The sequence below is a fragment of the Nostoc sp. genome (assembly GCF_036917135.1).
Classification (GTDB): Bacteria; Cyanobacteriota; Cyanobacteriia; order Cyanobacteriales; family Nostocaceae; genus Nostoc.
On sequence record NZ_JBALEA010000046.1, the window covers coordinates 1 to 57,671 of the forward strand.

Below are 57,671 nucleotides of genomic sequence, written 5' to 3' on the forward strand. Positions count from 1 at the left end.
TGAGTAATGAGTAATGAGTAATGAGTAATGAGTAATGAGTAATGAGTAATGAGTAATGAGTAATACCCATTACTTATTACTCATTACTTCAAAATTAAAGACAGTTGGAGTCGGGGATTCAAAACCCAACCAAATCTTATTTAGACAATTCCCTGCTTCACTAAGCCTTTGGTTTATAAGTTGAAGCAACGTGTAATTCTTTCAACTGTTTAGCATCTACACTCGAAGGTGCATCTGTTAATAAACAACGTGCTTGTTGTGTCTTCGGAAAAGCAATGACATCACGAATAGATTCTTCTCCAGCTAGCAACATCACCAAACGATCTAAACCGTAGGCGATGCCACCATGTGGCGGTGTACCATATTCAAATGCTTCTAGGAGAAAGCCAAATTTACTTTGCGCTTCTTCAGGAGATAAACCGATGGCTTCAAACACTTGCTGTTGAATTTCTCGCTGATAAATCCGTAGACTTCCGCCGCCAACTTCTACGCCGTTGAGTATCAAGTCATAAGCTTGGGCGCGTGCAGTCTTTAAATCGCTCAAATCATCAGGATGTGGTGCTGTAAATGGGTGGTGCAGTGCTTCTAGACGCTTTTCGTTACCATTCCACTCGAACATTGGGAAGTCTGTAATCCAGAGTAAGTTGATTTTTTCTGGATCAATTAAACCAAATTCTTTAGCGATCGCTTGCCGTAGTCTATCTAAAGTTTTATTAACTGTAGCAGCTTCCCCTGCCCCAAACAATAGCAAATGTCCAGCTTTTGCACCTGTGCGGCGTAAAATTTCTTGTTTTTGCTCAACGCTTAGGTTGTCTTTAATCGCGCCAATGGTGTCAATTTCGCCATCATCTCTGACGCGGATAAAAGCTAAACCTCTAGCACCGGCTTCGCTGGCTTCTTTAAATAAGTCACCGCCTGGTTTAATACGGACATTAGAAATTACATCGTTACCGTTGGGAATAGGGAGGATTTTGACGATACCACCATTGATAACAGTGTCCCGAAAGACTTTGAAACCAGAGTCTTTAACGATATCTGAGACATCAACTAATTCCAAATCATAGCGTGTATCTGGTTTATCACTCCCGTAACGTTCCATCCCCTCAGCATAAGTGAGACGGGGGAAAGGGCGCTGTAACTCAATACCTTTAACGGTTTTGAAGATATGGCAAACTAAATTCTCGTTTAACTCGATAATTTCTTCTTGGGACATGAAGCTCATTTCCATGTCCAATTGGGTAAATTCTGGTTGTCTGTCGGCGCGTAAATCTTCGTCACGAAAGCAACGGGCAATCTGATAATATCTATCCAAGCCGGATACCATCAGCAATTGTTTAAATAACTGGGGTGATTGCGGCAAAGCATACCACTCACCAGGATTGACGCGACTGGGTAGAACATAATCCCGCGCCCCTTCTGGGGTAGAACGGGTAAGTATTGGGGTTTCGACTTCGATAAAACCTTCCAAATCTTCTAGATAACGACGCATTGCTTTGACAATTTGATGACGCAGCTGCAAATTTTGTGCCATGCGATCGCGTCGCAAATCTAAATAACGATATTTTAGCCGCAAATCTTCCCGCACTGTTTCAGTATCAGCTACAGAAACTTGGAAAGGTAACTGTTTGCGGACAGCATTCAGGAGTTCAATTTTATCGGCGTAGATTTCTACCTCGCCTGTTGGGATGCGGATATTCAACGATTCTTCGGGACGTTGTGTTACCCTACCAGTTATTTTGACAACATATTCATTTCGCAGGGCGTTGGCATGTTCGTAAGAATCTGGGGTGCGTTGCGGATCGCTGACAATTTGGACAATTCCAGAGCGATCGCGTAAATCTAAAAATATCACCCCACCGTGATCGCGGCGACGGTCTACCCATCCGTAAAAGGTAACTGTTTCTCCAATATGTTCTTTTCGGAGTTCGCCGCAATAATGAGTTCGCATAAGTGTTAGTTCTGTTTGTCTGGGCTAGATTTGCAAGAAAATGTCAAAGCCTTCCCATTATCTAGCATCAATAGTAATTGTAGTAGTTCTGGTGAAATAAAAAATGAAATAATCTCACCCATATATATAAGTAATAAGTAATGAGTAATAAGTAATGAGTATTTACTCATTACTTGTTACTTATTACTCATTACTCTTCTCCCAAGGGGAGACGATGCCGCGCAACAGACTTGAGAAGCTTAAAGGATATGGCAGCTTAATTGGGCAGATCGAATAAAACTGTGGTCATGTAATTTTCTGCCCAAACTGGGCCAAAGGCTTTTTCTAGTACGCGGCGGGTTTTATCGTTTTGCTGCTGTTTGGTGCAGTAGTTGTGTTGTCCGGCAAGATTTTGTGTAACTTGTTCAACTGAAACGGGATGTGAGGCGATCGCTTGCATACAATGAATATCTAAAAATTCTCGCACCCGCGAAAGAAACATTGTTTCTTCTTCTGGAGAACTGGGGCGGACAAAGATGCAAAAATCCGAAAAAATATTTCCCCATTCAGGTAATTCACGGGGTTGGGAAAAGTTAAGCACTGTGAGCTGTGTCAGTGCAGAGGTATAAGATTCTGGTAAGGTGCGTTCTAATTGAATCGGCGAAAGGTCTGCGATCGCTGCACTAATTTGACCTCTACCCCCAACTAAATCGCAACCAAACATCGGCAGGTTGTATTCTGGACGGGGAAACATGACGCAGTGCAAGATATCCAGCATATTGCCGATTTTCGCCAGTTCCAAGTGCATTTTCCGAAACTGGGGCGTTTGATAGCAGCGATTTTCAATCGTCAGTTTTTCGCCTTCTAGTCTACCTTCCACATACCCCAACTCATCAGGCAAATGGTAGGGCGATAAATCCAGGTGCTGATGCCAAGCTGCCTCAATACAATCAGCTAGCTGACGAATTAGGGGATGTTGTTGCTCACGCAGCGAGGGCATAGAAGTAAATGACATAAGCTAGTTGGGAATGCGATCTAGTAGCCAGTCTACAACCAGTCGTGCCATACCTGTTGTGAACTGCAATATAAGCAAACACTTTATGGGGATTGGGCATTGGGCACTTGTACTGAGTTTCGACTACGCGGTAATCGAGCGAAGTCGAGATTCAACTACCGCGTAGCCGTTGGCGCAGCCTCTCCAAGAGTTGTATGGGGCTAATGACTATTGCTGCCAGAAATCAGTGACATCGTATCCCAATTCTCCTAGCATTTGCCGCAGCAGGGGTAAACTGAGTCCAATTACATTGCTGTGACAACCTGCGATTTTTTCGACGAAGAAACTACCAAAACCCTCAATGGCAAAGGCACCCGCACACTTGAGGGGTTCACCTGTGGCAACATAAGCTTCAATGGCCTTGTCGCTCATTTGAGCAAAGTAAACTCTTGTAACTTGAGACTTGACTAAAGTACGGTTTTCCTGTATATCAATTAAGGCGTGACCTGTGTATAAGTCGCCAAAGTTACCTTGCATTATCTGCCACCGAGCGATCGCTTCAGAAGTGTCTGCTGGTTTGCCATAAATTTCACCATTCATCGACAAAACTGAATCACAACCCATAATCAAAGCCGATTCAAACTGCGGGGCTACAGTTTTTGCCTTGTAGTCAGCAAGACTTTTCACCAATTCTGCTGGTTCACTTAGTTCAATTTGCGACTCATCAAAGTCACTAGGTCTAACTATCGGTTCAATACCAACAGTTTGCAGCAAGCGGCGACGGGCTGGGGAAGCTGAGGCAAGTACAAAAGCTGGAATTTTCATAAGATTTGAAAAAAACTTGACAATTAGGTATTGGGCACTTGTACTGCCCTTCTCTTACGAGACGCTACGCGTAGCTTGCTTCCACGTTCGCGTAGCGTGCCGTAGGCAAGTGGTACGACTCCGCGACTTGTGCCGAGCGACTCGCCCTGAGCGCAGTCGAAGGGAGCCGAGGTAAGCCGAAGTATTGGTTATTTCTCTTCATCTCCCTCATCTCCCTCATCTCCCTCATCTCCCCCACTCCCCATTCCCCAATTAATAGACAGAGAAAGAATTAACAACCTCATCAATCATTCGTTTAACTCTTTGCCAGCGTTTTTCAGGAATTGAAGCGTTGAAGGTAAAAAGTTTCCCACGACTAACAGCAACACTGGCGATGTTGTGTCGTTGCTGTTGATTGGGGAGATTAACCTCATACTCTAAAAGGTAGTATATTTTACCATCTACTTCTCGCTGTGCGGCATTGACTAATTCCGCCGAACGACCAGAGTCAGGAGGCGCGAGAGCCGCTTTTCCCAATTTATATCCTACTTCTGTTGGGGTTCCCAATTCTGACAAAGTTTTGCCTTCTGGAACTGGGCTAATGACAACCGAAACATTTTCAGAAACTTCAATCAAATCATGGAAAACCACATCTGGGCCATTGGCAACTTTCACTTGCAGCCAGCCGTTAGGATATAAAAACTGATAGCCATCACTAGTGTCTACAAAGCTTTTGAGTCCAGCCGCAGCCGCTACATCCGAATTACTCAGACTGAAGCTCAACGCCAATAACAAAATTAATACAATTCGTTTCCACATTTATACAGATTCCTTTGGGCTGGAGACAACACTAGGCTTGCATCATTTCTCGTCTTTATTGTCCCACCAAGCGGGACGCTTCGGATAACTCCGTGCCCTTTGCGTAAACCTCTGCGTTTCAAAAAAAATCTATTAAATAGGAGAGGCAGATAATTCTACCTCTCCTATGGGGATAAACTAATTACTTAAAGCTTCCTAGCTTTTAGTATTTGTTGGGTTTGTGAACAAGAAAGCTGAGAATTTGGCACTGCTTGATGTTGTCAAAACCCACAACCCGGATATAGCTGGTGTTGAATTGAGAACGGCAAGCTTGAACTTCGCTCAATACTTCTTGAGTGGATTTAGCACCGAACAAAGGCAACTTCCACATTGTCCAATATAATTCTGTTGGCTCAGAAGTTTCGTTAAACTCGATTGCTGGAATATAGCCTTGATTCAAAATGTACTGGATCTGCTTGGCAATTTGAGCATCAGTCAGGGGGGGCAGATAAGAAAGGGTTTCGTAACGACGTTCTTTTGGTAAAGTTTGCATAGTTTTTGAGAATGGGTTGCGATTTTTTACTACTAGGTTGACCGAACTAATTGGATAAGTTATCCAAATTCGGATCTGAAGTTGCTTGCTGTTCTGGTTGCAGGCTGGGGTTAGATGTGTCTATTCGTGTGATGCGTTCTAAATGCTGGCGACGCTGTTCCATGTTGGCTTGCTGAATGCCAGTGCGAACCATTTCCGGTAAAAATTCTGCAATTTCTTCGGCAATGTGTTCTCTGACAGTCATGATTCGCAAAGCCAAATCTGGTTTTTCTCGGAACAGTTGCTCAATGTATGACTCACCATTCTGAATTTTGCCAGACGAAAAGTTATGCAACCAAAGTTCTAATGGCGGATTCGTTTCGCCTAGCTGTGCCAATACTGTCCTTAGAGCCTGATAAGTCAGATAGCTTTGGAGAGTTTTGGCTGTGTCCTTCGCAATTTGCTTAAGATTCATGCTTGACCCCAGCCCTCAATGAATTTTAGATTGTGGATTTTGGATTTTGGATTAATCTAAAATCCAAAATCGCAAATCTAAAATTATCAGACGGTATCCATTGCTTCAAACTCGAACTTGATTTCTTTCCACAGTTCGCAAGCAACAGCTAGTTCAGGAGACCACTTGGCAGCTTCACGGATGATATCGTTACCTTCACGAGCCAAGTTACGGCCTTCGTTACGAGCTTGAACAACGGCTTCCAAGGCGACGCGGTTAGCGGTTGCACCAGGAGCGTTACCCCAAGGATGTCCCAGAGTACCACCACCGAATTGTAGTACGGAGTCATCACCAAAGATTTCTACCAGCGCGGGCATGTGCCATACGTGGATACCACCAGAAGCAACTGCCATTACACCAGGTAGAGAAGCCCAGTCTTGGGTAAAGTAGATACCACGAGACTTGTCTTGCTCAATGTAGTTTTCACGCAATAGGTCAACGAAGCCCATTGTGATGCCGCGCTCACCTTCCAACTTACCAACTACTGTACCAGTGTGGATGTGGTCGCCACCTGACAAACGTAGGGCTTTAGCCAATACACGGAAGTGGATACCGTGGTTCTTTTGACGGTCGATTACAGCGTGCATAGCACGGTGAATGTGCAGCAAGATACCGTTATCGCGGCACCAACGAGACAATGTGGTGTTCGCGGTGAAACCTGCGGTGAGGTAGTCGTGCATGATGATGGGCTGCTTGAGTTCTTTAGCGAACTCAGCCCGTTGCAACATTTGTTCACAGGTGGGGGCGGTGACGTTGAGGTAGTGACCTTTAATTTCACCGGTTTCAGCTTGGGCTTTGCTGATAGCTTCAGAAACGAACAAGAAGCGATCGCGCCATCTTTGGAATGGTGCGGAGTTGATGTTTTCGTCGTCTTTGGTGAAGTCCAAACCACCGCGTAAGCACTCGTATACAGCGCGTCCGTAGTTCTTAGCGGAAAGACCCAATTTGGGCTTAATGGTACAACCCAGCAAAGGACGACCGTATTTGTTTAACTTGTCGCGCTCAACTTGGATACCGTGAGGAGGCCCTTGGAAAGTCTTGATGTAAGCTACTGGAAAGCGAATATCTTCTAGACGCAATGCCCGTAGAGCTTTAAAACCAAATACGTTACCGACAATTGAGGTTAAAACGTTGGTTACAGAACCTTCTTCAAACAAGTCCAAAGGATAAGCAACGTAGCAGATGTACTGGTTATCTTCGCCGGGAACTGGTTCGATGTCATAGCAACGACCTTTGTAGCGATCGAGGTCGGTAAGCAAATCTGTCCACACAGTTGTCCAAGTACCTGTGGAAGATTCAGCCGCGACAGCCGCACCTGCTTCTTCGGGAGGAACACCAGGCTGAGGTGTCATACGGAACGCAGCTAGAAGATCGGTATCTTTTGGTGTGTAATCGGGTGTGTAATAAGTTAATCTGTAATCTTGAACCCCGGCTTTATACCCAGATTTGCTCTGAGTCTTCGTTTGAGCGTAAGACATAATTTTATCCTTCCCTGAAATCACTCTTGTTAATTATCAAATCACGTTTTGTGCAACTTTCCCTCACCCCGTTCTTGAACCCTTAAGCGAGGGGAAGATCAGGAAAAATTTTTGTTAGGAGTTGCCTTTGGCAGAGGTTAGCAGTTTTTTTGCGGCGGACACTTTGGTAGCGGTGGTAGCCCTCCTCACCAGTGTTTTCCCTTCTAGGGATACACGACCTAGCGCTTCTACTGTTCCCTCTTGCTAAAAATCAAAATTCTTTTTTATCTTTTCTTCGCACCCAACTAAACCTTCTCAATTTCACTAAAACTTCCACACTTGGCGGCTAGCATTTAGATGGATAATTCCCCCATAAATTAGGATATTCAGGGGATTGGGCTGGTTGGCACACATTCCCGCCTTCACACTTCTGATATCTTCCCCGTTCATGGAAAAGATACCAGAAAAGAATTTACTTGACAGAGATTTAGGAGAGTGGTGAGTGAACGATAAAAGAATTGCACACCACGCGATTTGTAACTTATTTCACAATATATCAAGAATTCGATAAGTTATTCTTTGAAAGTTTTTAACTTATCTATTTAATTTTGTTATTACATAAAGATTTAAACATTTTGTTACAAAAGCTTTACAAAGTGTCATCAGTGGTATCTGGGGATTGGGGAATAGTGACTGGGTATTGGGTAATGAAGTATTCCTAAATATTTATTTCCTAATCCCCAGTCCCCAATACTTCGGCTTACCTCGGCTCCGCTCGGCACAAGTCGCGGTTCCTGAGCGTAGTCGAAGGGCAGTACAAGTCCCCAATTCCCAATCCCCAATGTTTAAAAAATCCCAGCTAGGGGAACACTGGAATTAACCCAAAGCTATCTTAGGTAAACGCTATGGGTACTGTCTCCAAAGGAAATGTTACCGTGGTATTGTTTTGCAAGCGTACTAGTTTATTGATTATTTCTATCTTGCTGGGGTTGATAGCTGTGCCAAGTATGGGATGGGCACAAAAAACTCCTGACATCAATTCATCTGATGTAACCCCCGCTTACCCACCTTCTGCACCGCCACCGCGAGTAGAACCTTTGCCGGATGAACGGGGAGTGCAAGAACATTCGCCGGAAACTGATTATCGTGTCGGTAACTTACTAGAAGATGTTACAGGCAATCTTTGGGTAGGTTCTTGGCGCGGACTATCGCGGATTGATCCTAAAACCGGCAAGATTATTTCTCGTGTTAGTTTACCGAATGTTGCCATTGGTGCTTTAGCCCAAGACAAAGTAGGACGCTTGTGGGTGGGAACTTATGAGGGACTAATTCGAGTTGACCCCCGCACTAGCGAAATCACCGCACAGAATTTATTTTTGCCTTCTAAACGGGTGTTGTCCCTGTTACTTGACAAACGGGGTTATTTGTGGACTGGAACCGATAGCGGTTTAGCTCTCATTAGTCCTGACCAAGGCTTGATTATGACAACATTAAAAAATCTGCCTGGTGTCAGCGCTAACACCCTGACTTTAGATGCTGAAGGTCAAGTATGGGTTGGCACTCTAGATGGATTGGTGCGGGTAAATACTGCTAGTGCTGCGGTTATGAAGCGGATAACCGATTTACCAGGGACGACTGTACAAGCTTTGGCTATAAGTCCAGAAGGGTTAATTTGGGCGGGAATGCCAAATAATTTACTAGTTATTAACCCAAAAACTGGTGCAGTGTTGCGATCTGTAACTCGCCTGCGTGGGCGTGACGTAACAGCGATACGTTTTGCTAAAGATGGTAGTGTCTGGGTTGGGACTAGTAATGGTTTGTTACGATTAAATCCAAATACAGGAGCTGTGTTAGATGCAGAAGTTGCTGGACTTCCTTCTAGTCGGGTTCTTACCCTTGCACCTGATATCAGCAATAAATTATGGATTGGCACTAGTGAAGGTTTAGCTTGGTTAATGCCCAAAACCAACAGTGCAAAACCCCATCTTGCTTTCAGTCACGCTGTTAAATGAAAAGTTATGAGTTAGGAGTTATAAGTTAAAGAATTTTTTAAATTAAAAACTCCTAACTCCTCACTCTTAACTCCTCACTCTTAACTCCCCACCGAGAAAAATGGCAATCACTACCCAGCAATTAATTCAATGGAAACAACAAGGACGTTCAATTGTCGCATTGACGGCCTGGGATTATGCGATCGCTCAACTCCTCGATGCAGCTGGTGTAGACTTAATCCTCGTAGGTGACTCTATGGCAGTAGTTTTAGGGTATGAAACAACACTGCCAATCACTTTGGATGAGATTATCTATCATGCCAAATCGGTGCGCCGTGGGGTGAAACGGGCATTAGTAGTTGTAGATTTACCATTTTTGACGTATCAAGAAAGTCTCCAACAAGCGATGCACTCTGCTGGGCGGGTGCTGAAGGAAACGGGCGCTCAAGCGGTAAAATTGGAAGGTGGCTATCCAGCAATGGCCGAAACTGTGGCTCGTTTAGTAGAAGCCGGAATTCCGGTCATGGGTCATGTGGGTTTGACACCGCAATCGGTACATCAATTGGGTTTGCGCCAACAAGGTAAGACCCAAGAAGCCAGTGAGAGAATTTTACTTGAAGCGATCGCTCTGGAACAAGCCGGTGTATTTTCTCTGGTGTTAGAGCATATACCCGCAGATTTGGCAATGCAGATTTCCCAAAAATTAAGTATTCCTACAATTGGTATCGGTGCGGGAATTCACTGTGATGGACAGGTTTTAGTTACCTCAGATGTCCTTGGACTTGTAGAGAAGCATCCACCATTTGCCAAAGTTTATACAAATTTGCGCGAGACGATTACCAAAGCTGTGCAAGATTATGCCGTAGAAGTGCGCGCTCGGAAGTTTCCTTAACTCCATCATTAACCATGAGTGAGAGTGAAGCAACAAATTTATTAGCCGATCTTTTGGGGAGTGGAAAAACTGAGCGATTGGCTGCACAAATTAGGGTAGTCGGAATTAAGCCAGAGATTTGAGAAGCTAGCTACTAGATCACCAAAGTCTTTACAATTCCCTTGTTGACTCAAAAAGTATTTCTCGACTTATGACGAATCAAGCTCCTATCCCGGTTATTGTCAACGGTGCTGCTGGTAAAATGGGCCGTGAGGTGATCAAGGCAGTGGCACAAGCGCCTGACTTAAACTTAGTGGGTGCAATTGACCACAGTCCTGAACATCAAGATAAAGACGCTGGAGAGTTGGCAGGTTTAAGCGAACCTCTGGAAGTGCCGATTACCAATCAATTAGAGCCGATGTTGGGTTATGTAGCTGGCGACAGAAAATCTCCTCCAGGGGTGATTGTGGACTTTACCCATCCAGATTCAGTTTATGACAATATTCGTAGTGCGATCGCCTATGGTATTCGTCCTGTAGTTGGCACCACTGGCTTAAGCCCAAAACAAATTCAAGACTTGGCAGACTTTGCCGACAAAGCTAGCACTGGTTGTCTAATTATTCCTAATTTTTCCATTGGGATGGTGCTGTTGCAACAAGCTGCGATCGCCGCCTCAAAATATTTTGACCATGTGGAAATTATCGAACTACATCACAACCAAAAAGCTGATGCTCCTAGTGGTACTGCTATTCAAACAGCACAGTTATTAGGAGAATTAGGTAAAACTTTTAATTCTGCTCTTGTAGAAGAAACGGAAAAATTACCAGGAGCTAGAGGCAGTATAGCAGATGAAGGGATTAGAATTCATAGTGTGCGCTTGCCAGGATTAATTGCTCACCAGGAAGTGATTTTTGGCGCAGCCGGACAGATTTATACTTTACGACATGATACGAGCGATCGCGCTTGTTACATGCCAGGAGTGCTACTAGCGATTCGCAAAGTCTTAGCGCTAAAGTCGTTAGTATATGGATTAGAAAAGATACTTTAAACATACAATTGGGCACTCATGTTAGTACCACTGACTCGCCAGAAATTTGAACAAGTTGTCCCCCTAATTGCCACTGGTTTGCAGTACAAGTACTACTGGGGGAAGTTCTCAAATTTTTTGCAACGGCTGTTAATTTCTGTAGTTGCCGTAGTCGCTATTTTGCTTGTCACATTTGTTTTCAAGCTTGAGTTTGCTTCAATAGTATTTGTGCTAGGGATAGTTAGCGCTTTTTTTTGGCTGTGGTATCCGGTGTTTCAAGCAAGTATGCGGAATTTGCAATGCCGCCGTTATAAGTACGGCGGCTTTTTCCGTGGTCGAGTCATAGATTGGTGGATTACAGACCAGTTGATGGGTAAAACCGAAACAGTCAACAACAAAGGCGAATTGGTGATTGTAGAAAACCGAGAAAAACAGATAAACCTAGAAGTGGGTGATGATACAGGATTTACCATTGAATTTGTCGCACCACTACGTTCTGCCCACAAAATTATTAATCGCGGCCAAATTGCCGAAATGGTAGTGATGTCAAATCGCCCAGATTTGAGCAGTATTGAAGAATTCAGCGATATATATTTTCCCAGTCGCAACCTGTGGGTTAGTGATTATCCTTATCTGCGGCGGGATTTCTTTAGCGAAGTCGGTCGTCGCTTGGGTGAAGATCAACAACAAAAACCGCGTCGTCGGCGTCGGAGAGTAGAGGATTGAAATGGGGATTGGGGACTTGTACTGCCCTTCGACTACGCTCAGGAACCGCGACTTGTGCCGAGCGGAGCCGAGGTAAGCCGAAGTATTGGGGACTTGTGCCGAGCGGAGCCGAGGTAAGCCGAAGTATTGGGGACTGGGGACTGGGGGACTGACAAGAAATAAATTATCCATTTTGTGGGGTGGGCAACATGAGCCCTCTAAATCTGGGACGGGTGGGGACACCCATCCCACAAAAAATTTGGGATGTTTTTTATTTGTCAGTACCTGGTGATTTTGTTCTTCAAAGTATTGCCGAAGTTCCTCCGCTTCCTTAGAGGTTGTTTGAAAAGTATTTGGCTGTAGATTTGAAGTACTTACTTCTAGATCCCCCCTAGCCCCCCTTAAAAAGGGGAACCGGAATCAAAGTCCCCCTTTTTAAGGGGGATTTAGGGGGATCTATAAGATTTTGCTACCAACAACAGGACTTTTCAAACAACCTCTTAGGAAAAACTTGGTATTCGGTTTCAAGTTCAGTCCGATATGCCTCTATCAATTTCTTGATAGATTTGTATGAGACTGTGAAGTTTAGGGACTTCCAAAGAATAAATTACCCAATTTATTCAGATGATATTTTTCTTTTCTCCCTGCTCCCTTGCCTCTTTTTTAATAGCCCAATGGATGGCGGAAATCACCAACCACTTTGTCAAGTTCAGTAGCGATCGCTAGCAACTCCATCTCGCGCCACCGTTTTCCCACAATCTGCATCCCGATCGGTAAGCCATTGTGAGTTTGTCCTATGGGAATCACCACCGCCGGATGACCACTGAGATTAAAGGGCATGGTATAAGCTCCGTTTGCCACCGCATGAGGATAGGATTTGCCCTCAATATCAATGGCGCTCCAAGCCAGACAATGGGTAAATGCAGGGGTTGCTGTCACAGGAGTCAGCCATACATCCCATACTTCCAAGGCTTCATCGATTTGAGCAATGAAGCGATCGCGCTCGGTGAGTGTCTCAAAATATCCTTTTAAGCTGGGATTCAAAATTTCTGGCAGAAAGCTGCTGAAATTCCCCAATTTTCGCAATTTTTTGTCCCCTTGAGTTGCCGTGCGAAAGAGTAACTCTAAGCTGCGTAGCACATTATAGCGATCCTTGGGTTGGGCGTAGTTGTTGATGTATGCTTCCATCCGCCCGCAGAGGTTCCACACTGTCGATAAATCAAAGTCTTTGGGAAGCCAGCGTTCAACATAACTACCTGCTTGAGCAAGTTTTTGCACGGCTGTTTGTATTGCGCCTCGAATTTCCGCAGCAACGGGAACCTCCACCCATTCATCAATCCAAGCAATTTTCAGATCCTGCAAAGACTTGCCTGATGGAGTATCAAGAGGAACCGGTGGCACATCAGGGCGACGCAGATCCGCACCAGCGATCAGCGAGAAACAAAGGCGAATATCTTCGAGCGATCGCGCAAAACAGCCAATAGTCAACATTTGTCGCAAGCATAGCGGCATTCCCGGTACTTCCGGGATACTTCCGGCGGTGGAAATCCGGCGATCTGTTGGCTTTAAGCCATACACACCACAGAAAGTTGCAGGTTGGCGCACCGAACCCGCAATATCGTTACCTATATCTAATGGTGAAAGTCCAGCTGCAACAGCAGCAGCACTGCCTCCAGAACTACCACCGGCTGTGTAGTCAAGATTCCAGGGATTATTTACCCGGGGAAACAAAGAATTTGTACTTTGAAAATCACCAGCCAGTTCTGCCATGTTCGTTTTTCCAAGAATCACGGCTCCTGCTGCCCGCAGCCTTGCAACAACGGTGGCATCCTGTTGAGGAATGTAGTCTTTGAGAGGAATGTAACCTGCTGTGGTAAGGAGTCCTGCTGTTTCAAAGATATCTTTGATCGTGATGGGGACACCGTGCAGAGCGCCCCAGTATTCTCCTCTAGCTAGGGCTTCATCTGCAAGCTTTGCTCTGGCACGAGCATTGTCTTCGTCTAAGGTGCAAATTGCATTCAGCTTTGAGTTGTGTTTATAAATCTGCGCCAGGTAAGCATCGAACACTTCGACAGCAGAGACTTGGCGATCGCAAATCATCTGAGCAAGTTGATGAGCGGGTAAAAAAACTAAGTCACTCATATCATGTCCTACGAATCTGGGTTCTACCCCACCCTAACCCTCAATACGGTTCGGATAAGGTTTTTTCATGACTGACCCTAGATTACTAAGACGCGATAAATCGCCGTACAATAAGTCCTTTGTAGAGACGGCGATTTATCGCGTCTCTTGCCTTAACCGAACCGTATTGCCCTAACCCTCCCCGATGCATTGGGGGGATTAAGGGGGTAGCGATAAATTATCCCAAACCGAATAATTTAGAAATTGCAGGCAATAATTTATTACCAGCTTCAACAAGCGAAGCGATCGCAGGTAAGCCTGTAAATATCCCTTTCAACATGATGATTGCATTTTTTGCCGTCTTTTGCTTAGTCGATTCTTGAGGACTTTTACCTGCTTCTGCTAAAGCTTCTACCTGTAACAAGGCATCAGCTTTGTCTGTTTCCGGCAAATCTGAAGACTGTGAAATTGCCTCGTGCAACTGCGTCAACAATTCTTTAATTCCTGGTTTTTCGGCATCTAGTGAATCAGGTAATTGATTGAGAGCAATACTCACATTACCGCTAATGGTTCCCAGGTTGGCAACCGAACCACCGCCAGCGATACCGCTAACATTACTGCTGCCTTGAATACTGATGCCACTGATATCAGACATGATGGTATTTCCTTGTGTATAAGACTTAGGCTGCCCAAGTGCAGTTGTGATCATATTTTTTAAATCACTAATATAACTATCTTTTTCTACCAGCAATAATTGCTGACTTTGCGATAAAGCTTTGACTTGATTATAATCATCAAAATATTCGGCACTCAGTTGAGATTTATTGCTCCCTACTGCGGTTTTGGCTCTGAGCAAGATTTTATCATCGCCGCGTTTATCCATTGCCACGATTTCTAACTCGGCTTCTGGATGTTTTTCGGCAAGGGTTTTAAAGGCGATCGCGCGAGGGTCAACGCCTTGATTATGATAAAGGTCGAGGGTGTCAAAAATTGGCTTGATAAAGTCGGCAAAGTCGCCGTCTGCAAATACCTCTTGTTTATTATCAGGTTTGCGGAGAGGATCGGGATCTTCTTTGGTGGGTAAGCGCATGAAGACATATTCACACCTCACCCCATGCAATTTAGTTGTATTTGTAATCCCCCAATCTTCGATGTACGCACCTGTGAGATTTGCACCTGTTAAATCTGTGCCGTCTAGTTGCGTTTGCTTTAGCTTTGCTCTTGACAAATCGGCATCTTGTAAATTAGCTTCACTGAGGTCAGCGCCGATAAAGCTGGTATCTGCTAAATTTGCTGATTGTAAGTTGATACCTCGCAGGTTTTCACGGTAAAAATTCTTATCCTGTCCCTGTCCTGTAACCAGCAGTTGACGTACTTGTGAGTATTGAAGATAAGTTAAACCAGGACGAACACGGTCAAGCATTTTGGCTTGATGCCAACGGCTACAGATAAGAATAGTGTTTCGGAAATCTGTACTTTTGAGCGTAGCTTGGGTGAAATCAGCACCTGTTAAGTCAGCGCCACGAAAACTTGTACCTCCTGTTGCAGCAAAGGCGATCGCAGCATTGCGAATTAAGGAGTGTTTTTGATCTCCTTTCATGGCTCGCCAGCTGATGTAGATACTAAATAACGTTCCGGCGAAGGCTCCGGCGAAGGCTCCGGCTACGGCGAAGCCGAAGGCTCAGGCTCCGGCGAAGGCTCCGGCTACGGCGAAGGCTCCGGCTACGCCTACGGCTAGGGCCAAGGCTACGGCCAAGACTACGGATACGGCGGAGGCGAAGGCTACGGCTCCTAAACCAGCTGTTATTCCTTGGCGAATTGTGATGAAGAAAAAGGCAATTAATACGATTAAAGCAACCCAGCCGGCAATTTGATTCTCTAAGCTGGAAGTATCAAATATTCGTGATACCAAATAACCGTTGACAGCCCATAAAAATCCTGACACTCCCGACAATAAGAACGAGACAAGGACTACGAAAGTTGCCCAACGCCGTTGCAGTCCAGCTTTGGCATGACTGAAGTTTGCACCTGTTAAATTAGCGTTGGTGAAGTTTGCCCCTCGGATGTCGGCATAGCTAAAGTTTGCACCCGCAAGGTCTTTCCTACCTTTGAAGTTGTGTCCTCGGAGATTTTGACCGGAGAAGTCTAAAGCCATGTTCCACTTTACGGAGGTGAGCAAATTTTACTACACGCTCACCCCTGTAAATTCAGGAATAGTTAGATATTTTTTATTAATGGAGTTCAAAGACTCGTTAACGGAGCTGACTTTTCACGTTATGTGGAAAAGCTAACGAAAAACCTAACCCCCTAACCCCCTTCCCTACAAGGGAAGGGGGAAAATTCAAAGTCTCTCTCCTTTTAGGAGAGAGATTTAGAGAGAGGTTTTTCAGATACCGTGAAAAGACTCATTCACGGAGTTCAAAGACTCATTCACGGAGTTCAAAGACTCATTCACGGAGTTCAAAGACTCGTTCACGGAGCTAAAAGACTCGTTCACGGAGTTCAAAGACTCATTCACGGAGTTCAAAGACTCATTCACGGAGCTAAAAGACTCGTTCACGGAGTTCAAAGACTCGTTCATGGAGTTCAAAGACTCGTTCACGGAGTTCAAAGACTCATTCACAGTCATTTTAGCGATCGCTATACTCGAAATAGCTCAACCACCGTTGGCTTAGTCACTTTCCCCATAGCATTGCGCGGTAATTCTTCAAGCGTCAAAATTTTGGTTGGCACTTTATAAACAGCCAATCGCTCTTTTGCCCAACTCCTGAAAGATTCTAATGTTAAAGGTTGTGACCCTTGCAATACTAACGCCGCACAAACCCGTTCACCCCATTCTATATCTAGAACCCCAACCACTGCACATTCCTGAATATCTGGATGCGATCGCAGTACTTCTTCAATTTCCAGAGCAGAAACTTTATACCCTCCACTTTTGATGATATCCACACTCATCCGTCCCAGAATCCGGTAGTTGCCGTTATCAACGACGGCGGTATCTCCAGTACAAAACCAGCCATCTTGGAAAGCTTTGGCGGTTGCTTGGAGATTTTGCCAATATTCTAAAAACACTCCAGCGCCTTTAACTTGAATCTCTCCTGGTGTTCCGGCTGGGACTAACTCTCCGTTTTCATCCACTAATCTCACTTCAACTTCAGGTAGAGGCTTCCCTACATATCCCGATTGCCGTTCACCGTGTAAAGGGTTCGATAGCGCCATACCAATTTCAGTCATGCCATAGCGCTCAAGCAGAAAATGGCCGCTGATAGTCTGCCACTTTTCTAAAACTTGAACTGGTAACGCTGCCGAGCCAGAAACCATCAGCCGCATCTTAGCACAGCCTTCTGACATAGTTTTTTGGCGATCGCGCAGCGTGTTTGCAGGAGAATCGCTAGAGGCATCTTCCCAAGCAGCAATCAGCTTTACATAAATCGTCGGTACTGCCATAAATAGGGTTAAGTCACCCTCACAAATTCGCCTCCAAACAGTTTCGGCATCAAATTTGCTCAATATATGACACTCCGCTCCAGCCCATAAAGCACAAGTCAATACATTGACAATCCCATGAATATGATGTAGTGGCAGGATATGTAAAATGCGATCGCTAGATGTCCATTCCCAAGCCGCGATCAAACTAGTCACTTGCGCTTGAATATTTTGGTGAGTCGTAACCACACCCTTCGGTTTACCTGTTGTACCGCTCGTGTAAAGAATTAAGGCGCGTCTAGTGATATCTACCTCTGGGAGGCGACGAACATTATGTGGAAGCGTTTCTGAGGTGAGGATAAATCGCAAATTTTGTTCTTGGGCGAGCGATTCTCCTGCAAAGACGCTGCGCGATCGCAGTATACCCTCAAAATTAGGATGAGCAACAATAATCGATGCTCCACAATTGGTAATTACATACTCTAACTCTGGTCGCGGGTAGGAAATACATAGAGGTACAGCTATACCACCAGCCCGCCAAATTCCCCATAGAGTGGCTACATACTCAAACCCAGGCGGGATGAGAAAGGCAACTCGCTGCTCGTGTAAATCTTCTGTATTCTCAAGAAGACCTGTTGCTATTTGACTAGAAGCATGCAGCAAATCTCTATAAGTAAATACTCCATCTGTTGTAGCGTTGGCGCAGCCACTGGGAGCGATAATCGCTGTTTTATCGTTGTATTCTTCAGCACGAATAATCAATGGGAGATTCACGTTTCTTTACCAACTTCGGGTTGATTCACTCTACTTAGTGAAAGCATATAGCAATGCGGCGTTGCTAAATCTGGTACTTTTGCAGCTGCATTGCGATCGCTCAATATAATTCTGTATAAATATAACATTAGTGAATTCTGTAATTTATCACTAATGATTTAGTTTATTCAGCCTTAGGAATGAAATAGTTATGTCTAATTTTCAAGTCTCTGGCTAGATACAAAATTAAAGAATGAATAGTTAATATTAAATACATAAATTACAGCTTAATTAAAAGTCTGCTTTTAAATTCTTAAAAAGAAGATAATTTCATGTTTTCCCAGGAGTCAACAATGAATATGAAGTTTCAAAATTTTCGCAAGTCTGCTGAGTTACTTGGCGCTATTTGTGGGGGATTACTGATTAGTCTGCCAGCAATTCCTCAAGTATTAGCACAAGAATCTATTCCCAAAATCAACCCTTGTCCGAGAATTTTCTACGAAGAACCACATAATAATCAGGTTGTGGTACCACAAGGATGTCCTCCCAACGCGCTAACACAAAGACTAGCTGCTCAAGGACTTCTTCCCGTCCCTGCTACCCCATCACAAGAGCAAACAGGATTGGGTGTCGCCGGTGACGGTTCCGAACCAAGTACTAGACCACCACGCCCAGCCTCTGGAGAAGGGGTTTCCACAGACCAACCATCACTGCTGCAACCACGGCAAGCCCCCAACGCGACGATCGCACTTACTAATGGTACAGTTAATGTCAGGTTGGTGAATGACACTGCGGCTAAGGTAACTTTCCAAGTGATTGGCGATACGGCACCGCGATCGCTACAAGGTAAGTCAGATGTAACACTCCAAGGTCTAAGGACACCGATAACGGTAACATTTGAACGAGAAGATGGTGGACAGTTGATAGTGACTCCACAAACTTCTTCAGAACCGGGAAGCTTAGAAGTTACATTTAATGAAGCCACCAATGCAGCACAGGGTAGAAGTGCGATGAGAATTGAACGAAATGGTTCAGTGTTTTTGAATTAACCAAATAGCGCGAAAGTAGGGGGAATTCCAATACGCTTGGGTTAAGGCTTAACTCTTTGTCAAATTCAATTTTTTTTTAACGAACCGCAAAGGACGCATTCGCGCAGCGTCTCGTCAGAGAAGGACGCAAAGGAAGGAGAAGGAAGAAAAGCTTAACTGAACTGTATTGGGGGCAATTCATGAATTGCCCCTATTTCTTTTGAAGCATTTTAGTTAGCTGATCCTGTAATTGCACTTCTTGCTTGCTGTCTTCCAATGTCCGCGCCAGTATAATCGCCCGTTCGTAAAAATTGCGGGCAGTTAGGTAATTACCTTGTTGCTTATATACTTGAGCGTAAGACTCAAAAGATTTCAATTCTTCTCGCAAATTTTGCAACTCTTTAGCAAGTGCTAAACGTTGCTCTAATAAGTCAAAGGCGCGTTCGTAGCGTCCGACAGCCGTGTGAGCCGTAACTAAACCGTCAATTGCGCGTAATTCATTGGTGCGATCGCGGTTAGTTTTAGCTGTCTGCATTGCTTCACCATAAGTAGCAATGGTATCTTGATAATTTCCAGATGCTAAATAAGCATCACCTAAATTATTCAAGGTATTAGCTTCACCGATGGCATCGCCAGTCTGACGGCGGAAAGTTAAGGCATTTTCGTACAATTTAATCGCCTTGTTGTAATCTCCCAACCTGGCACTTACCAAACCCAAATTACTCAAAGATAGTCCTTCACCTGCAATATTTTTGACACCGTGAGCAATTGCGAGTGCATCCTCAACAGTTTTACCAGCAGCAGCAGATTCGCCTCGGATCAGAAAAAATGTACCGATATTATTCAGCACAAAAATCTGAGCTTGGAAGTCTTTAGTATCACGAGCGATCGCTAATCCCCGTCTTAAAGCATCTTCCGCCTCTTTTGAACTACCTAGCTCGATATAAGCCTTAGCAAGCAAATTATAAGTCAGACCTTGTGCTTTCAGGTCGCCAATTGAATGATATATTTCCAGTGCCCGCAAGCAAGACGCAATTGTTTTGTCGGCATATCCTGAACTGTACTGTTGTTCACCGATACTCAGCAAACTATCTGCTTCATCTCTTGATTCTCGCCCAACGGAACTATTTAAAGGGCGATGGAGTTGTTGCGTAATATCAACCGCACCCGCAGCTATGGGACTCAGCAAAAAAGTAATCAGTAAAAAGCTGTGTAAAAGTAGTTGGGGACGAGAAATTGCACGCCAGTTGCTACAACTCTCGAAACCAGAGCAACGCGCCGGCTTACCTACACAAATTAAGCCTACCTTTTGCCTGGGAAATACAAGCCTTTGTTTCATAAAAATTACCCGTAAAGTTGCGGGTTTAAGTAGAAGGTCTAAGAAGAAGTTTTAAGTTTTTAAATTGAAGACAGTCAATATACGCGTTTGTACTTAAGTTAGGATTGAGCTAAATCTTCCCCAAAGTATATGTCGCGGATATCTGTGGGTAATTTGTCCTCTAGCATACGATAGCCTTCCTGGAGAAAATTGGCTACCTCGCTAGGAGCGATCGCTTCTCCTTCAGCTTGCAGATAGGCAGCAATTCTAGTTTCGCTCCAGTGGAAAGTTTGAGCCATTAACACGATTAATCGTAAAACTGGTGGTAGTTGGTCTAACGCCTTTTCTACGTAGCACCATAGCGGCGGCGAAGTCCCTTGAAGGGAATAATGAATTGCTTCTGTAGGTGGTAGTTTAATGTCGTTAATACAAAAAGCTGTGATATTAATTAACCAATTTTGCATGGTTAAGGCTGACTCACCTGATTCCGAGTCAGTTAAATTTAGTCCACCGAGTTCGTAATAGATATGTCGCCAGGTGAGAGCAAACAGATAATCTGCCTGCACAGGCGATCGCGCTGAATGCCGAATTAAGGTATACACTATGGGACTATAGCGGCAGAAAATCACTGTAAAATACTTTCCAGCATCTGGATAGCGCTGAAACAGAGTCAGTAATTCATGGTCACTGTGATGAAAGAGCGACTTCACCAGTGGGTGATTAGCTTCGGGAAAATGAGGAATTTGCACAAGCCTTTGAGTTGATAGTTGTTAAAATAGTTTTGGGAATTGAACTCCCGTAGTTAATCGCATAATATCTTGGTGTTGCCCAGTTTGTAGCCCAGACTCAGACTACTTGAGTATTGATAAACTAGAAACAAGGACTTAATTTTAGTCTTAATCGACAGTCATAAAATCAACTCCCTTATAGAATCCTTATTTGTTCATGGTTATAGCAGTTAGTGTGATTTCGTTCCTGCTCAGTCCCCTTACCTTAGGCTCCTTTCTGCCTTCCCTGCCCTTGGATAGCCTATTCTCCACCCAAGGCATTATGGTGATGCTGCTAGCGGCTTATGCTGGTGCCATGTGGATGTTTCTCACCAGTGCCCCAAAAGTACACACTGTAATGGTGTCAGATTTGGAGATTGCCCGACAGTTGTATGAAGGGCTGCTAGATTTGCCAGCAGCCGAGGTGCCATTGCACTACTACTACAACTACGAACAAACTCTAGGCGCAACTGGCATTGATCCACTATATATGTCTACTGGGCCGAGCTTGTCTAGCAAAATGATGAATAATGGCAACGATGGGCTGTGGTATCAATTGAAGAAAAACACCCAGCTACACGTCATTACTGGCGCGAGTTTAGGTATCAAAAATCAGCAACGCCACATTTGTTTTGACCATGATTGCCTGGAAATGATTTTAATGCGAGTCGAAACGCGCGGTTTGAAATTGAAGATTCGTAACCAGAAACCCCTGAACTTTTTAGTCAAGGACTATGAAGGGCGGGTTATTGAGGTAGCTGAGGTAGCGAATTAGTCGTTACTTATTAGATTATTTTAGGTTGGGTGGGGCGTAACTTGCCAACCTAGGCATCGCTCCACCCAATATTTATTTTTAGATTTAGGATTTTCGTGCAAGCGTTACCGCAGGGGTAGGTAAGTAAATAGGTGTAAATAAAGTGGAAAAAATGTACCATAATAAATACCCTGTAAGCGAACGGCTTTGTAATCCCGCCAATAACTTTCCACACCCTTGATTTGAGAACGGAGACGGACTTTTCCTCCATCTATGCTCACTTCTGATACACCTTGTAATGCTGTAGGCTCCTCAAACTCCTGCCGATGAACTAGTCGTTGCAAAGTGCTATGAGAGACCTTTATACCTGTTAATGCTTCAATGTCTTTTTCAGAATCTTGAAATGATTCATTCCCACTCAGCAGCAGGCAGTTTTTTTCAAATAATGGACTCAATTGGCTATAAGGCTTTAACCCCAAGATTTTTGCTTGCCTATCTGTCAGTTTTAGTTGGCCTACAACGCTCTTGACTATTCTTGCTCTACCTTTTTCTGTGCCTGTGACTTGTTTAATAAAAAAAAAGCAATTTTTGGGCTGACTTGCTCTAGAACTTGAGTTCTTACTGCTTTTTCTAAACTCTCAAAGCTTCTTAGCTCTTGAGCTTGAGTGTTCCGATAAAGAATCTCTGCTGCTTCCAGCAAACAGGCTTCCAGACGTTGCGAGTCTTCAGGGGTCATAGGAGTTGCACTTGCTACTCGTGTCAAAGAGTGTAACTATCTTCCCTCACTTATACCTATATTTGCAAAGGTGAGATGCTCCCGATGCTTCATCTATGAGTAATCTTAATTGTGTTTTAATTTCTTTGGCTTGCAAATAATGATAAACCTCAAATCTGTAGTATATCGCTAAAATTTTAAAATTATTTTATCAGTCTAAATAATAAGTGGAAAACTCTCTATCTTTAGATTAGAGATGTAGTACCAAGGTAGACTGTAGTCTGTGTCATCCTAAATATCTGCCAACTTTTCTAGCAATTCTTCAGCTAAATCCAACAACTCAATTTCATCAACTTCATCACTACTCCCACGATTACTTTCTCCACACGCCACATTAGCAGCCAAAACATTTTTCACAGCAAAAATCTTATCTTCTTCAGATAGACTCAAACATTTTTCCAACTCTACAGCAACTTCTTGGATTGTTCTTGAACCTAAACGCGCTCTTACTTTCACAGCTACCAAATCGTCACTTTCGAGCAGTTTTACCAAAGCTGTTCTCAGTCCATCACCCTCACCAGAAAACTTCTCAACAGCGACACGCACATATTCCCGGACGCTCATGTTTGCCGCCAATGCTTTTTGGAAAACTACATCTGGTACATCTACCAGCAACACACCTTCGTTATCACTAGCTTGATATAAGTCATCCCCTTGTTTGACGGCTACCAACAAATCTGCACCCAAGGTATGTAAATAGTGCAACACCGATTCCAACTCATGTTCCTTTAACGCCGACTCCAACTTGGACACAGCCGCCTGCTTTACTCCCAGTTTTTGGGCTAGCTGTGCCTGAGTTAATCCTGCTTTATTACGTATTTCCCGCATGGCATCAGTAAGATATAGGCGCAGATACTCTAACTTTCCTGCCAAAATCACTTCTGACTCGTCGCTTACCTTCTCCTGTAACCAAGTTTGAAAATTAGGTTTTTTCATCAATTTTCCCTCTGCTGCAATTCACGTAATCTTACTCTTGCAGGCTCTTTATCTCTATCTTTAATAGCGTTGCCGTATTTCTTCATAAAGGCGTGCAGCACTACAAAGCGCTGAGGAGTCGCAGCCGTTAATATAAACCTTGGATTATGTTCGCTCTTGGTCATACGTAACTCATACAGGTCATCTTCGAGTTTCTCAAAGATGCCACTGGTGAGTGATGCGAGTCCTTTGTTACACAGGTAGCCAAGGTTAACTTGCAAACGCCTGGTTTCGGAAAGACTCAGTAATGGCTTTGGTGGATTTTCTGGTTGCTCCTGTTCAGGAATCATCCTAATGAAAAAAGCAAGCAAATCTTTGGGGATTTCCCCATTGACATCTTGATAAAGTTCCCAACTCCAATTCACTTCCTACCTCAGAGTATAATATTCTTTATAAGGAATGTCAATGATATTATTCTTTGTAAGGAATATCATTTAGTCAATATTTATTTTTTAGTAACGGACAGAGGAGAAGGTGCAATGTCTCAGTAGTACTCAATTGAGCAAGTTACTACGAATGTGGATAAAATTTTTCAGGAAGTTGAACAAGGTGAATCGTACAGATTAGGCGGCAGGGGCAGCAAGTTGCTGTGATTCTGCCTACGGCTGAATATGAACGTCTACTGCATCGAAAGCTGGGTTTTTGGGAATCTGTGGAGCGATTTCGTCAAGAAATCATAGAAGAAGGAACCGAGATTGATCCCGATGAGGTTTGGAAAGATGTACGCGATAAGTCTCCTGCACAAGAGGTCATCTTGTGAGTCAGTTTTTACTCTACTCTTTCTGAAAATAGCAAAACTGCTTTTAACTGTGCTGTAAAAACTCAACTTTAGGCAATAACGGGTCAGTCACAATACCTACACCACTAAAACCCCAACGTTTGAGCAAGTTTCCCAACTGTGTACGCGCAATAGATTCTACAGCAAAGCGATTTGCTACATCTCCTGCATGGGTGTTGAGATAGCTAAGAGCATCAAAGTTTTCCTGAAACAGCAATAAATAACCCGATGTTTCAGCGTCAGGACGAGCGATGAGATAATTACCGTCAGTTTTTGAGCGCACCAAGTAATAAACTTCGGACAGCATGGAGATGTGGATGGGGAGAGTCGGGGAGAATTCCTAACTATTGCTGGTTAGTTGGGGTTGCTTTTGTTTGGGAAGTAAAAAATCCTGCAAATAAAAAACTAGAGGAATATCGTACAGCTTTAGCTTCCGAGTATCCCTCAATGCTCTAACATCAAAATGTGAAATAAATATTTATCCAAATTTGCCACTGACGTAATCTCGAGTATCTTCTTGCTGAGGATTATTGAAAATTACTTCTGTTGCGTCGTATTCTACCATGTAGCCGCTACGGATTCCTGTTTCTGAAGTCCGAACATTAAAAAAAGCTGTCTTATCAGAAACACGCGCGGCTTGCTGCATATTATGGGTGACAATGACGATAGTATATTGCTCTTTAAGTTCGTGAATCAGTTCTTCAACCCGCAAGGTGGAAATGGGGTCAAGAGCGGAGCAAGGCTCATCCATCAGTATAATTTCCGGTTGGACTGCGATCGCCCGAGCAATACATAACCTCTGTTGTTGTCCACCAGATAAAGACGAACCACTTTGTCGCAGTTTATCTTTGACTTCATCCCACAAAGCTGCTTTTCTGAGACTGCTTTCTACTAACTCATCGAAATTACCTTTGTAACCGTTGATTTTGGCTCCAAAAGTAATATTGTCATAAATTGATTTGGGAAATGGATTTGGTCTTTGAAACACCATCCCAATTCTTCGGCGCACTTCTACAGGGTCAATGTCGGATGCATATAAGTTTTTATCGTAAAAAAGTATTTTACCTTCTGCCCGAAATGACTCAATCAGGTCATTGAGGCGGTTATAGCATCGCAACAACGTACTTTTACCACAACCAGAAGGCCCGATAAAGGCTGTCACCTGATTTTTCGGTATATTTAGCCAAATATTCTGTAAGGCTAAAAACTTGCCGTAGTAAATATTGAGATTTTCAGTGCGTAAAACGGTTTCAGTGTCATTCACTGTGCTAGTGTTGGTAGCCATAAATTAAGTTTAGTGTTGGTTTGGGCGATGGGTATCTGGACTGTAGATGGTTATTTACTAAGCTTTTTTGCGAGTTGCCCAGCGAGCGATGATACTTGTGATTAGAACCATCAATACCAAAATCAAAGATGCTGCCCAAGCTAGAGATTGCCAATTTTTAAACGGAGAAATAGCATATTTGTAAACCAAAACAGCCAGAGAAGCTGTTGGTTGGAATAAGCTATCGGGCCAAAAGTTAGAAAACAGAGCAGTAAATAGCAATGGTGCGGTTTCTCCAGAGGCTCTAGCGATCGCTAGCGTTGCTCCAGTTACAATTGCTGGTAAAGCTGCTGGTAAGACTACTTGACTTACTGTTTGAAAGTTAGTCGCTCCCAACCCTACAGATGCTTGTCGCAAATCTTGCGATACTAACTGCAAGGCTTCATCAGTAGTTCGCAGAATAATTGGCAACATCAAAATTGCCAGTGCAAAGCCTCCACCGAGAGCGGAATATGATCCTAAGTTTAACTTTACCAGTGTCAAAACTACAATCCCATAAGCAAATACCCCAGCAATAATCGAGGGGACTCCACTCAGGACGTTAGCTGCAAAACGCACCCATCTAGCTACTCTCGCCGAACTAAATTCTGTGATGTAAATCGCCCCCAAAACTCCAAATGGGATGCTAATCAAGGCAGCAATTCCTACCATCAGCAGTGTGCCTAAAATTGCATTTCCAAAGCCTCCTCCCTTTTGGAGAGCTTTGGGTGGCAATTCCACAAACACAGCCAGATTCAGACTGCTAAACCCTTTAATAATCACGTAAGAAAGTACTGCTAGCAAAGGTAAAAGTGCCAATACTCCGCAAGTGAATGCGACTACGGTCATCACTGTATTAAACAGTGTTCTCTGAGACGTGGGAGAGCGAGTTAAACTGCGCTCTGGAAAATTAGAAGTCATAATTTAACCAAAAACTAAGCTATATCCGCTTGACTCTCACAACGATCAACTCTGCCAGAATATTGACTACCAGTGTCAAGAAAAATAGAACTAAAGCCGCGTACATTAAAGCCGCAACTTGTAAACCACTAGCTTCTGAGAATTGATTTGCCAGTAGAGAAGAAATCGTATTGGCTGGTGCTAAAAGAGAGAGACTGATGTTATTGGAGTTGCCAATTAACATCGTTACAGCCATTGTTTCTCCCATAGCCCGGCCTAGTCCCAGCATCACAGCACTAACTATGCCCGAAAAGGCTGCTGGTATGAGAACTTGCAAAATCGTTTCCCAGCGCGTTGCTCCCAGTCCTAGAGAGGCTTGGCGCAAACTGGGGGGTACAGAAATTAAGGCATCGCGGGATAAAGCTGTGATGATGGGCAAAGTCATAATCGCTAATATGACTCCCGCCGGCAACATCCCTGGACCTGTAGGAGAAGTGCTAAAAAATGGCAGCCAGCCAAAGTAACTATTGAGCCATTTTCCCAAGCCGGTTAAGATTGGTACTAAAACGAAAATACCCCACACGCCGTATACAACGCTGGGAATAGCTGCCAGCAGTTCTACTGCAAAAACCAGTACCAGTTTCACTTTAGCGGGCAAAAAATCCTCGCTCAGTACAATAGCAGTACCAACCCCGATTGGTACTGCTATCAGCAGACCAATAAAAGAACTCAAGAGAGTTCCATAAACTTGAGGTAGCACGCCATAGCTATCATTAACCGGGTTCCAAGTGGTGTTGACTAAAAAGCCAGCACCAAACTTTTGGATGGCAGGCCAAGAACCAATTGCAACCTGCGACCCAATCCATAATAAAGTACCAGCAACCCCAAAGGCGAAAATTTTAGTCAGCCAAATAAAACCCCTATCTAGGGATTTTTCTGCGCCAGAGCGATTTTTCATCGCTGATAACAGATTTTGAGAATTTGTAGTCATGAATACCGACTTTAACAATTAAATCAGAGGAAAATCGGGGAGGCAACAAGATTTAGTAAAATTGCCGCCTCATCATCTATTTAAAGTGATATATTTAGTAACTGCCTGTTTCCAGTTACTATTGATTAGGCGTGTTTGATATTTACTTGTTAGCGCTAGTAGCACTGCCAACAGAAATTTTATACTCTGGACTGATTTGATCGGCAGCAGCGGCCACCTTTGTGATCACGTTTGCAGGTAGAGGAACATACCCTAATGCACTAGCCTGTTTTTGACCATCAGTTAAAGCGTATTCGATCGCGGCTTCAACTGCTTTAGCTTTTGCGGCATTGGGATATTTCTTGTAAGCCAAAATCCAGGTGTAAGTGACGATGGGATAGGAATCAGCCCCTTCTGGATCGGAAATGAAGGCACGGAGATTTGCGGGTAAAGGTACTGATGCCAGAGACTTAGAGGCTGACTCCTCACTAGCTACAACAAATTTACCGGCTTTGTTTTCCAAATCAGCAAACTTGAGACTATTTTGTTTGGCATAGCCGTACTCGACATAACCAATAGAACCTTGGGTTTGTTGAATTTGGGCGGTAACACCCTCATTACCCTTAGCACCGACTCCTGTAGGCCAGTTGACAGTTTTGCCCTCACCAACTTTAGTCTTCCACTCTGGGCTAATCGCGCTGAGGTGTTTTGTGAATACACCTGTGGTTCCGCTACCATCAGAACGATAAACAACTGTGATTGGCTGTTTAGGAAGTTTTGCACCTGGGTTAGCCTTGGCAATTTGGGCATCATCCCAAGACTTGATTTTGCCTAGTAGAATATCAGCGTAAACGGCTCGTGATAGTTTGAGTTCTGGAACATCTGGTAAGTTGTAAGCCAGCACGATGCTACCAGCAGTCACAGGCAGTAAAATAACACCCTTATCTGCTGGTACTTTCTGGATTTCTTCATCCTTCATGGCCACATCGCTGGCACCAAAGTCTACAGTGCCTTTGATAAATTGCTCAACTCCAGAACCGCTACCAACTGAGGCATAGTCAACTTGCAGATTTGGATATTTTTTGTTTAAATCCGTAAACCAGGTATCATATAGTGGTGCTGGAAAAGACGCACCAGCCCCGCTTAACTTTACGGTTCCACCAAGGTCTAATTTAGCTGGGCTAGAGGCAGCAGTATCAGTAGCAGTACCAGAAGGAGTCTCCTTGGTGGCTGTACTATCTGGGGTTTGCTGTCCGCCACAAGCTGCTAGGCTTATTGTCAGTGCTAACACTGAAATTGAACCTGTGAGGCGATAAATTTTTGTTACACTAAGACGTGAGAGCATCGCTATCAATTTTTTTAGTAACTTTTCAGGTGAGCGTTCCCAAGATAACCCTAAAGGGTAACAATAAAGATTAACAATAGGTTAACAGAGCCAAAAGATGCTTGTTTTTTTGATGAAAAGGAAACCCTTATTTATAGTTTGTCTTGATAAATTTTATACTCGTGCTTTAGTTTTAAGATACAAACAGCACCACAGTAAGTTAGTTGCACGTATTTACAAAACTTTATTGATAGTGTAATTTCATTGGTCAAGTCGTAAAAAAAGTATGTAAATATAAGCACTTCGTAGCCAATTTTAGACAATGCTCTGAAAAATTAGTACAAATACTCAGTTCTATTTCAGGTCAAATACCAGAATTAAGAACACGCCTCAGTTAATAAAATCAGACAGATGCATATCTCTGACTTTTCACAGCATCTGGAAAACCTCACTTCTATTTCTCTCTGCTAAAAGGAGGAGCCACTCTTGTTGCAGGTGGCATCAGAGACTTTGAATTTTCCCCCTTCCCGTGTCGGGAAGGGGGTTAGGTCAATCGTTAACTTTTCCACATAACGTGAAAAGTCAGATGGATACCTAAGTCACAATTCGCAGAACTGAAAAATTACATACCGAAAAGTCAAAAGAAAATATGCTAGTTCTTAAGATGTCAGCAAAAATTTTAGCTGTTGGTTTTCCCTTTTGCTTTTTCTTAGTTGCCTGATAAATGTTTGCTGCTTCCAATCAATTACTATGGTCTATGATTGGCTTACTCCTGACAATGGGTGGCACTTTCCTAGAAGCTTATGGCATCACCTTACCTTGGAGTTGGAGTCAGCACGGAATTCAGACTTTTTCTTTAGGTGTCACTTTTCAAATTGGCGCAGTATTGTTGGTGGGTTGTCTAGGGGGCAAAAATGCCGGAGCGCTCTCGCAAATTGCCTACTTAGTTATGGGTTTAACGTTGTTACCTGTATTTGCCGATGGCGGCGGTATTGGTTATGTCAAGCTATCTCAGTTTGGCTATCTACTAGGCTTTATTCCTGGAGCTTGGATTTGTGGCTTGTTTGCCTTTAAAGCTAGGCCTCGACTAGAAACTCTTGCCTTTAGTTGCGTTTGTGGCTTGTTAACTCTCCACATCTGCGGTATTACTTATTTGATTATTAGCTATTTTTTTCAGTGGAAAGGCACTGAAAATCTACCCTTGATGCAAGCAATCCTCAGATACTCCTGGTTTGCACTACCAGGTCAACTAACTGTGGTCTGTGCCGTTAGTGTAATAGCATACATATTGCGTCACTTAATGTTTTATTAATTGATTTTCCTTTGTCAAAAGCTCATGACCAATGACTAATGACTAATGACCAATGACCAATGACTAATGACTAATTCATCATGCGTTTAAAAAATCGCTTTTTCTGGATTGCTGCCTTCATAGCTTTTTTCTTAGATCAAATAACAAAATACTGGGTGGTGCAAACCTTTAGCTTGGGGCAGACACTACCATTTTTACCTGGAATATTTCATTTTACCTATGTAACTAACACGGGTGCCGCTTTTAGCCTGTTAAGTGGCAAAGTAGAGTGGTTGCGCTGGCTATCTTTAGGAGTGAGTTTAGTATTGATAGCGTTAGCCTTGTTTGGACCAACGTTAAATTTGTGGGATCAGTTGGGCTATGGCTTGATTTTAGGTGGAGCGATGGGTAATGGTATTGATCGCTTTGTTTTAGGGTACGTCGTTGATTTTCTTGATTTTCGTCTAATTAACTTTGCTGTGTTTAATGTGGCAGATTCATTTATTAGTATCGGTATTGTTTGTCTGTTAATTGCTTCTTTGCAAAAAACACCGACTTCAACTGGTAGGTAAGATTAAAGTAATTCGTAATGACGAATTACGAATTAATTAAAGTATTAAGCCTGGGATGGTTAATCCCAGGCTATTGATTACTGAAACCGTTGCTCAGTCTTATATGCGAAGACTTTAACTATAAGGTTTTAGCGATTTTTATTTGTGAGCTTAGACCAGTTATGCGAACTGGTGCAAGAAATGAAGATGCACTGGCGATCGCTGATGACAAACTAGTATTCAGATTATGCCCCAGCTTTTAATTTAATTACCTGTGGTAGGACTTTTTGGCGAAGGCGAACTAGAGCCGGGAGTACTGGGAGAGCTACCTGGTTCAATACTGCTACCAGGAGTGCCAGGAGTGCCAGGTTGTTCAGGTGCAGTTGAGCTACCTGGTTCGGTAGTGCTGCTAGGAGCGCCAGGTTGTTCAGGTGCGGTTGAGCTACCGGGTGCTGGAGTTAAGTTGCTAGGAGCGCCTGGTGTCGGTGGGGTAAGGGTTCCTGGTGCTGGAGTTAAGTTGCTAGGAGCGCCTGGTGTCGGTGGGGTAAGGGTTCCTGGTGTTGGAGTTAAGTTACCAGGAGCGTCTGGTGCCGATGGGGTAATGCTTCCTGGTGTTGGAGGTGTTGGAGAGCTTTCGGGAGTGACAGATCCAGGCGGGGTCGTTGTTCCTGGTGTGGTTTCTGCTGGTACTGTAGTGCTACTAGGAGCGCTAGGGGTTAGTGCTGTGCCGTTGGGACAGCGAGAGTTGAGCGGAAAATACTCGCACAGAATTTTCATACCTTCTGGCGACATCTTGATTTCCGTTGGTGCGCTAGTGGAGTCGCTACTAGATTGGGCTATGGGGGATTTACTGGATTCGGCTACAGCAATATTGGTGGTGAGTGCCAAAGATAGAGCTGCACCAATCATTGTCAGAGATTTTCCCATCATTCTGAAATTAACCTTAACGGAACACTCGCACTATTAAAACAGACAATAAGATTTAGAAAATCTTCCTAAATGAAGATGTTTAGGTTTATTTCAAAATATGTGGATATGTAAAAGTGGTAAAAAATAAATCTGTTGTTTATTGAAAAGAAGTGTTTAAAAATACAACTACAAAAGCGCTGCTTGTAGTTATTTAACTACTAAGAGTAGATAGAATAAGCATTTTAGAATGGAGGGGAAAATTATGTATTTGTAAAAGAGTGAGAAAAATCACAACTTATTTCTAGTCATTAAATATATTTAGGTATAAAATAAATCCAAAAACCCATATAGCCAATTTATGCTTTGGCTTATGAGTAAAATGATGGAAGATTAATATCTAAATTGTAGTTCGCCCGATTCTTCACTAAAAACTGTGATGTAAATAGCCGATGAGTTCTCCCCAACCGCCTCACAAGCCACAAACGTTACTAGGTCAACTGACTCAAGCAGTACATACGATTCAAGCTAGGGTCGATTTTTCTAAATTGGCGCTCAAGCCTAATGCCAAAGTACCGGAACTTTGGGTGCAGGATGCGGGGGCGGATAAGGCAGAGGTATATCCACTGTTGGGCGATCGCTATATTCTCGGTCGCAGTTCCAAATCCAGCGATATCGTCATCCGTAACCCTGTTGTCAGTCAAATTCACCTGTCGCTATCGCGGAATTCGACTCAGCGCACACCAGTTTTCGTTATCAAAGACGAAAACTCCACCAATGGCATTTATCGTGGCAAGCGTCGTGTTAGCTCCCTAGAACTGCGTCACGGCGATATTCTGACTCTGGGACCTCCAGAACTCGCCGCTTCTGTGCGGTTGCAATACGTCGATCCACCAGCCTGGTATGTAAAAGCTGCAACTTTGACAGGTTATGGTGTTGGCGGCGTCAGTGCCTTGTTAGCGTTAGTAATTGGCGTGGAATGGCTGAAATTTACAGTCAGACCCCTACCGACAGCTACACGCGCCCCAGTAGTTGTTTACGCCCGTGATGGAGCCACTCCCCTGAGAGAGCCTCGGACGACCTCTCATGTAGACATGAAGCGTTTAGAGGAATTTGGCCCTTATTTGCCTGCTGCGGTGGTGGCTTCAGAGGATACTCGTTATTACTGGCACTTTGGGGTTGACCCTCTGGGGATTTTACGAGCCGTGTTGATCAATAGTCGTAGCGGAGATGTGCAACAAGGAGCCAGCACAGTTACCCAGCAAGTTGCCCGCAGTTTATTCCGCGAGTATGTAGGCAGGCAAGATACCCTTGGACGCAAGTTGCGGGAGGCAGTTGTTGCCCTGAAGCTCGAAACCTTTTACAGCAAAGATGATATTTTGCTGATGTATTTAAATCGGGTTTTTTTGGGGGGAGATACTTCTGGCTTTGAGGATGCAGCCCGGTATTACTTTGAGAAGCCGGCTAAAGAATTAACTTTGGCAGAAGCAGCAACATTAGTAGGAATTTTACCAGCCCCCAACGCTTTTGATTTTTGTGGGAATGGTTCAAATAAGCTACAAGCGGCTGAATATCGGAATCGCGTGATTAAGCGGTTGCTGGAGATGGGCAAAATTAAACCTGAAGATGCCAACCGAGCCAGACGCTCCACCGTCCAAGTTAGTCCTAAAGTCTGTGAACAGCAAGCTAAAACGATCGCACCTTATTTTTACAGTTACGTCTTCTCGGAACTGGAATCAATCTTGGGGCAGGGAGCTGCAAGAGAAGGAAATTATATCATTGAAACCAAGCTTGATCCAACTATACAGAGCCAAGCAGAAGCAGCGTTGCGGAATTCAGTGAACAACGGTGGTGCAAATTTTAATTTTTCTCAAGGGGCTGTGGTAACTCTTGACTCTAGTACAGGTAGCATCCTGGCAATGGTAGGTGGGACTGATTACAAAAAAAGTCAGTTCAATCGTGCTGTCCAAGCTAAAAGACAACCAGGTTCCACCTTCAAAATATTTACTTACACCGCCGCTATTGAACAGGGAATTTCACCATCCAAGGATTATTCCTGCGCTCCTTTAACTTGGCAAGGCTTCACCTACAAACCTTGTCGTTCAAGTGCTGGGAGTTTAGATATTGCCACCGGGCTGGCTCTTTCAGAAAATCCCATTGCCTTGGGAGTTGCTAAAGAAATTGGGCTAAATAAAGTGGTGGCGATGGCGCAGCGTTTGGGGATAAAATCATCCCTCGATCCGGTTCCTGGATTGGTACTGGGTCAAAGCGTGGTAAATGTTTTGGAAATGACTGGTGCTTTTGGCGCTATTGGCAATCGTGGCGTGTCAAATCCTCCCCATGCGATTAACCGAATTTTAGACAGTGGTGATTGCCGCGATCGCAATGATATCAAAACCTGCCGTGTAATCTACTCCTTCGACCAAGATCTAGATGCCAACAAACGAGTACTGACAAATGGTGTCGCCGATGAAATGACTAGTTTGATGCGCGGCGTAATTACCAGAGGTACCGGTCGTAGTGCTGCCCTTGGACTAGGGGAAGCTGGTAAAACTGGCACAACTGATAAAAACGTTGACTTATGGTTCATAGGTTTTATCCCCAGCCAGCGACTTGTAACTGGTGTTTGGCTGGGAAACGACAATAATTCCCCGACATCTGGCAGCAGCGCTCAAGCCGCTCAGTTGTGGGGGAATTATATGCGGCGGATTACAAGGTAAATTGGTTCTCAGAAATTGTGATCAAGCCCTAAATCTGACTAATACCTAACTAGTCACAAACAAGCAAAAACAGATTGCATAATTATCATTTTTTCCATCAGCAATAACCTGAGTTTTTGTCGGTGCTTGTGTTGCTTGGAACTGGTTCGATCTTTTGTCCGGCAAATTTGAGCAGGTTAGCAAAGATAACAGTCTGATCACCACCTAAAATTGGCTGCCAATCTTTAGGTGCTTTATTAATATAAGACTCCTGATCAGAATCTAAAAGTCCATAAAACACCTCGGCTACAATTCGACCACCTACCCAACCTAGCTGAGTTTTAGCACCAACACCATTGAGTAACTCTACTTCGGAAAAAGGTTTTTCCACACCAAAGTGATCTACTAAAGGAGCTTGACCCTCAGCTAAGATGTAAAACCAGAGTGGGGTGTCGTTTTGCAGGCTCTTAGCAATTTGCTCAAACTTGAACTGTGCATTCCCTTCCGCATTTTCACCCGCTGATTGTCGCACACTGAGTTGATCTGATGTGAGAGGGATAGCCTGAGTAAAACCTTTGTCCTGTAAAGCTTTGACAATCTGTTGCCCGCTTTGTACTCTGTAGTTGTTGCCTCGCAATAAATTAAGCAGTGCCAGGGATGGACGTGGTGGTACTTTCGTATCTGGCAAAGTGTCAGGGCTTATTGCATCTTTAACTTCTTTAATAACCCCCCCAACATTCTGGCTGGTTGGCAACACAGGGGACGGTAAAACGCCAAGTGGATCAACCAAGTTGGAATCAATTTTGTAAGCTAGTTGTAAGCGTACTTCTGGTCTTTCTTTGTCATCAGCAGGACTTTCACGAGGCTCATTGGGTAACACTCCTGGACTTGTGAGTGGGAAAAAGCGCGCCCAGTTATCAATGACATGATCTTTTGGTAGTGGCTCGAATCCTAACAAACTGTCAGGGTCTCGGTTGTCATTATCGCTACCCGGGAAAATGCTAAAGGGTTTATCTTTGTTGAGGCGATAACCAAAGCGCACTCCAGAATGTCCAAAACGGTAAGCTGCTACTACAAATTCGCGGGGTAAATTCTCGCGTTTGTCTTCTGTATAAAGAGCATAGTTTTGGGCGCGTTGGTCACGAGTTTTGTCTTTTAGACCTTCTAGAACATCTGCGTTAACAATGCGCGGCAAAAAGTCTTCTATCACTATCTTTTGATAAGCCCAGCGTACTTCGTTTTGTGCCGCTTCAAACAAAGCAGTACCTGTCAGTTTCTGATCGTCTTGCAGTTTCTGATTGTTTTGTTTGAGCTTTGCTACTACTGCATTATGATACTTGACAAAAGACAATTGAATTTGACTGATGATCGAGTTTTCATCATTACGTTTGTCACCAATAATCGCGCGACCATTGGGGCTACGCAGTAGGTCTTGATCTGCCTGATGTTTAAAGTCTTCAACTAGCTTTGTATTACTGGCACTAGGTTGAACCTGATTTTCAGTGCCGTTTTTATATAAAAGAGTAGCCCCGTCCTCAGCGTATATAAAAGGGTTAGCATCAGGTCCGTCACCGTATAAAGAGTCCAAATCAAAGCGTGGAGTCCGTAAATTAGTTGGGAAACGCTCTTGAGAACCAATATCTGCTGGATTCAAAGATGATGTGTTGTCAAAGGTGAGATCGTGATCGATGAATTGACCAAAGTATGTATAACCTGCTGGTAAGAGCAAATTTTCTTCAGGATCAGGACCATCTTTGACTTTATCAGGGTCCGACTTTATGCTGTTAGCAAGTTCTAGCAGTTCATGGGTCGGATAGCTTTTTGCTCTTAAAGGCAGTAAATGTGTAAATGCTTGTTCTCGTGTGCCGACGGAACCGTGACCAAATCCACTCATATGATGCTCCAAAATTAAGGTAAAGTTAATTGATTGAATGACTATTGCGTTAAAGCAATCTGCACTTTAGATTTCGATAAACTTATCAAAAGAAAGTGATTTTGACAGCTTTGACACTTTTGTAAGCAGAGATGGCATAGCCTAGTTGTCAAATTAATGTCGGCTAGGATGTATCCCTGTCTATCATCAGATTTCCTCCTTATAGATTTGTTTACTTTCTGAAAGCTTCTTATCGGGTTTGTGAGTATTTACTTGAGTCGATAATTCTTTTTAGGCAGAGACCAGAGTTTGACTGTCCTATCGGCACTGCTACTGGCTATCATGTCTCCATGCGGAATGAAAACTACTGAACGCACTAGACTCTTAACCAGTCAGGGCAAGGGCTGTATCTTGACTTAGTGCTATTCGTTACACTCACTAATGTGCCAATGTCCAATTCTACAGTTCGGATCTCATCGCCCTCAAATTGCCGTGAGGTTTGTGCTGTCCTTGTAAAGGATTTAAATTTGGCTTGTTTGCAGACATAATATTTTCCTTGTCTCAATTATCTTGAATCTGGTTTGACTTTTGAAATCGTCAAATAGCGACCTCAATAAATTGAAGAGAATCTTCTGTATAAATATCAGAGCTAATCAAATCATTTATGCAAAGTATGAAAAGGTTGTAGCCCCGGATTTCTCACCAGATATCTCAAAGCCTTGTCCAGGGGAGCAGGGGAGCAGGGGAGCAGAGGAGAGTTCTTGTAGGGAGCAACGCGAAAAAGTGAGATCGGGGTTTAATTCTCAGTTACATAGCTTTATTCTCAATAAAAACAGCTATTTCACTGCGATCGCACTATTAAACAGGTCATTTATACCCCTAATTTTTAGCACCTCACAAAATCGCGTTGCTCCCGTTCTTGTATAAGTTTTTTCCCCTGTGTCCCTCTGCCTCTCTGCACCTCAAGGTTGTGAGAAATGCGGGATTCCCCATTCCCTATTGTTGATATCCCTGCCAAGGAATGACTTCCAGCGTGCCGCTAGGCTTGAATATCACTTGGAAGTGGGCGAGAGGTTCTTTGTTATTAGGAGCAGCTACATTAGAACCATAGATACCGTTGAACATCTTGGGAAGGGGTGTTTCCCGAAAATAGTCAAAGGCGACTTGATTGAGTGGTTCATAGTCAGCAATTACACCATTTTTATTTACCGCTACCCGATATTTCAAATCTCGCGTAAAGGTGGGGGTACCAGTCCAACTTTGACGAACTGCATTATAAAGCTTTTGATTTAAACCTTTAGTTATATTCGAGTCAGTAATTTTTGCACCAACGACATCTGGCGTTCTAGCATATCCCCGCCAAGGGCTAACTTGTAGCACACCATCTGTAGTAAAGACTATTCGGAATTGGGCGATGGGTTCATTGGAAATGGGAGGGCGGTTAGCAGGATTATAAAGTAAGTTAGGCAGAGGGGTTTGCCCGACTCCTTGATTTGCTTCTTTATTCACCGCCTTGTAACCAACGATCGCACCATCGGCAGCTACACCTAAACGATAGATCAAATCCTGTTGCAATCCTGAGCGTTTAGTCCAAGCTGGATGAATTTGGTTATATACTTGGCGATTCAATGCACGCAACTGGGATGGATCGGTAATTTCAGGAACCGTATTTAAAAGTGCTTCTAAATCTTTAACTACTGGCTTTGCACTAGCTGCGGGTGTTGGTGTGGGTGTTGCCGCTGCGATGGGTGTTGCAGCAGTTGATGCTAGAGGAGTGAGGCTCTTTGTTGTAGAGCTACTTTGCTCGTCTGCTTTCGGCTGCGGTGGCCGGATTTGGGGAGGTGGAATCAGGTTAAATGCGATCGCTGCTACTGCTAAACTTGATACTCCCACAGCAGCAGGAACAACCTGCCGGATCAAAGCCTGACTAGCACCGCCATAGCGTCTAGTAACGGGTTGTAGCTCCAGGGATAATTCTGGTAAAGTCTGGGTATCAGCGAAAAACTGATCCACTGCTTCCACTAAATCAAACAACTGCACCGTATTCAAATCTATTTCAATCGGCGGACGTTTGGAATTTTTAGAGTTAGACTCAAACCCCTCAGCAGCACCTTCTGAATGTATGATTAACCTGTGTCGGTTGCTGTCAATTTTCTGAAACTCTACTAGCTCCGATTCCTGGTTATGTGCTTGTGGGTTAGGTACACTACTTAAAAATTCTTGGGCATAGCCACTAACAGCCCTCACCAAACTTTCAAAAAATTCCCGTCCTCCAGTTAGCGGTTGATTGTAACCAGATAAATAGCATTCTGCATTTACCAATATTGATAATTCCGGGCGCATTTCTTGGAAGTGTGCAGCCCTAGTGACATCACTTAACCCTTCTAAAAGCAGTGTACAATTAGGTAGACTATACTTACGTTGAATATTCATTCCACTTCACCGTCAAAAAGACTAATCCAGAATCGCTGCATTCCAGCTGTACCAGTACAAAATAGTAATTGTCCTAACAAATTTATCGCTAGCGCATCTAATTTTTCATCAGAAGTTAATGCTAGTACACCAGAACGTCGAGCATTCATCCGGCTCTTAAAATGCGCTCTAAACCGCTCTAGGTAATTAGATAGCCGCAAATTCTGTTCTAATGGAATCTGCTTTTCTTCCATTTGTTGACATATCATTAGTAACTGACGGATGACAACAGTTAAACGCCGTGCTATGTAGCAAGCAATGACCACCAGAGCTTTTGCTTCCATAATAGTTAAGGGACGGCGCATATGCGCTCTTCGTAGCGGGTTAGAGCTACGCATCCGCCATAAATTCACCCGATCTTTAACAATTCCTTTCAGATCCAACTCTTGAGCAAAAGCCAGGATTGCTTCAGAACCACCAAGCTCTAAAGCTTCAATTGCCAATAAAATCAGGTCAATTTGCAACCGCGTTCTTCGAGGACACGTTTTGGAAGCGATCGCAGGATCTGGTAAAGTGTCCAGAATCATCGGCAGTGATTCTTGGGTTGAACTGTTGAACGGCGTTAAACTTGCTGAGACATTCATTCTATAAAATACCTTATGCGGTTCCAACAGACTAGATAAAACAAATTTAAGATCGGTAGCCAAGACGAAACCACTAAACTTGTGGCAGTAGCACGACTACCAGATATATACATTACTTACTCTTTCTACTCAAAGTTTTCCCTATATTGAAATCAAAATTTTAAATCATCAGTTAATTTACCTCATTTATTAGCGCAACACATTTTCTAGCTTGGTTTAGATTCTAATTATCGTCAATGAAGAGCGAAGCTTCAGCCTCGACCCCCAGCGTATGACATTATAGTGTACGATTTTTCAGGTATCTGAAAATGGAGACTGGGGATTCGGGACTGGGGATTGGGATAGCTATCAATTTAAATTAATAACTCCTCACTCTTCACTCCTAACTTTCCCCACTCCCTACTCCCCATTCCCTATTCCCCATCTTATGGATTTGAAGTCTCTCATTCGCAACATCCCAGATTTCCCCAAACCCGGAATTTTATTTCGGGATATTACTACACTACTGCGTGATCCAGAAGGACTGCGCTACACTATTGACTTTTTAACACAAAAATGCAATGAAGCTGGAATAGCAATAGATTATGTCATCGGTATTGAGTCGAGGGGATTCATTTTTGGCTCACCTCTAGCTTATAAATTAGGAGTTGGTTTTATTCCCGTCCGCAAAAAAGGTAAGTTACCAGCAGAGGTTTACTCAATTGAGTATGAACTAGAGTATGGTACAGACTGTCTAGAAGTGCATCAAGACGCTTTACACCAAGGTAGCCGAGTGTTGATTGTAGACGATTTGATTGCCACGGGTGGAACTGCAAGTGCTACAGCAAAGCTAGTGCAGAAGATTGGCTGCGAACTAGTAGGATTTGGGTTTATTATCGAGCTACGGGATTTACAAGGGCGTACACATTTGCCGGATGTGCCGATTATCTCCCTAGTTGAATATTAGTTATTGGTCATTGGTCACTTGTACTGAGCGACTTGCCTTGACTTGTGCCGAGCGAAGCCGAGGTAGCGAAGTCGAAAGGAGTCGAAGTATTAGTCATTGGTCATTAGCAAACAACAAAAGACAAAGGACAAAGGATAAAAGACAAATGACATCTACGAAAATTTCCTTGGAGACAGGTCGAGATTGGCTAATCAGGCTAGTCACGAGCGAAACTTTTGTTTATGTGGCAAAGCGGCTATTGCAGGCACTGCTGACCTTATTTTTAGCATCAGCATTATCGTTTTTTATTATTCAACTCGCTCCCGGTGATTATGTAGATACCCTGCGGCAAAACCCCAAGATATCTCCAGAAAGAATTGAGGAAATCAAGCGGCAGTTTGGTCTGGATAAGTCTTGGCCAGAGCAATTTTGGCTGTGGATATGGCGAATCTTGACAAAAGGGGATTTTGGTACGAGTTTTATTTATCAACGTTCAGTGGCATCGCTGTTGTGGGAAAGGGTACCAGCGACTTTGCTATTAGCGATCGCATCTTTAATTGTGACATGGGCGATCGCCATCCCTCTAGGGATCTTTGCTGCTGTTCAACAAAATAAGCTAGGAGACCGGATTTTACAAGTGATTAGTTACACCGGACAAGGCTTTCCCAGTTTCATCACTGCCTTAGCACTGCTAGTTTTAGCCCAAATCACATCGCCCCTGTTCCCAGTGGGTAGCATGACTAGCATTAATCACTCCGAACTATCGTGGTTTGGCAGAATCTTAGATATCGGCTGGCACATGATTTTACCAACGATCGCACTCTCAATTACCAGTTTTGCCGGTTTGCAACGCATCACTCGCGGCGAACTCTTGGATGTGCTACGTCAAGATTACATCCAAACAGCTCGTGCCAAAGGTCTCCCAGAAAACCGTGTCATTTACGTTCATGCACTCCGCAACGCCATAAATCCCTTAATTACCTTATTGGGTTTTGAATTGGCTGGTTTATTAAACGGTGCCTTCATTGCCGAATTTTTCTTCAACTGGCCTGGTTTAGGGAGGTTGACTCTACAGGCTTTACAATCTCAAGATTTATATTTATTAATGGCAAGCTTGGTTATGGGCGCAGTGCTGCTGATTGTTGGCAATTTAATCGCCGACTTGATGCTGAAAGCAGCCGATCCACGCATTCGCCTAGAAAATCTCAATTAGCACCAATTGCGAACTAAGTAAATAGGCGAGAATATATAGAACTCCGATTTGATTTCTGAAAACATCCTGAGACTGAAAAGCCCGTTTTATCACGGTTTTATCTGAAATCTTGTTCAAAAATCAGATATGAGTTCTATAGTAAAAATTTTGAGATTATTTTGTAGTGTACTCCCAGATAAGGACTTTATTCCTCACTATAGCAGTACACCCGTAGGGGCACGGCATTGCCGTGCCCCTACACCTCGTGATGTAACGTTGTACTGCATCTGAATGGGAACCGCTATACTAGTCTTTGATTATTTACGCCACTCAACCTACCAAAACCTTCTCTAACGGATTGCACTAGTGCATTTCAGGTTTTTTTTTAAGCGGGCGGCGGGAATCGAACCCGCATTAATAGCTTGGAAGGCTATAGTTTTGCCACTAAACTACGCCCGCGAAATTCCAACCCTATAAACATAACACAGCTTTTCTAAAAATTCAAGTATTTAATTCTAATTGGCAGTTTGAATTTTGATCTTGACATACAGATTGCTCAATTCTGGTTTTGTGCCGTTGTTATTGTGGGCAGCAAGAAAGTTTTCTGTTTTGAAAACTTCATTGAGGACTTGCTCATATCTGCTTTTTTCACTTTGCAGTGCTGCTGGTTCTATTTCTAGAACTATAGCCTGTTTAAAGTTACCATTGTTATCAATTATCAAGCTAGCCAAGAGTTGTGCTGGCTCAAGTCCAGAATTGTGGGCAAGAAAACTTGAGTCTAATTGTTTTGTGTTGCTTCCCCTGTATAAAGCAATAACGTCGGGTAAAACATCTTGTCGGAATCCTCTTGATCGTATCAAGTTAATCACTTCATCTCTAAGTAAAGGAGCTACTATTGCTACTGATGCTCCCCCAGTGCGACTTTGTGGAGTTTCTTTAGTTGGAGTTTGTGGAGTTTCTCTAGTTGGAGTTTGTGGAGTTTCTCTAGTGGGAGTTTGTGGAGTTTCTCTAGTGGGAGTTTGTGGAGTTTCTCTAGTGGGAGTTTGTGGAGTTTCTCTAGTGGGAGTTTGTGGAGTTTCTTTAGTTGGAGTTTCGGAAACTACTGGATTTGATGGAATACCTGTTGGTAGTAGCGTTCCTTTTCCCAGTTTGATGTCTTGACGGCGGTTCCAAGGTAGATTACCGACTGGAACTGGAACTGGAACTGTAGGTTTTGGTGTCGGTGTTGGTGTCGGCTTTGGTGTCGGCTTTGGTGTCGGTTTTGGTGTCGGTGTCGGTGTTGGTGTCGGTGTCGGTGTCGGCTTGGGAACTCTCTGTTGCCTAAAGGGTTTGGGTTTGCTATTCGGTTTAGATGCGTAAGTTCGGCTCTTCTGCTGGAGATGATCAGCAGAAGTTATTGCACCAAAATCTTGATTTCTGGGCGTAGTTCTTGCTGTTTGTGGTGAACGTGCTGGTACAGACTTTTGAGTTGAGGATAGTGGCTTTGGCGAAACTGTTTTGGCTGTTGATTTTGATTTGGGAGCAATGTCTATCAATTCAATGGGAACAGCAGATTGAGTTTGTTGGGGAAACCATAGACTAAACGCATTAGATGAGCGCATCAGCCAGAACACCAACAAGTGCAGAGAGACTGAACCCATAACGACAGAAATCCACAAACCTGGTGGGTCAGTGTGTCGCCTCCAAACTTTCGCTGGAATTGGAGTTTTGTCTGCAACCGATGGTGTCATATTGTAGAAACTGGATATAATTAAGCACTTTTACTCATTGGTAATACTTTAAAATACCACTCTAAATTCTAGCGATTAACCATTACCTCTGATGTAACAGCGAAAGTCAAAACTGTTTCATCTACTCCTTTAAGTTCTAGGGGACTACCTTTAGTAATTTCTTCTTCCTGCAAATAATCTGCCACGGCAGCAGAAACCAGGATCGTACCGGGAACAGCAGCAGCTTGCAACCTTGCAGCAATATTCACACTTGGGCCAATGGCAGTATAATCGGCACGTTCAGCGCTACCAAACATCCCCACAACAGCAGTACCTTGGTGGATACCGCACCGGAACTGTACGCTAGTAAGTTTGTCGCCATCGAATACACCTTGGTTTTGCCAGCGTTGGTTCAATTCAGCTAGTGAGTGGTGCATTGCTCTCGCTGTATTGATGGCACGACGCACCTGTTCATTGGGGGTTAGTTCTTCCGGCGCTCCGTATAAAGCTAAAATAGCATCTCCCATAAATTTATCTACAGTGCCGCCATTGCTAAAGACAACCTTAGTCATGGCTTCTAAATATTCATTTAGCAGCTCTGCTACTCGTCGGGATCTGAGAGTATTTGATAGCTGTGTAAAACCGACGATATCACTAAACAAAACTGTAATTAAGCGTGGTTCTGGACGCAAATCTAACGTTAAATCTCCAGTTGCAGCTTTTTGCACCAACACAGCAGGCAAGAAGCGCTTTAGAACCGATTCTGTTAAATAAGTATTTAACTCCACGATTCGCCGTTCATTTTCCTTCAACGCTAAAAGATTCCGAACTTCCGCTAAAAGTTCCCGATCGTTGAATGGTTTTGCTAAATAAGCATCCGCCCCATGTTCTGTACCTTCGATGCGGGTTTCCTCGTCAACTTTCGCTGTCAGCAGAATGATTGGTATTCCTTTCAACTTCTCCTCATTGCGGATCAGCTGAATCATCTCAAGCCCGCTCACCAAGGGCATCATTAAGTCAGTCACAATCAAGTTGGGTATAATTTCCTTAGCGATACTGTGCCCTTCATAACCGTTACGAGCAGTCTGTACATGATAACCGTTGCGGCGGAAAATCTCAGATACATAGGTTCGCAAATCCGGGTTGTCATCTACAACTAAAATTGAGTGCTGAGTTTTAGTCTTAAGTGCTGAGCCTTGAGTATCAATAGTGGGGGGTAAGTTTATTGTAATATCTTCAATATTGTCTATTGTTGGCTCTACCAGTTCTAAATCAGCCAATTCTACACTAGCGCGGCTCATGTTCAGTTCGGTAGTCGTTTCTAGTACTTGCTGTGCGGGTAAATGAGCATTTCCAGTCACAAGCCATAAACTAAAGGTAGTGCCTTGTCCGTAAACTGACTCCACAGTGACTTGACCACCATGTAATTCTACCAATTCTTTAACTAAAGCTAAACCCAAACCACTGCCTTCATAGGAGCGGTTTGCTGAACCTTCAGCTTGACGGAAGCGCTCGAATAGGTGGGGAATTTGTTCTTGAACAATGCCAATTCCAGTATCTTGTACTTGCAATATGCAACGATCGCGCTCAGATTTGAGTCTGACACTGATCGTGCCACCTTCGGGAGTAAATTTCATGGCATTTGACAGGAGGTTATAAACCACCTTGTCAAATTTTTCCATGTCCAAGTACACCGTAGAACATTCATCTAACTGGGTGGCGAGATGCAGTTTCTTTTTCTCGCAGTAAGGACGAAAAGATTCCACAATTTGGCTGACAAATTCAACTATGTCGCAGGGATGGAAACTAGGCTGCATTCTCCCCGCATCCAGGCGTTGTAAATCCAGAAGTTGATTTACTAGTCGCAGGAGGCGGCGGGAGTTACGCAGGGCGATCGCACATTGGGAGTAAGATAATCCCTCACCAGCCGCCACCGCCGACTCTAAAGGCCCTTGAATCAAGGTGATGGGTGTGCGAAACTCATGGGAAATATTTTGGAAAAATTCGGTTTTTTGCCTGTCTAATTCCAGTAAGCGTTCAGCTTGTTGGCGAGTTTTCTGATACAAGTGTGACTGTTGCACAGCGATCGCGGCTTGAGCTGCGACTGCTTTCGCCAAATCAATATCAGACGGCAGCCATTGGCGTACTTTTTTACCTTCATGTAACGTAATACTACCGATACATTTCCCATCAGCCAATAATGGTACAAACATTAGCGATCGCGCTGGCATTTTTAAAGGCAAATCAAAACCCCGCACATCTGAGGCAGAATGACTCACATTACCAATTACCACAGGTTCATGTGTCTGTAGCATTTGTTGAAGAATGGGATTCTCCTGTATGGATGCTTGAGAATAAGGTAATCTCTGGTTTGATAGGTGATTATTGCTACTTAAGTGATTCTCTGGGGCTAGCGATGCCTGGGTTGGGCTGTGCCTACGTAAATTTTCCAAATGTTGATAACTGTCATACAAGCCCACACACTCGACAAACTCATCATCCTCTGTCCACAAAGACAAAACACAGCCATCGACTTGTAAAGCTTGTCCCAATTGCTGAGTGATCGCCGCAAAAATATCTTGGGGATCTAGGCTAGAGCGAATCGCGCTAGTAATCGTATTAATGAGGGCTTCTCGTTTGGCAAGGGCACGTACTTGTTCATAAGCATAAGCTTGAGACAAAGCTAAGGCTGCCTGATCCGCTACCATCAAAACTAACTGCACCTCATCATCCCCCCAAAAGCGAGGCAGAGAACACTGGTGGAGTGCCAGTACTGCCATCAGTTCTTGTTGGCAGATCAATGGCACAACTAAACTAGAACAAATATTAGCAGCAACAAAAGCTGCCCCACGTTGGCGTAGTTCAGGAGTATCACCGTAAATGCGCTCATCATCGACCACATCGTGAATCACCTGAACTTCCCGAGTTTCCCACACTGTCTGAGCCAAAAGAGCCAGAGAGGGAGAGGAGATGGGGGGTAGAGGGGAAGGATTTACTGCAACATCCCCTCCGCTCCCCTGCCCCTCCGCTTCTTCAGAAAGAGGCTTCTGATAAATGAATCCCTTATCCGCCAACTGCTCATCTTGGAAGGGACGCAACAGACAGACATCCACCTCCAACATGTGACCCACTGTATCGACAATTGCCTGCAAAATTTGTCTGTAGTCTAAAGCACTGCGAATCGTATTTGTAACGGTATTCAGCAGCGATTCTTGACGGAGTGTGCGGGTAAGTTCACGAGTTCTGGCTTTAAGAACATTGTGGGTATCCAAAGCTTGGCGTACCACTGCTTTGAGTTCCTCAGCTTCCCACGGTTTGGTCACATATTTGAATACCTTGCCAGCGTTGATTGCTTCCACCAGGTCTTCGACATCGGTGTAGCCAGTTAAAATAATCCGAATAATATCTGGATATTGAGTTGCTGTCAGACTCAAAAATTCTGTACCGCTCATCATCGGCATCCGTTGGTCGGAGATGATCACCGCGACCTCTCCCTCTTGAGCCAGCAGATCGAGGGCCGCAGGTCCAGAGGTTGCCCTTAGCACCTTATACTCGCGATAGAAAGTGCGGTAAAGCAAGTCAAGGTTGTCCGGTTCATCATCGACAACCAAAATTTTAGGCTTACTGTTTGCTTGGGATTTCATGCACCGCTTTCCTGCTGCAACGGCAGTCGGATAAAGAATAATCTGATCAGGTAAGGATTTTTCTGAGTCAGGTGAGAGCAGAGCATTTCGACCAATAAGGCTGTTTGGCTATATGACTGCTGAGTGTAGGAGCGTTTGCTCACAGTGTTTCGTCTCAATGGCTTGTGCCGATTACCGTTTGCTTTGGTGCAGTGAATTGCTTTCATAGTCAGTTTTAGTGTTACAGAGTCGACGCTTGCTTGCCAAATCTTCCTTCATCCCCCGTGAGCAATGTCTCATAATACATACAGCGCTCATAGCTAGCTGAAAGATCCAGATGAAGCTGCATATTAAGTTTTCCCTCCGCAGCAGTTGTACTAACACTTGCAAGTAAATTTTATTTATGGTAGTCATGGTAGAGCAGCAAGATTAAAACAATAAGATTTAAAGCCAAAGTATAGTATTAGACAAATACCTCTTTCTAATTTAGCAATCAGAACTATCATTAAGACAAGTGTTAGTGGTTGAAGAGTTAGAAATTAGGGATTGCGGAACCTTACGGACTCTTGTCCCAGTGGCTGTACAACATATTCATCTAATTTAGTAGCCAGGTACTGTCAGTGTAGCGGCAACTGCAAAAATAAGTTCAGTACTGCAACCAAGGGTAGTTTTAAACCAGAGTTTGCCGATGGTGTACTTACTTAACAATTTTGTCGGTGTTCCCTAGGGACAAGTTATGCTATTTCTCTGCCCACTCACCCAAAGCTGTATCACTTTACAGGTGTTTTTGTGGTAATCAGTCTGATATCCTGTCTAATTAAAACAAGGGATGCACCTGAACCTACTGAATTTAATATTATAGATTTATGAAGCTGTAACTCCTAAGACTATTTCAAAAATGCAGGTTATGAAACCCCAAACTAAAGTGTAAAACTTTGTTTGATTCACAAGCAAAAGCGAATTAGCAATATCAGGTAAGTTCAATCTCCTGGCAGCTATTAACTTTTCATTTAGTTAAAATGGTGTTTTCGGGTATTTGAGAAAATTTTCGTTGAATAAAATTAATACTGAACTAGCCTTGAAATATCGGTTTTTTCATCTATACCACCAACAGCCAATCGATTCAGCTTCCTGCCAATTCCAAATTCGTACGGCTACACCTGCTGATTTGATTGATGTTGCCCAAATTATTACTGAGAGCTTTCACTCCCATACGGGTATATGGGGATGGGCTTTCCCATTGCTGCGTCTGGGTATTTACGAAGACTTAAGGCATCGGATGGCATCACCTGCGCCCCGTCATGTTTGTTTAGTCGCCCTTGATGCTACTACTAGTGAGGCTAATAACTTAGTGGGAAGTGTGGAATTGGGTGTACGTTACAGTGATTCATGGAGTCAGGTTGGCGTAGGTTTTCCTTACTTATCTAATTTAGCGGTTCACCCAAAATACCGTAGACATGGTGTGGCTTCAGGATTACTTACTAGCTGTGAAAAAGTCTCTCGTGAGTGGGGATTTCAAGACTTATATCTCCATGTTTTAGAAAATAACCATCAAGCAAGACAGCTTTATTTCAAGCTGGGATATCGGGTGCATAAAGTTGAATCAAATTGGAATACATTTTTCCTAAGACGCTCAAGCCAGATGTTATTGCACAAACGCCTGAGCGCTGACTCCATTATCTGAATTTTATTTTGGCAATTGTCAAGTTTTGTGCTGCAATTAATTTGGATAAAATCTGTCACTGATTGCGGTAATCAAACACAAACTAACCTAATTAAAAATTCAGCTAATATTAGCTAAATATCTACATAAAAACTAGAATATATGAGTTTACGAAGCGAGTAAATAGGTTTTGATAATTCTTTTTAGGAAGAAAATTATTTTCAGACTCTTTACGAAATATCTGATTGATTAGTTGAAAAAAGTATCTTTTCCATAAAAACTTTTAATGTTATAAAATGTTAAGTTTTGCCTTTTTTGATTTATCGTTAAAAAATATTTTAATGTGTTCGATATAATTATATATAGTTATGGGTGAAATTACGCTCATAAAAATCATTACTTCCTCATAATAACTTTGTAATTAAGATATTCATCTTTATAAAAACTTTAAGAAAACACTCCAAGAGTTTACAGACAAATCTAGTTATATTTCATAAAATATAATCACTGAATTGCTAAAAAAAGCGATATCTATTGCTATTTTAGTTAAATTGACCAGAAAAGTCTTGATATAAAAGAATTCAAAAACCTGATTTGAGATAACACCTATTTTCTTTTTGAAGTGTATACTACTACCACATTCGTTGAAAGTTTAAAAAACATGGATAGCGAACAGCATCAACGCTATCAGACCTCTATGGTATCAACTTATCACCCTGAAACTAGTTTCCTTGACTATGTTGAAATGTCAGACGGAACTGAGCATTCGCAAGGCTCGGATATTCTTACACGTTTGCACAGTGGAGAAGTTTTCATCGTCAATAGTCGTAGACGAAATGGATTAATCCTCTTTAAACGCTACCATGCAGAGTTTGCTGGGCCTGGGGCTGCTGTGGGTGGGGATTACGATTGTGATTGCCAAAGGGCACTGCCTATAGGTAATCTGTCTTTATTAACTCCCGAATCTAATGAAGAGCGCCAGAAGGCTTACTTGATTAGGCGACAGTGGATTCGATTGATCAAACAAATTACCGAAAACCCAGTGCCTGGGCAGCGAGTTCAGAAGATTCTCGATCAATTTGAACAATACTTTCCACCAGAAATAGTGGCTCTTCTGCCGGATGTTGCCTTTGCTCTTTTGGTGGGTGTGTTGCCCCAAACAGTGGGAATTGTACGCCGTTTGGGTAGTGAGATAGATAGCCGATTTAATTACTGATTGAATTGCTAAGATTGCAAATTTAATAAAGCGGCTTTGACTCGATTTATGGTGCGGGTGTTTTCTTCTATCGTCCCGACAGTAATTCGCAATCCTCCGCTAATGTGTCGTACAAGAGTGCCGAGTGTCCTAAGTTTCTGATGAAAAGTTTTTAAGGGAGCATCTGGTGAATTAAAGCCATTTGGTTTAAGACGCAGGTAAATAAAGTTGGCAGCGCTTGGGGTAATTTGTAGTTCTGGTTGCTGGGATAAAATTTTGATGAGTTTGGCTCGTTCACTTAGGGTTTGGGGAATTGACTCCAGTAAGAGTGTACGGTTTTGTAAAGCAAGCAATGCTGCTGCGATGGAAAAGCTGGGGAGATTGTAGGGTAAGCGAACTTTTTCTAAGATGGCGATCGCTTCGGGATGAGCGACGCAATAACCAACACGGAGAGATGCCAACCGAAAGGCTTTAGAAAAAGTACGTAATATTACCCAATTAGGATGCTGTGCTAATTCACCTACTAAGGTAGTTTGGCTGAATTCAAAATAAGCTTCATCAATTACTACCAAAATATGCTCTGGCAAACTTCTTAACCATGCCACCTCTGCCCCAGTTAAGCTGTTGGCAGTCGGCGAATTGGGATGCACTACGAAAACTACCCGAATGGGGGGATTTTGAGTTTGTTCGATGGCTGACTGTGCCGCGCTGATGTCAATTTCAAAATTTGTTTCATTTCTACCCACCGTTACTACCGGAATGCCCAAAGTTTGCGCCAAAATCCCGTACATTGAGAAAGTGGGGTTGGCAACGAGAATTGAACCTTCTCCTCTTAAACAGGTGGCGATTAATAAAGAGCGGATTAGTTCATCTGAACCATTGCCGACAGAAATATTGGCAGCAGTAAACAAGGATGAAGACAGGGCGGGTGACTGATTGACATACTGTGCGATCGCATCCTTAAGTGTTTCATGTCCGCCATCGGGATAACGATTTGTTTCAATTACTTGCTGATATGTCCATGCCAATTTCTCTTTTAACTCAAGTGGTAAATCATAGGGGCTTTCATTTGTATCCAGGCGATCGAACTGTGTGGGGACAGAATCGGTTGTATCGCTACTGGGATGAGGTTTGTACGCGGTGAATTGTGCTAAATCTGACCGGATGAAAGGAAGCATCGTTTTAGTCAACCAATATTTGAATTTATCGTAAATCAAAAGAAGCCATACCTACAGCAAGCTGAAGCCGGAAAGACTGGGACAAGTTTACTGGCGGAGAATTTAGTTGCCCCAAGGGTTTATTCCAGAGCTTTAACAGTGCGTCCAACTTCACCGAACCCGATCAAAAATATTTGATTGCACCAACGATCGCTTGGAAAATCAGCGATCAAACCGATCTAAAAATCTCGCTAGACTACTCTGATATTAATTGACCTGCTGATTTTGGTCTGCACAGGAGCATCCTAGTTTTTATTCTGCCGATAAAGATAAATGAGATGTGAGATGGTGAAGAATAATCGCAGCGATTCCGAAGGCGGGCTACGCCTACGCTAAGCTGTCGCGCAAATAAGATTGCACAACTAGGGCGCTCATGTTGCCCACCCCACAAGAGATTCATTTTTTTGAGGATGCAAATTAAAAGATTTTTAGCTTATTTACCAGAACTACTATGACTGAAGAAGAAAACCAACTTTTGATCGAACACGCTCGTGCGATGCCTGCGGCGGGCTACGCCTACGCTAAAATACTCTACAAAAATGCTCCAGTTGAGGAACTAACAAGGGTAAGGATTGCCAGAGCCTATCTTAGAGGCAGCCTTTCAAGTTTACGTGGATAGGTTTAAATCTGACAGTAATCAAACATTTCTAGTGTCACAAACTATAGACGATTAAAAAAACTTTCCCGAATTACAACGTCAGTACCAGCAAAAACCCAATCAAAGTTAATTACGAATTATGAATGCTCATGACTGCTACTCATCATCTCTGGCTACCTACACCGACAGATTTAACTTTATTACCCGATGAGATTCATGTCTGGCGCATAGAACTTGACCAAACAGAAGCACAGTTGCAACATTTGACAACAACTCTTTCGAGTGACGAGATGGCTCGTGCTGAACGGTTTTATTTTCCAAAGCATCGGCAGTATTTCATCGCTGGTCGCGGTATTCTGCGAACTATATTAGGGCGCTACTTAGATATCAAGCCATCAGAAGTTCAGTTTAATTATCAACACCGAGGTAAACCAATATTAGCAGCTACATTTGCCGATAGTGGATTGGCGTTTAACTTGTCTCATTCCCAAGGGTTGGGTTTGTGTGCAGTGAATTGCACCCGCCAAATTGGTGTAGACCTCGAATATATTCGCCCCATGTCTGATTTAGAAGCTCTTGCCAAACGGTTCTTTTTACCGAGAGAATATGAAATGTTGCGATCGCTATCTCTCAACCAACAGCAAGAGGTATTTTTTCGTTACTGGACTTGTAAGGAAGCTTATTTAAAAGCAACTGGAGACGGACTATCTCAGTTAGAGCAAATTGAAGTATTGCTAACTCCCACAGAACCAGCGAAGTTACAGATAACTGAAGACTGGAGTCTTTTTGAACTAGTACCTGCTAACAATTATGTTGCTGCTGTTGCTGTAGAGAATTTTGGCTGGAATTTAAAATGTTGGCAGTATTAGTCATTAGTCATTAGTCATTAGTCATTAGTTATTCTTCCCCAATGCCTCATACTTCTCTACGAGAGGCTGCGCCAACGGCTACGCGGTAGTTGAGCGTAGTCGAAACTCAGTACAAGTGCCCAATACCCAATGCCCCAATGCCCCATACCCCTACTTATCTTCCTGCATACTTCTGACAATTTTTGTCACAATCTTTCTGGGTACAAATCTGACGCTTTTTGCCAGTAGTTTATTCATAAAACCAGGAATAACAATGGTTTTGCCCTTCATTAAGGCGTGATAACCAATTTCGGCTACTGTTTTTGCATCCATCATCTTTTTGCCCTTGAGCAACTTAGAGTCAGCCATTCCGGTTCTTTCATGAAAGGCAGATGCGGTTGAGCCTGGGCAAAGAACTGTCACAGTGACACCAGTACCTTCTAACTCATTAGCGATCGCTTCTGAAAAAGATAAGATATAAGCTTTAGTCGCAAAATAAACCGCCATCAAAGGCCCAGGTTGAAAGGCAGCAGCCGAAGCAACATTTAATATTTTTCCTTCACCTTGCTTGACCATGTGCTTCACGAATAGCTTGGTTAAATGGGTGAGACACACCAAATTTACCTGTAGCATTTCCAGTTCAGTAGCTAAGTCTGTTTCGTGGAATAATCCATGTATCCCAAATCCAGCATTATTTACCAGCACATCAACCTCAATATTGGCGAGTTGTAACTCCGTAAAAATTTCTTCAGGAGCGGTTGATATAGATAAATCCTTAACAATAGTTTTGACAAAATTTCCAAATTCTTCTTCAAATTTAACTGCAATTTCTACAAGCTTTAGCCCGTTTCTGTCTACTAAGACAAGGTTGTAATCATCAGCAGCAAAAATACATGCTAATTCGTAGCCAATTCCACCGGCTGCCCCAGTAATAAGAGCAGTTTTTTTGCCCTGTCCTTGGTGTGTTGTGTTCATATAAGAATGTTAGTGAATTCAATTGGATGAAGCTGCGTTGCATTTTCAGTGGTTCTCGCTCTACAATTAAGTACGCGTAATATCTGAACCAACAAGAAATATCTTGAGTTATTACCCTTTCAAATGCTTGGGTAATGGGTTAGTAAAGAGCTTGATATATCACAGCAATCCAAACGTAAATTTAGGACTTATGCATCGAAGAAGTTGGGCATCAAGGAAATTTGGTTATTTCAGACTGCTAGGATAGACGCGTAGAGGCTTTTCGTCAGACATCGCTCTTTTCTATACACGTATTTGATTCCTCACAAAAATAGCGTGGGTAAAATCAAACTTTTATGCCCGACATTAACCATTGTATACTCGATTTTTCTGTCAAGGTGTAAGTTTGAAAAATTTACATTTTTGAACATAAAAAAACAGGGCAATTGTATTGCCACTGTTAGTGTATTGTTTGTTAACTGGCATCTGAAATATTGGCTGTTCAGTAGTACTGAGTCTTAAAGAATATGCATTAAGCAAAAATTTTGGTAGGGTGCGTTAGGAAAGTAACGCACCCTCCGAATAAATTCGTGTTTCTAAGCGATATTTAAGAAGCCACTTTGAATTAAGTAGGCGGTATAAGTCATAAACAATTGAGAGTCAATGGGAGGACAAGCAATAGAACTACCTGCTAGTGCATGAAGAGTATCTTGGCAGCTAATATGGGGTCTTCTAGCTTGCAGGTACAAATCAGGAATAGTTAGTTGCTCATCAGACCAACGTTCTAGTAAAAATGGTCGCAGAGTATACAAAGGATTGTCAACAGAAGACACATTATTGATTAACTCTGATTGCCATTTTTCATAAGGAATCATCTCAACTGAATAGCCAAAAGAACGTATCCAATCAACTAATGTTTTCAAAGAAACAGGTTGGGGATGTTGTAAGTTAAAAGCCTTGCCTATGGATTCTTGTTGCTGTGATAGATAAACAATGGCTTTACTTACATAGTCTACAGGAGACATATCCAACATATAATCTACATCAGGGAAATATCCCATTTGTAGACAGCCTTTGGTCATCAAATTGATAAAGTCATGTGTGTTGCAAATGCCTGTTTTGCTATCACCTGAAATCAGTGGCGGTCTATGAATAGTTACAGGAAGTCCACGGTCACGAGCAATTTTAACTAACTTTTCAGCTACCCATTTAGTTTGAGAGTAACCAAGATAAATGCCTTCCCAATGATTGAATTCATCCTGCTCTTTGACAACCTTGCCAGCATAAGCAGTGGATTCAAAAACAGCCACACTAGAAACGTAATGTACAGGCTTGACTTTAATTTGACAAGCCAATCTCAAAACTTCTTGAGTTCCTAAAACATTGGCTGTTTTCAGTGCTGAGTAGGGGAAAACATAATTCAACAAAGCAGCGCTATGATAGATAGTATCAATATTGGCAGCTAAAATTTGAAACTGTTCTGAACCAATACCTAACAATGGCTGAGATAAATCGCCGACAATCGGAATAATTCTGGAGTTAAATTCTTCCTGCCAAATTGCATACTGTTGCAGATTCTTTTGGAGTTTGCTTTTGCCTTCTTCCGCATTAGCAGCACGGACTAAGCAATAGATATCCGCATTGGTTTCCTGTAGCAATTCCCGGATGATAAAAGCTCCTAAAAAGCCTGTTCCTCCAGTTAAAAAGATGTTTTTGGGTTCACCTACAGGCGCATTAGATGCAGCACCGGGATTGATGGTGGGGTCAAGAACAGCCTCAGCACTTAAATCTAGAATTGAGGGTGCAACATTGGCATTAGAGGATTTCACCCCTGTATCTTGAATCGGTGAACCTTCTTGCACTTCTTCAGCTAAACGCTGTGAAAGGGCTTCAATATTTGGGTAATGCCACAAAAGCAACGGAGATGGTTGAAATCCTAGCAACTTTTCTAAGTTACTTACCAGAATCATTGCTTGGGCTGAATCCAACCCATAGTTTTCTAAATGTTCTTTGACATCTATTTCATCAGTTGCTACTCCTAGCAACTTAGCTAAGTTAGATACCAAAAATACTTGAATATCGTCTGCTGTGAAAGACTGTTTTATAGTCATTTTTAAATCTCCAACAATGATGTAGAACGAACAGGGTGATATTGACTGTAATAATCGTCAGCTTGCAGCCCTTGAATTTTCAAATTTTGGACACGGTACAAAAAGGCTGCACCAGTCATAATTTGATTAGCAACATCAACTACACCACGATTATTTGGTTCAGACAGATAGGAACCGCGTACCCAGTCATTGAAACCGCCCATTGCCGGGCCACACCAAATTTGATAATCGACTTCTCTACCTTTTTCACCAGAACTCGACCAGCGAGAAGATAATCCTAGATACCAACGGAAAATCAACGCCATTTTTAGTTTAGGATTATTGACTGCTTTCCCAAGTTTCTCAGGATTCTTTTGGGATAAATAAGCCGCAGTTCCTTCCCATACTTCAGCAATAGTTTTGCGAAAAACTTGTTTTTCTAATTTCTGCCTTTCTGCCAAAGGAATCTCTTCGATGGAATCATAAGCGCGATAGAGTTCAAATAATTTCTGCGCTCGCATGGGGAACATTGTACCCCGTTTGAGAACTTGCAATTTGACTCCCATTTCAAACATATCTGCTGCTGGGGCCATTATCATATCAGCCATTTCTGCTTGGGCTAGTAACTTTTTGGTATGTTCACAAGCCCCAGATTCAACGCATGACTGATTAATTGAGCCAGTCATTACATAAGCAGCACCCATCATAAAAGCTGCTAATGCTGATTGTGGTGTCCCAATTCCTCCTGCTACACCGATTCTAATGGGTGTTTGGTAATGATATTGGGCTTGAATTTCATCCCGCAAGGCAATAATAGAAGGTAACACACAAACTAGAGGACGGTTATCTGTATGACCTCCAGAATCAGCCTCGACGGTAATATCATCAGCCATCGGAACTTTAGCTGCAAGAGTTGCTTGTAACTCAGTAATTAATCCTTTTTCTAGAAGTTCTTTGATAATTCTCGCTGGTGCTGGTTGCAGAAATTTAGTAGCAACTTCTCGGCGAGAAATTTTGGCAATGACTTTATTTTTGATTTCAATTTGATTGGCGTTATTCAAACCCAATCCAGCAACACGGTAATAAACAATGTTGGGGGTCAAGTCGAGAAATGCAGATGCTTCTACTGTTCTCACTTGATATTTGAGATATAAATCCACTGCGCGGCGTTCAATCGCAGGTTCGTTAGGACTGTGGATTAGATTAAATGCGTAGGGTCCTTGAGGTAAAGCTTGTTGAATGCGATTTATGGCTGCTTCCAAACGTTCTGGAGTTAAACCACCTGCACCAAAGGAACTCAAAATTTGCTCTTTTCCGAGTGCAATGACCATTTCTTCGGAAGCAATTCCGCCAGCCATTGCGCCGGTAATGTAGGCATATTTTACTCCATAAGAGGAGAGAAAATTGGGGTCTCCAAATTGTTGAATGCGGATTGGGGCTGCAAATGTTAGCAGTTCTACTTGTGCTGTTGTGCCATTATCACCTGGGGATAAATAACCCTCGTTAGTAACACCGATTTTTCCGGCAATTTTCACGATGTAGCAGGGTTTATTTAACACCATCAATTTATCTTTGATGGTTTGTTTCTCGAAAGATACTGTTTCTAAAGAACCTTTCCAAACCTGGTTTTTGTTATATGACCAAGCGGAGAAGTTAAGGCCATTATCGTGTTTACTTAGTACCGTATCTACGGTTGTCACGGTAGTTATCCCTCGGATTATACAAACAATGGATGATTAAAGTTGAAGGTTGAAGGGTGTAAACTCTTGGAAAAAGTTTCAATACGGTTTGGTTAAGTTGTTTATCGCTCGGAGATCCCCCCAACCCCCCTTAAAAAGGGGGGCTATTTTCCTTTTTTAACTCCTTAAAGAAGCTATTTTTCTTATTCACCCCCTTTTTAAGGGGGTCGCCGTAGGCGGGGGGATCTTAACCGAACCATATTGACAAGAGTCTACATTTGAAATTCTCAAGATTCGTCGTTAAGCAAGTTTTGGGCGCAAGCTAGTTGCAATTGAATGATTTCGCTCATTTGTTGACTGTAATCTTGTCTAGCTTGTAAGAAGGCTGTGTGCGCTTTGGTTATCTTTGAATTATTAGCATTGAGCTTTTGATACTGGGTCTTATTTAAATCGAACATGCTGATGATGCTACTAATTTTTTTAGTTCTGACGGGTGGGGAAAAAACAGGAATTGGCTGTCTAATTGCGCTTGACTCAGAAGATTGTAATTGTTCTCTCGGTTCAAAAACGTTATCAATGATATTTTTCGGTTTTACTTCTTCTGGCTGAGGCAAAATGTTAGGGGAATGACTTTCTTGTTGGGTGATTTGGTTGGAAGTGTTAAGAGAATCTGTAATTTCAGATGGTTGGAGATTAGGTATCTTTGGATGCTGTATTTTGAAACGTTCGCTCCTAAGATCCCCAGCAAAATCTTTAACAAGTTTGCGATTTTCTTCGCTCAAAATTGTAG

At 43.1% G+C, this 57,671-nt stretch carries 53 protein-coding genes and 1 tRNA gene (1 of these 54 running past the window's edge); 17 read left to right on the forward strand and 37 right to left on the reverse strand.

The features are described from left to right. Positions 1-160: 160 nt before the first annotated feature. The 7 genes from aspS to V7K50_RS13945 form a co-directional block, all read right to left on the reverse strand. Positions 161-1,948 carry an aspartate--tRNA ligase gene (gene aspS / locus V7K50_RS13915; protein ID WP_334960872.1) on the reverse strand — a complete coding sequence of 596 codons (1,788 nt, stop codon included), beginning with the start codon at positions 1,946-1,948 and terminating at the stop codon, positions 161-163. A gap of 256 nt (positions 1,949-2,204) precedes the next feature. After that, positions 2,205-2,942, reverse strand: coding sequence for a phycocyanobilin:ferredoxin oxidoreductase (locus V7K50_RS13920; RefSeq protein ID WP_334960874.1), 738 nt, complete (start codon positions 2,940-2,942; stop codon positions 2,205-2,207). 207 nt (positions 2,943-3,149) lie between these two features. Continuing rightward, positions 3,150-3,746 (reverse strand): Maf family protein, encoded by a 597-nt coding sequence (locus V7K50_RS13925; protein WP_334960876.1) that lies wholly within the window; start codon positions 3,744-3,746, stop codon positions 3,150-3,152. 252 nt (positions 3,747-3,998) lie between these two features. After that, positions 3,999-4,544, reverse strand: coding sequence for a photosystem II reaction center PsbP (psbP, locus tag V7K50_RS13930; protein WP_334960878.1), 546 nt, complete (start codon positions 4,542-4,544; stop codon positions 3,999-4,001). Between the two features lie 202 nt (positions 4,545-4,746). Further along, complete coding sequence (locus V7K50_RS13935) at positions 4,747-5,076, reverse strand: ribulose bisphosphate carboxylase small subunit (RefSeq protein WP_251959115.1); 330 nt, start codon at positions 5,074-5,076, stop codon at positions 4,747-4,749. A gap of 46 nt (positions 5,077-5,122) precedes the next feature. Beyond that, positions 5,123-5,530: a RuBisCO chaperone RbcX gene (gene rcbX / locus V7K50_RS13940; protein ID WP_334960881.1), complete on the reverse strand. Its 408-nt coding sequence runs from the start codon at positions 5,528-5,530 to the stop codon at positions 5,123-5,125. Between the two features lie 86 nt (positions 5,531-5,616). Further along, the gene (locus V7K50_RS13945; protein ID WP_094345525.1) at positions 5,617-7,047 is read right to left on the reverse strand and encodes a form I ribulose bisphosphate carboxylase large subunit; all 1,431 of its coding nucleotides are present in this window, start codon (positions 7,045-7,047) and stop codon (positions 5,617-5,619) included. Between the two features lie 884 nt (positions 7,048-7,931). Between V7K50_RS13945 and V7K50_RS13950 the strand changes: the two genes are divergently transcribed. The 5 genes from V7K50_RS13950 to V7K50_RS13970 all read left to right on the forward strand — a co-directional run bounded on the left by V7K50_RS13950 (position 7,932) and on the right by V7K50_RS13970 (position 11,955). Further along, positions 7,932-9,038 (forward strand): ligand-binding sensor domain-containing protein, encoded by a 1,107-nt coding sequence (locus tag V7K50_RS13950; RefSeq protein ID WP_334960884.1) that lies wholly within the window; start codon positions 7,932-7,934, stop codon positions 9,036-9,038. A 100-nt stretch (positions 9,039-9,138) separates the two neighbouring features. Beyond that, a complete protein-coding gene (gene panB / locus V7K50_RS13955) occupies positions 9,139-9,909 on the forward strand; it encodes a 3-methyl-2-oxobutanoate hydroxymethyltransferase (RefSeq protein ID WP_334960886.1) in 771 nt (256 codons plus the stop codon). A gap of 190 nt (positions 9,910-10,099) precedes the next feature. Continuing rightward, positions 10,100-10,936, forward strand: a complete 837-nt coding sequence (gene dapB, locus V7K50_RS13960; protein WP_334960888.1) for a 4-hydroxy-tetrahydrodipicolinate reductase — start codon at positions 10,100-10,102, stop codon at positions 10,934-10,936. An 18-nt stretch (positions 10,937-10,954) separates the two neighbouring features. Then, a complete protein-coding gene (locus V7K50_RS13965) occupies positions 10,955-11,641 on the forward strand; it encodes a phosphate ABC transporter permease (protein WP_334960890.1) in 687 nt (228 codons plus the stop codon). Between the two features lie 188 nt (positions 11,642-11,829). After that, positions 11,830-11,955, forward strand: coding sequence for a hypothetical protein (locus tag V7K50_RS13970; RefSeq protein ID WP_334960892.1), 126 nt, complete (start codon positions 11,830-11,832; stop codon positions 11,953-11,955). 328 nt (positions 11,956-12,283) lie between these two features. Here V7K50_RS13970 and V7K50_RS13975 read toward each other — a convergent pair whose 3' ends face one another. From V7K50_RS13975 to V7K50_RS13995, 5 genes are all read right to left on the reverse strand, one after another. After that, positions 12,284-13,762 carry an amidase gene (locus V7K50_RS13975; RefSeq protein ID WP_334960894.1) on the reverse strand — a complete coding sequence of 493 codons (1,479 nt, stop codon included), beginning with the start codon at positions 13,760-13,762 and terminating at the stop codon, positions 12,284-12,286. 217 nt (positions 13,763-13,979) lie between these two features. Further along, positions 13,980-15,341: a pentapeptide repeat-containing protein gene (locus V7K50_RS13980; RefSeq protein ID WP_334960896.1), complete on the reverse strand. Its 1,362-nt coding sequence runs from the start codon at positions 15,339-15,341 to the stop codon at positions 13,980-13,982. Between the two features lie 81 nt (positions 15,342-15,422). Continuing rightward, complete coding sequence (locus V7K50_RS13985; RefSeq protein WP_334960898.1) at positions 15,423-15,896, reverse strand: pentapeptide repeat-containing protein; 474 nt, start codon at positions 15,894-15,896, stop codon at positions 15,423-15,425. 485 nt (positions 15,897-16,381) lie between these two features. After that, complete coding sequence (locus V7K50_RS13990; RefSeq protein WP_334960900.1) at positions 16,382-17,941, reverse strand: acyl-CoA synthetase; 1,560 nt, start codon at positions 17,939-17,941, stop codon at positions 16,382-16,384. Continuing rightward, complete coding sequence (locus tag V7K50_RS13995) at positions 17,938-18,069, reverse strand: hypothetical protein (protein ID WP_334960902.1); 132 nt, start codon at positions 18,067-18,069, stop codon at positions 17,938-17,940. Before V7K50_RS13995 ends, V7K50_RS13990 begins: the two co-directional genes overlap by 4 nt. Positions 18,070-18,273: 204 nt before the next feature. On the opposite strand from V7K50_RS13995, the gene V7K50_RS14000 reads away from it, so the two are divergent. After that, positions 18,274-18,969 (forward strand): hypothetical protein, encoded by a 696-nt coding sequence (locus V7K50_RS14000; protein WP_334960904.1) that lies wholly within the window; start codon positions 18,274-18,276, stop codon positions 18,967-18,969. A gap of 190 nt (positions 18,970-19,159) precedes the next feature. Here V7K50_RS14000 and V7K50_RS14005 read toward each other — a convergent pair whose 3' ends face one another. Continuing rightward, positions 19,160-20,287, reverse strand: coding sequence for a tetratricopeptide repeat protein (locus V7K50_RS14005; RefSeq protein WP_334960906.1), 1,128 nt, complete (start codon positions 20,285-20,287; stop codon positions 19,160-19,162). A gap of 98 nt (positions 20,288-20,385) precedes the next feature. Continuing rightward, a complete protein-coding gene (locus V7K50_RS14010) occupies positions 20,386-21,015 on the reverse strand; it encodes a sigma-70 family RNA polymerase sigma factor (RefSeq protein WP_334960908.1) in 630 nt (209 codons plus the stop codon). A 196-nt stretch (positions 21,016-21,211) separates the two neighbouring features. On the opposite strand from V7K50_RS14010, the gene V7K50_RS14015 reads away from it, so the two are divergent. After that, on the forward strand, positions 21,212-21,808 hold the full coding sequence (locus tag V7K50_RS14015) for a glyoxalase-like domain protein (RefSeq protein ID WP_334800783.1): 597 nt from the start codon (positions 21,212-21,214) through the stop codon (positions 21,806-21,808). 104 nt (positions 21,809-21,912) lie between these two features. Here V7K50_RS14015 and V7K50_RS14020 read toward each other — a convergent pair whose 3' ends face one another. The 4 genes from V7K50_RS14020 to V7K50_RS14035 all read right to left on the reverse strand — a co-directional run bounded on the left by V7K50_RS14020 (position 21,913) and on the right by V7K50_RS14035 (position 23,902). After that, positions 21,913-22,242 (reverse strand): hypothetical protein, encoded by a 330-nt coding sequence (locus V7K50_RS14020; protein ID WP_334960910.1) that lies wholly within the window; start codon positions 22,240-22,242, stop codon positions 21,913-21,915. A gap of 74 nt (positions 22,243-22,316) precedes the next feature. Further along, the gene (locus V7K50_RS14025) at positions 22,317-22,523 is read right to left on the reverse strand and encodes a hypothetical protein (RefSeq protein ID WP_334960912.1); all 207 of its coding nucleotides are present in this window, start codon (positions 22,521-22,523) and stop codon (positions 22,317-22,319) included. Between the two features lie 270 nt (positions 22,524-22,793). After that, positions 22,794-23,498 carry a helix-turn-helix domain-containing protein gene (locus tag V7K50_RS14030; RefSeq protein WP_334960914.1) on the reverse strand — a complete coding sequence of 235 codons (705 nt, stop codon included), beginning with the start codon at positions 23,496-23,498 and terminating at the stop codon, positions 22,794-22,796. Then, positions 23,498-23,902 (reverse strand): type II toxin-antitoxin system RelE/ParE family toxin, encoded by a 405-nt coding sequence (locus tag V7K50_RS14035; RefSeq protein ID WP_334960916.1) that lies wholly within the window; start codon positions 23,900-23,902, stop codon positions 23,498-23,500. The genes V7K50_RS14030 and V7K50_RS14035 overlap by 1 nt, the downstream gene beginning before the upstream one ends. Before the next feature lie 224 nt (positions 23,903-24,126). Between V7K50_RS14035 and V7K50_RS14040 the strand changes: the two genes are divergently transcribed. Then, the gene (locus V7K50_RS14040) at positions 24,127-24,297 is read left to right on the forward strand and encodes a hypothetical protein (protein ID WP_334960918.1); all 171 of its coding nucleotides are present in this window, start codon (positions 24,127-24,129) and stop codon (positions 24,295-24,297) included. A 43-nt stretch (positions 24,298-24,340) separates the two neighbouring features. Here V7K50_RS14040 and V7K50_RS14045 read toward each other — a convergent pair whose 3' ends face one another. The 5 genes from V7K50_RS14045 to pstS form a co-directional block, all read right to left on the reverse strand. Then, the gene (locus V7K50_RS14045; RefSeq protein WP_334960920.1) at positions 24,341-24,622 is read right to left on the reverse strand and encodes a hypothetical protein; all 282 of its coding nucleotides are present in this window, start codon (positions 24,620-24,622) and stop codon (positions 24,341-24,343) included. A gap of 171 nt (positions 24,623-24,793) precedes the next feature. Beyond that, positions 24,794-25,600, reverse strand: coding sequence for a phosphate ABC transporter ATP-binding protein PstB (gene pstB, locus V7K50_RS14050; RefSeq protein ID WP_334960922.1), 807 nt, complete (start codon positions 25,598-25,600; stop codon positions 24,794-24,796). 57 nt (positions 25,601-25,657) lie between these two features. Then, a complete protein-coding gene (gene pstA / locus V7K50_RS14055; protein ID WP_334960923.1) occupies positions 25,658-26,539 on the reverse strand; it encodes a phosphate ABC transporter permease PstA in 882 nt (293 codons plus the stop codon). Positions 26,540-26,558: 19 nt separating this feature from the next. Further along, positions 26,559-27,509 carry a phosphate ABC transporter permease subunit PstC gene (gene pstC / locus V7K50_RS14060; protein ID WP_334960925.1) on the reverse strand — a complete coding sequence of 317 codons (951 nt, stop codon included), beginning with the start codon at positions 27,507-27,509 and terminating at the stop codon, positions 26,559-26,561. Between the two features lie 142 nt (positions 27,510-27,651). Continuing rightward, the gene (gene pstS, locus V7K50_RS14065) at positions 27,652-28,833 is read right to left on the reverse strand and encodes a phosphate ABC transporter substrate-binding protein PstS (protein ID WP_334960927.1); all 1,182 of its coding nucleotides are present in this window, start codon (positions 28,831-28,833) and stop codon (positions 27,652-27,654) included. A 703-nt stretch (positions 28,834-29,536) separates the two neighbouring features. On the opposite strand from pstS, the gene V7K50_RS14070 reads away from it, so the two are divergent. Further along, positions 29,537-30,124: a biotin transporter BioY gene (locus tag V7K50_RS14070; RefSeq protein WP_334960929.1), complete on the forward strand. Its 588-nt coding sequence runs from the start codon at positions 29,537-29,539 to the stop codon at positions 30,122-30,124. Between the two features lie 80 nt (positions 30,125-30,204). Further along, on the forward strand, positions 30,205-30,675 hold the full coding sequence (gene lspA, locus V7K50_RS14075; protein ID WP_334960931.1) for a signal peptidase II: 471 nt from the start codon (positions 30,205-30,207) through the stop codon (positions 30,673-30,675). Between the two features lie 243 nt (positions 30,676-30,918). Here lspA and V7K50_RS14080 read toward each other — a convergent pair whose 3' ends face one another. Next, positions 30,919-31,584 (reverse strand): hypothetical protein, encoded by a 666-nt coding sequence (locus V7K50_RS14080; protein ID WP_334960933.1) that lies wholly within the window; start codon positions 31,582-31,584, stop codon positions 30,919-30,921. A gap of 428 nt (positions 31,585-32,012) precedes the next feature. Here V7K50_RS14080 and V7K50_RS14085 point away from each other — a divergent pair, with 428 nt between their 5' ends. After that, complete coding sequence (locus tag V7K50_RS14085; RefSeq protein ID WP_334960935.1) at positions 32,013-34,280, forward strand: transglycosylase domain-containing protein; 2,268 nt, start codon at positions 32,013-32,015, stop codon at positions 34,278-34,280. Positions 34,281-34,377: 97 nt separating this feature from the next. Here V7K50_RS14085 and V7K50_RS14090 read toward each other — a convergent pair whose 3' ends face one another. The 4 genes from V7K50_RS14090 to V7K50_RS14100 all read right to left on the reverse strand — a co-directional run bounded on the left by V7K50_RS14090 (position 34,378) and on the right by V7K50_RS14100 (position 39,188). After that, complete coding sequence (locus tag V7K50_RS14090) at positions 34,378-36,153, reverse strand: peroxidase family protein (protein WP_334960937.1); 1,776 nt, start codon at positions 36,151-36,153, stop codon at positions 34,378-34,380. 248 nt (positions 36,154-36,401) lie between these two features. Then, a complete protein-coding gene (locus V7K50_RS30700; RefSeq protein ID WP_442944593.1) occupies positions 36,402-36,509 on the reverse strand; it encodes a hypothetical protein in 108 nt (35 codons plus the stop codon). Positions 36,510-37,128: 619 nt separating this feature from the next. Next, on the reverse strand, positions 37,129-38,565 hold the full coding sequence (locus V7K50_RS14095; RefSeq protein ID WP_334960939.1) for a DUF4335 domain-containing protein: 1,437 nt from the start codon (positions 38,563-38,565) through the stop codon (positions 37,129-37,131). Then, positions 38,562-39,188, reverse strand: coding sequence for a DUF3038 domain-containing protein (locus V7K50_RS14100; RefSeq protein ID WP_334960941.1), 627 nt, complete (start codon positions 39,186-39,188; stop codon positions 38,562-38,564). Before V7K50_RS14100 ends, V7K50_RS14095 begins: the two co-directional genes overlap by 4 nt. A 427-nt stretch (positions 39,189-39,615) precedes the next feature. Between V7K50_RS14100 and V7K50_RS14105 the strand changes: the two genes are divergently transcribed. Both V7K50_RS14105 and V7K50_RS14110 read left to right on the forward strand, forming a co-directional pair. Continuing rightward, complete coding sequence (locus tag V7K50_RS14105) at positions 39,616-40,134, forward strand: adenine phosphoribosyltransferase (RefSeq protein ID WP_334960943.1); 519 nt, start codon at positions 39,616-39,618, stop codon at positions 40,132-40,134. Positions 40,135-40,279: 145 nt separating this feature from the next. Further along, positions 40,280-41,326: an ABC transporter permease gene (locus V7K50_RS14110; protein ID WP_334960945.1), complete on the forward strand. Its 1,047-nt coding sequence runs from the start codon at positions 40,280-40,282 to the stop codon at positions 41,324-41,326. Positions 41,327-41,693: 367 nt separating this feature from the next. On the opposite strand, the gene V7K50_RS14115 is transcribed toward V7K50_RS14110, so the two are convergent. From V7K50_RS14115 to V7K50_RS14130, 4 genes are all read right to left on the reverse strand, one after another. Further along, positions 41,694-41,764 (reverse strand) — tRNA-Gly (locus V7K50_RS14115). 56 nt (positions 41,765-41,820) lie between these two features. Beyond that, positions 41,821-43,035 (reverse strand): hypothetical protein, encoded by a 1,215-nt coding sequence (locus V7K50_RS14120; RefSeq protein ID WP_334960947.1) that lies wholly within the window; start codon positions 43,033-43,035, stop codon positions 41,821-41,823. A 68-nt stretch (positions 43,036-43,103) separates the two neighbouring features. Then, positions 43,104-46,658 carry a response regulator gene (locus tag V7K50_RS14125; RefSeq protein ID WP_334960949.1) on the reverse strand — a complete coding sequence of 1,185 codons (3,555 nt, stop codon included), beginning with the start codon at positions 46,656-46,658 and terminating at the stop codon, positions 43,104-43,106. After that, entirely contained in the window at positions 46,655-46,864 is a 210-nt protein-coding gene (locus tag V7K50_RS14130) for a hypothetical protein (RefSeq protein ID WP_334960951.1), read from the reverse strand. Before V7K50_RS14130 ends, V7K50_RS14125 begins: the two co-directional genes overlap by 4 nt. A gap of 824 nt (positions 46,865-47,688) precedes the next feature. Here V7K50_RS14130 and V7K50_RS14135 point away from each other — a divergent pair. Next, a complete protein-coding gene (locus V7K50_RS14135) occupies positions 47,689-48,321 on the forward strand; it encodes a GNAT family N-acetyltransferase (RefSeq protein ID WP_334960953.1) in 633 nt (210 codons plus the stop codon). 640 nt (positions 48,322-48,961) lie between these two features. Further along, entirely contained in the window at positions 48,962-49,516 is a 555-nt protein-coding gene (locus V7K50_RS14140; RefSeq protein ID WP_334804404.1) for a hypothetical protein, read from the forward strand. A gap of 8 nt (positions 49,517-49,524) precedes the next feature. On the opposite strand, the gene V7K50_RS14145 is transcribed toward V7K50_RS14140, so the two are convergent. Next, a complete protein-coding gene (locus V7K50_RS14145) occupies positions 49,525-50,673 on the reverse strand; it encodes a histidinol-phosphate transaminase (RefSeq protein ID WP_334960955.1) in 1,149 nt (382 codons plus the stop codon). Between the two features lie 490 nt (positions 50,674-51,163). Between V7K50_RS14145 and V7K50_RS14150 the strand changes: the two genes are divergently transcribed. After that, on the forward strand, positions 51,164-51,331 hold the full coding sequence (locus V7K50_RS14150; protein ID WP_334960956.1) for a hypothetical protein: 168 nt from the start codon (positions 51,164-51,166) through the stop codon (positions 51,329-51,331). A 128-nt stretch (positions 51,332-51,459) separates the two neighbouring features. Next, entirely contained in the window at positions 51,460-52,179 is a 720-nt protein-coding gene (gene hetI, locus V7K50_RS14155) for a 4'-phosphopantetheinyl transferase HetI (RefSeq protein WP_334960958.1), read from the forward strand. A gap of 150 nt (positions 52,180-52,329) precedes the next feature. On the opposite strand, the gene V7K50_RS14160 is transcribed toward hetI, so the two are convergent. The 4 genes from V7K50_RS14160 to V7K50_RS14175 all read right to left on the reverse strand — a co-directional run. Next, on the reverse strand, positions 52,330-53,133 hold the full coding sequence (locus tag V7K50_RS14160; RefSeq protein ID WP_334960960.1) for an SDR family NAD(P)-dependent oxidoreductase: 804 nt from the start codon (positions 53,131-53,133) through the stop codon (positions 52,330-52,332). Between the two features lie 575 nt (positions 53,134-53,708). Next, complete coding sequence (locus V7K50_RS14165; protein WP_334960962.1) at positions 53,709-55,223, reverse strand: thioester reductase domain-containing protein; 1,515 nt, start codon at positions 55,221-55,223, stop codon at positions 53,709-53,711. 2 nt (positions 55,224-55,225) lie between these two features. Further along, complete coding sequence (locus V7K50_RS14170; protein WP_334960964.1) at positions 55,226-56,902, reverse strand: PfaD family polyunsaturated fatty acid/polyketide biosynthesis protein; 1,677 nt, start codon at positions 56,900-56,902, stop codon at positions 55,226-55,228. A 266-nt stretch (positions 56,903-57,168) separates the two neighbouring features. After that, positions 57,169-57,671 carry the 3' portion of a PfaB family protein gene (locus tag V7K50_RS14175; protein ID WP_334960966.1) on the reverse strand. Its footprint extends 4,246 nt past the window's final position, so 503 of the gene's 4,749 nt are visible here — the last part of the coding sequence; the start codon falls outside the window, past its right edge — the gene reads right to left on this strand; its stop codon occupies positions 57,169-57,171.

Coding starts and splice junctions, on each gene's coding strand:
- V7K50_RS14085 (WP_334960935.1), top strand. CDS start 32,013: ATGAGTTCTCCCCAACCGCCTCACAAGCCACAAACGTTACTAGGTCAA.
- V7K50_RS14160 (WP_334960960.1), bottom strand. CDS start 53,133: ATGAACACAACACACCAAGGACAGGGCAAAAAAACTGCTCTTATTACT.
- lspA (WP_334960931.1), top strand. CDS start 30,205: ATGCGTTTAAAAAATCGCTTTTTCTGGATTGCTGCCTTCATAGCTTTT.
- V7K50_RS14030 (WP_334960914.1), bottom strand. CDS start 23,498: ATGAAAAAACCTAATTTTCAAACTTGGTTACAGGAGAAGGTAAGCGAC.
- pstS (WP_334960927.1), bottom strand. CDS start 28,833: ATGCTCTCACGTCTTAGTGTAACAAAAATTTATCGCCTCACAGGTTCA.
- V7K50_RS13950 (WP_334960884.1), top strand. CDS start 7,932: ATGGGTACTGTCTCCAAAGGAAATGTTACCGTGGTATTGTTTTGCAAG.
- rcbX (WP_334960881.1), bottom strand. CDS start 5,530: ATGAATCTTAAGCAAATTGCGAAGGACACAGCCAAAACTCTCCAAAGC.
- aspS (WP_334960872.1), bottom strand. CDS start 1,948: ATGCGAACTCATTATTGCGGCGAACTCCGAAAAGAACATATTGGAGAA.
- pstB (WP_334960922.1), bottom strand. CDS start 25,600: ATGGCTACCAACACTAGCACAGTGAATGACACTGAAACCGTTTTACGC.
- V7K50_RS13980 (WP_334960896.1), bottom strand. CDS start 15,341: ATGAAAGGAGATCAAAAACACTCCTTAATTCGCAATGCTGCGATCGCC.
- V7K50_RS13920 (WP_334960874.1), bottom strand. CDS start 2,942: ATGTCATTTACTTCTATGCCCTCGCTGCGTGAGCAACAACATCCCCTA.
- psbP (WP_334960878.1), bottom strand. CDS start 4,544: ATGTGGAAACGAATTGTATTAATTTTGTTATTGGCGTTGAGCTTCAGT.
- V7K50_RS13970 (WP_334960892.1), top strand. CDS start 11,830: ATGAGCCCTCTAAATCTGGGACGGGTGGGGACACCCATCCCACAAAAA.
- V7K50_RS14140 (WP_334804404.1), top strand. CDS start 48,962: ATGGATAGCGAACAGCATCAACGCTATCAGACCTCTATGGTATCAACT.
- V7K50_RS14045 (WP_334960920.1), bottom strand. CDS start 24,622: ATGCTGTCCGAAGTTTATTACTTGGTGCGCTCAAAAACTGACGGTAAT.
- V7K50_RS14005 (WP_334960906.1), bottom strand. CDS start 20,287: ATGAAACAAAGGCTTGTATTTCCCAGGCAAAAGGTAGGCTTAATTTGT.
- panB (WP_334960886.1), top strand. CDS start 9,139: ATGGCAATCACTACCCAGCAATTAATTCAATGGAAACAACAAGGACGT.
- V7K50_RS14165 (WP_334960962.1), bottom strand. CDS start 55,223: ATGACTATAAAACAGTCTTTCACAGCAGACGATATTCAAGTATTTTTG.
- V7K50_RS14125 (WP_334960949.1), bottom strand. CDS start 46,658: ATGAAATCCCAAGCAAACAGTAAGCCTAAAATTTTGGTTGTCGATGAT.
- pstC (WP_334960925.1), bottom strand. CDS start 27,509: ATGACTACAAATTCTCAAAATCTGTTATCAGCGATGAAAAATCGCTCT.
- V7K50_RS14100 (WP_334960941.1), bottom strand. CDS start 39,188: ATGAATGTCTCAGCAAGTTTAACGCCGTTCAACAGTTCAACCCAAGAA.
- dapB (WP_334960888.1), top strand. CDS start 10,100: ATGACGAATCAAGCTCCTATCCCGGTTATTGTCAACGGTGCTGCTGGT.
- V7K50_RS13975 (WP_334960894.1), bottom strand. CDS start 13,762: ATGAGTGACTTAGTTTTTTTACCCGCTCATCAACTTGCTCAGATGATT.
- V7K50_RS14015 (WP_334800783.1), top strand. CDS start 21,212: ATGGTTATAGCAGTTAGTGTGATTTCGTTCCTGCTCAGTCCCCTTACC.
- V7K50_RS14150 (WP_334960956.1), top strand. CDS start 51,164: ATGACTGAAGAAGAAAACCAACTTTTGATCGAACACGCTCGTGCGATG.
- V7K50_RS14025 (WP_334960912.1), bottom strand. CDS start 22,523: ATGACCCCTGAAGACTCGCAACGTCTGGAAGCCTGTTTGCTGGAAGCA.
- V7K50_RS14000 (WP_334960904.1), top strand. CDS start 18,274: ATGAATATGAAGTTTCAAAATTTTCGCAAGTCTGCTGAGTTACTTGGC.
- V7K50_RS14105 (WP_334960943.1), top strand. CDS start 39,616: ATGGATTTGAAGTCTCTCATTCGCAACATCCCAGATTTCCCCAAACCC.
- V7K50_RS14095 (WP_334960939.1), bottom strand. CDS start 38,565: ATGAATATTCAACGTAAGTATAGTCTACCTAATTGTACACTGCTTTTA.
- V7K50_RS14145 (WP_334960955.1), bottom strand. CDS start 50,673: ATGCTTCCTTTCATCCGGTCAGATTTAGCACAATTCACCGCGTACAAA.
- V7K50_RS13925 (WP_334960876.1), bottom strand. CDS start 3,746: ATGAAAATTCCAGCTTTTGTACTTGCCTCAGCTTCCCCAGCCCGTCGC.
- V7K50_RS14130 (WP_334960951.1), bottom strand. CDS start 46,864: ATGAAAGCAATTCACTGCACCAAAGCAAACGGTAATCGGCACAAGCCA.
- V7K50_RS13985 (WP_334960898.1), bottom strand. CDS start 15,896: ATGGCTTTAGACTTCTCCGGTCAAAATCTCCGAGGACACAACTTCAAA.
- V7K50_RS14110 (WP_334960945.1), top strand. CDS start 40,280: ATGACATCTACGAAAATTTCCTTGGAGACAGGTCGAGATTGGCTAATC.
- V7K50_RS14070 (WP_334960929.1), top strand. CDS start 29,537: ATGTTTGCTGCTTCCAATCAATTACTATGGTCTATGATTGGCTTACTC.
- V7K50_RS14080 (WP_334960933.1), bottom strand. CDS start 31,584: ATGATGGGAAAATCTCTGACAATGATTGGTGCAGCTCTATCTTTGGCA.
- V7K50_RS13945 (WP_094345525.1), bottom strand. CDS start 7,047: ATGTCTTACGCTCAAACGAAGACTCAGAGCAAATCTGGGTATAAAGCC.
- hetI (WP_334960958.1), top strand. CDS start 51,460: ATGACTGCTACTCATCATCTCTGGCTACCTACACCGACAGATTTAACT.
- V7K50_RS14090 (WP_334960937.1), bottom strand. CDS start 36,153: ATGAGTGGATTTGGTCACGGTTCCGTCGGCACACGAGAACAAGCATTT.
- V7K50_RS14120 (WP_334960947.1), bottom strand. CDS start 43,035: ATGACACCATCGGTTGCAGACAAAACTCCAATTCCAGCGAAAGTTTGG.
- V7K50_RS13935 (WP_251959115.1), bottom strand. CDS start 5,076: ATGCAAACTTTACCAAAAGAACGTCGTTACGAAACCCTTTCTTATCTG.
- V7K50_RS13995 (WP_334960902.1), bottom strand. CDS start 18,069: ATGTTATATTTATACAGAATTATATTGAGCGATCGCAATGCAGCTGCA.
- pstA (WP_334960923.1), bottom strand. CDS start 26,539: ATGACTTCTAATTTTCCAGAGCGCAGTTTAACTCGCTCTCCCACGTCT.
- V7K50_RS13965 (WP_334960890.1), top strand. CDS start 10,955: ATGTTAGTACCACTGACTCGCCAGAAATTTGAACAAGTTGTCCCCCTA.